Consider the following 40,551-nt stretch of genomic DNA (forward strand, 5'->3'; position numbering starts at 1 on the left):
CCCCCCGGGAGGGCGCATGGTTCCCGTTTCGCTCCGAACCAAGGATTTGTGTGCGACAGCGTCAGTCCCCGAATGAATGTTCCAAACGCCCACCCAGGGTCGGGCGCGGCCCTTCGTTCTTTTGCCGTAGGGTGCGCATTCACTGCGCACCGCCCACCTAAACACCCGTCTGAAACGCCAGCCCCGGCGCGGAAGCAAGGCGCGTAGCGCCGCCGCGCCAAAGCCGACGCGCCCCGTCGCCCCAAAGGGGCGCCGACATGATGACGGCACGCCTCCGGCGTGACGCGGCGGCTTTTTGGCCACTGCCGAGCACCGCTTGAGGTCCTACGGAGACGGCAACCATAAAGCACCTCCGCCCACACCGACCAACCGCCCCCGCACGCGTCGTCTTCGGCGCGGCTGTTTCACGTTGAAGGAGAGCTTGATGTATGGTCAATTCAGCTAAAAGGAGATTTTTATGGCCCGGACACGAAAGAGAACGTACGGCGTGTTTAACGTTGTCGCCCAACCTCACCCCGAAAATATTTACAGAGAAATTTTTCAAAGATCTGTTGGCCGAGGTGTCAAGTATTGGGGCGACTATTACGCGGCAATAACTCCACTATCAGAGATAAGAGATAACATTTTCACGGGCCGCCTAGTGATTTGGATGGCGGTTGATCCCGATAGCAATGTCGTAAACTTGAAAGACTTTGTTGAAGAGCCATTAAGTGAAAGCTCAGACGTCGTTGTTCCAGAGGACCGAGGATTAAATAGCCGTACGTTTCAATTCGCGTTCAACACGAAAGATCACCGTCTATTTTTGGAGCTAGTCAACGATGAGCGTAAAACTGTTTCGCCGCGCAGGGCAGAAACAGCGTTTCAAAAAGCGCTAGAAGATGCAGCATATGAACAGTGCGAAGAATTTAGGGTTCAAATTCAGCCGACCTCTGACTCGGTCGAGCGAATTTTGTCCATTCCTAGGTTAAATTCCGTGGAAATGCGTCTTTATCGGCCCAATCCGGATTCAATTGATCCAGAGGCTCAGGAATTGCTGGAAGAAGAGCTTGAGGGGCAGAACGCCAAAGAAGCCGTGAAGACGCTGAAAAAAGCGCCTTCATTCAAGTCTTTGATGTTAAATACGAGAAATAAGCTGCTAGCCAGAGCCGCAGCATACGATGGGCTAGTTAAAGGCAAAGGTAAGAGCGAAGATGGTAAATCTGTCGAAGCTTCTACAAAGGACTATCCTTATGTAATCACTCGTGACGAGGATGAAGTTGGAACCGAGGCTGGAAGCATAAGAAGTGTCGCAAAACAGGGATGACATTGATGCAATAGGTGTCTTTGACACCTATTGGCGCCTCTACGGCGGATGGCCCGCAATCTTGAAATCTCTGTATTTCTGGGCTGCGGTAGCCATCACGTTTGTCTGCTATCCCTTATGGAACAAGGAAACAGGTGATGAACGTGCTTGGACATCAGCAGCCGTTGAGATTATTCCAAGTTTGATGTCCTTTTCCTTAGGAGGAATGGCAATTTTATTGGCGTTCTCGAACGAAAGGTTGATGAAATCGATCCAGCAAGCAGGTCGAGCGGATTCTCTATACATGCAAACGACTGCGTCCTTTTTTCATTTCATACTTCTACAAACACTTGCATTAGTAGGAGTGCTTTTAGCACAAGCATACACAGTTGATCTGTTTTCGGCCTTGGCGTTTTTCTTGATGTCTTATGGATTGACCGTAGCGGTTGCAGTCGCCGGTAACCTTTTGAAACTTGCCCAAATATTCAATTTGAAGCAGGGCGCGAAAGACAACAATGACAGTAAATAAGTTCGACATCTCCAAAACCTCCAAAAACCAAACCTCTCGCCGCACGCAAACCAACCTACCCCAAACTCCTTACCACCCCGTTACCCAACCGCACGGGGCAGGGGTGTTTCGTACGACTCGTACGACCCCACAAACCAACCCCCCGATTTTCGTACGAAAACCGGGGGGCAGGCGTACGACTCGTACGAAAATTCCGCAGCCTCAGGCCGAGCGTTGCAGCGCGCCGGCTTTGCGGTCCTCCAGGATCATGTCCGAGGCTTTCTCCCCGATCATGATCGCCGGCGCATTGGTGTTGCCGGAAACGATCTCGGGCATGATCGAACAATCCGCCACCCGCAGCCCCTCGACCCCATGCACCCGCAAACGCGGGTCCACCACCGCGTCGCCGCCCGGCCCCATCTTGCAGGTTCCTGTCGGGTGATAGATCGTGGTCGAATAGTTCCGCGCCCACTCCAGCGTGCCTTCATAGTCGTCCATATCAAGGCTCGCATCGGGGCGAAATTCCTCTGAAATCTTATGCTTAAGCGGTTCATGCTGGGCAATCCGCCGGGCGATCTTGATCCCCTCCACGATGGTCCGGCAATCGGTCTCGGTGGACAGGTAGTTGGGGTGGATCTTGGGGTATGTCCCCGCGTCCGGCCCCGCCAATCGGATCTCCCCGCGGCTCTCCGGGCGCAGCTGACAGACCGACATGGTAAAGGCCGAAAAGGGGTGCACGCCTTCCCCGGGGCTATCGGCAGACCAGGGTTGCACATGGAACTGGATGTCCGGTGTCTCCACATGGTCGCCCGTGCGCATGAACCCGGTGGCCAAACTCGCCGCCATGGCCATCGGCCCCGCCCGAAACATCATATATTTCAATGCGATACGCGCTTGGTCCACAAGGCTGCGCACCTCGTCATTCAGCGTGGGTTCATTGCATTTGAACACCAACCGCGCCTGCAAATGGTCCTGCATATGCTTGCCCACCGATGGGCTGTCGCGCAGCACCTCGATGCCATGCTCCTTAAGCTGTTCAGCCTCACCGATCCCCGACACCATCAAAAGCTGCGGCGATCCAATCGCCCCCGACGACAGGATCACCTCCGCCTTGGCCTTGACCACATGCTCCTGCCCCGAAGCATCCCGATAGGCCACGCCCGTCGCCCGGTTCCCGTCGAACACGATCCGGCTTGCAGGGGCTTTGGTGAGGATGGTCAGGTTCTCGCGCTTCCGGGCCGGGTTCAGGAAGGCCACCGCCGAAGAACACCGCCGCCCATTTCGGGTGGTCAGTTGGAAGTACCCAACGCCTTCCTGCGTTGTCCCGTTGTAGTCAGGGTTAAACGGATACCCAGCCTCCTGTGCCGCGGCGACCCACGCATCGCAAATCGGGCGCTGCAACCGCATGTTCGAGACCGACAAAGGCCCCTTATCCCCATGAAACTCATCCGCCCCGCGTTCCTGGTTCTCGGAGCGTCTGAACAGCGGCAACACATCGTCCCAGCCCCAGCCCGGGTTCCCCATCTGCTGCCAGCGGTCATAATCCTCCGGCTGGCCCCGCACATACAGCAACCCGTTCAAAGACGATGACCCCCCCAAAACCTTACCGCGCGGCCAATCCAACTGCCGTCCGTTCAGCCCGGGGTCCGGCTCGGTGCGATAGCACCAGTCAACCGATGGGTTGTGCATGGTTTTGAAATAGCCCACGGGGATGTGGATCCACGGGTTCCAGTCGCGCCCGCCTGCTTCCATCAAAACCACCTTGATCGAGGGATCAGCCGAGAGGCGATTCGCCAGAACACAGCCCGCCGAGCCCGCACCGACGATCACATAATCCGCTGAAATCTCTGACATTTCTGACCTCCCATCGGCGCTCAGCAATTTTGGAAAAGATTTTGCTTGCCAGATGAAACATAGTTCGAGCAATATTGAGACTGCAAGTATCAAAAATTGCACAACATGGGAGGAGACCATGAAAGTATCGAAAACCCTGGGAGGGATTTCCCGCCGGGATCTTTTCCGTCTTTCCGGCCAATTCGGCCTGTCATCGGTTCTACTTGGGGCAGGGGCGCTGACCGGCGCGGCGACACTGCCCAATCTCGCGAAAGCCGCAGAAAGCACATATAACAAGCGCTTCGCGAAAGAACCCAAGCATACCCTGAAGCTGGGCGCGGCGGGCTTCAACGCCCGTAACTTGTTGATTGAACGCGCCGGTGTTCTGACCTTTGCCCGCGATCTGGAGGAGCGGACCGAGGGCGAAATTCGCGTTGAGTTCATCGGCGACAACCAGATCTGCGGCCAGCTCAACTGCGTTGAGAAAACCCAGCTTGGCGTGGTGGATATGTATTCCGCCTCAACCCAGAACTCGGCCGGCGGTGCGCCTTACCTCAACGTGCTGGACTATGCCTATATGTTCCCCAGCCGTGCGGCGCAGTACCACTTCCTCTACAGCCCGGAATCGCAACAGGTTTTGCGCGACCCGATGGAGAAGCGCCACGGCATCAAGTTCTTGTTCAGCCATTGCGAATTGCGCGGCATTCAGATGGGCCAGTCTTTTGCCGACAAACCCACCGTGACCAAACTCGAAGAACTCTTCGGCACCAAGAACCGCGTGACAGGCACACAACTGGGCCGCATCGCGATGCAGCTTTTGAACCTCAACCCGGTTCCCGTGGCTTGGGAAGAAACCCTCGATGGCCTCAAGCAGGGCCTGATCGACGGTGCGGAAACCTGGGCCTCCGCGGTGGCTTACGCCAACATGGCGCCGGTGGTTAGCCAATCGGTCGATCTGAAGTTCTTCTGCGGCACCGAGCACACCGCGATGAAAGCCAGCGTCTTCGATGAAATGGAGCCGCATCTGCAAGATGCAATCATGGAGTCGTCTTATCTGGCGCAGGTTTATTGTCAGCACGCCAACGAGGCGGCGCTGGTCAATACCGTGGGCTTCTCTGACCCGCAGCTTCCCGGCACGATCTTCGCCGAGAACAACGTGCGCAACGCCTTCCTCGCCGAAGATCAGATCAAGATGGCCGAGGAAATGTGCTCGCCCGAGTTCAACCCCGAGCCTTGGGCGCAATGGCGCGAGCGGATCAACAACTGGTCGGGTGGCTTGGACACCTATCAGATGATCTACGATGTCGCGCGTCAAATCCCCAAAGACACGCTGGCCGAAAACGTCGAACCCCGCCGCTGGTGGCGCTCGGCCTGATCCGGCAAACTGCGAACCGGGCCATTCTGAACGGGTGGCCCGGATCCACAAGGCGGCATAAAGAAGACCGCCTCGACATACGGCAACCCAAAGGGAGGAATGGGCATGACCGGCTGGTTTCAGGGCACAGGGGACATCCTGAGCGCCCTAGCTTCAGGTGATTCATGGATGTTGAGCGAGGCGATGCGCAATCCGGCAATCTGGCCGTTGGGCTTGATCGCCATGCTGGCAGCGGCGGCTTTGCTCTTGGTGGTCTACCACTTCATCCCATGGGTAGAGCGCAACTTCGAGAAAACCGTGATGGTGGTCTCGTACCTTGCCATCGGCGGTATCATCTTCGTCGAGGTCTTCCGCCGCTTCGTCCTGAACGAACAGGCCCCTTGGTCCACCACCCTGCCACCATTCCTCTTCCTGATCATGACGTGGTTCGGCTGTACCTATAATGTGCAGCTTCGCACGCACTTGGCCTTTGCCGAATTCCGCAGTGCCATGGGCCGGGGTGGGCAAATGGCATGCCTTCTGCTGGACGCTGTCCTTTGGTTGGGCTTTTCGTGGATCGTGGTTGTCACCTCGACCCGCGTGGTCGCCAACTCGGCGTCGAACTTCCAGATCATGCTGGGCACCGACAATGTCATGCAGTGGTGGTTCCTGATCGCGGTGCCGCTGGCCTTTACCATGCTGGCCGCGCGGGTTTTGGAAAATCTGATCGCCGATGTGCGCAACTTCCGCTCGGGTGAGCCATTGATCAAACAAGCCGTGATCGGGGGTGACGCATGAGCGATCCAGCAATCATCACCGCCATTTCCGTTGGAGTCACCATCCTCTTCATGCTGGGGGTTCCGGTCTTTCTGGTCATCGGCTACTGGGTGATTGGCATGTCCTTCCTGCTGGGCCTGCCGCTCGACAACATCGGCGCGGCGCTGGCGGATGTCTTCACCGATGGCTTTGCCCTTCTGGCCATGCCGCTCTTTATCCTGACGGGGGATCTGATCAACCGTTCCGGCATTGCCCGGCGCCTGTCGGACTTCGCCTATGCCTGCCTTGGCTGGATACGCGGCGGGTTGGCCATGGCCTCGCTTGGCGCGTGTGGGCTGTTCGCCGCGATCTCGGGGTCGAACTCGGCCACCACGGCCACCATCGGCTCCATGCTGCACCCCGAAATGGTCAAGGGGGGCTATGACGAACGCTTCTCGGCGGCCACGGCGGCGGCTGGCGGCACGGTGGGCATCATCATCCCGCCCTCCATCATCTTCATCGTCTACGGGTTCCTCCTCAACCTCCCAATCTCGGACCTGTTCGTGGCCGGGATCATACCCGGGTCTCTGATGGTGAGTGGTATGATGCTTGCCTGCTTTATCATTTGCTGGCGCAATGGCTGGGGCTATCTCATTGCCCTTAGCCCGCTGCGGGTGATCAAGACGGCGCTGGGCGCATGGCTTGGCTTCTTCGCCATCGGCCTCGTGCTCTGGGGAATTTACACCGGTAAATTCTCACCCACTGAAGCGGCGGGTGTCACCGTGGGCTTTTGTGTGATCGTCGGCTTCCTCTGCCTGCCCATCCATAAACTGATGGGGGCCAAGAAAGACGCCGACATCTCTGAAAAATCCGTGGCCAGTATGCTGGTCGTCCAAGGCTTCAGCCCGCTGGAGCTGCCCTCGATCACCATGCGCTCGGCCCAGATCACCGGCATCCTTGCGCCGCTCATCGCGGTTTCGGTGGTGATGCAGCAAATCCTGTCGGTCCTCGGCGCGCAGGAGGCCATCGGCGGCTTCGTGACTTCCATGGGCGGCTATCACGCGGTGCTTTTCACCTCCATGGCCATCGTCTTTATCTCGGGCATGGTTCTGGAAAGCCTGCCGGTAACGATCATCTTGGCCCCGATCCTTGCCCCCATCGCCCATGAGGTCGGGGTGGAGCCAGTGCAATTCGCGGTGATCTTCCTTGTCGGGGCCTCCATCGGCTTCATCACGCCACCCTATGGTCTCAACCTCTACGTGGCCTCAGGCGTGACAGGTGTCCCGTATTTCAGGCTTTTGAAGTACACCGTGCCTTATTTGGTCGCATTGATCTCGGTCTGGCTTGTGATCGCCCTCGTGCCTGAGCTATCGACGGCCTTGCTACCGGATAGATAACGACGGGTGACTCATGGACGGGGACAAATCGGAAACCATACCAACCAACTTGAGGTTGCTCATGGTGATCGAGGAGGTCGCCCGCGCCGGCGTCCCCGTCACCCCGACCGAGGTGAACACACACCTCGGTCTGCCCAAACCGACCATTCACCGCCTGTTCAGCACGCTGGAGGACGAGGGATTCCTTCAGCGTGACCTGGATGGCCGGACATATTCCCCGGGGCCGCGCCTGCGCACCTTGGCAGGCGGGGTTCTCTCCTCCCTCCGTATCCGGACCGCACGGCAGGCCATCCTGAAACGCCTGAGCCGTGAAATCGGTGAGACTTGCAACATCGCCCTGCCGGACCGGGATGCCATGACCTATTTGGAGCGTGTCGAAACCGAATGGCCCCTGCGCATCCAGCTTCCTATCGGAACCCGGGTGCCGTTTTACTGCACCGCCAGCGGCAAGATGTACCTCAGCACCTTGGCCCGCGCCCATGTGGTCAAATACCTCGAAAGCATCGACCTAGAGGCGAAAACCCCCAACACCCTGACCAAGCATGACGATCTTTTCGAAGAACTCCGCGTGATCCGCAAACAGGGCTACTCCCTCGATCGCGAGGAATTCATGCCCGACATGATCGCGCTTGCGGTGCCGATTTTGGATGAAAACCAAAGGCTCATGGCCACTTTGGCCTTCCATGCACCCACGCAGCGCGTTTCCATTGATGAGGCGCTGAAATATCTCGACGACATGCGCACCGCCTCCAAAGATTTGTCGCAACTGGTTTCAGGTTCTGCCGACCTCTAATCGAACAGGCGCAAAAAAGCGCTTTATTCGCGCGCCGCTTGGGCCATTATGAGCGACATGCCCCTGTTCCGCTCTCTCTTTCAATCGGTCCGTATGCGCCTGCTGGTGATCGCGCTCTTGCCGATGCTGGTGCTTATGCCTCTCCTTTTGGGAAGTGCGGTCGTCCGCTGGACGGGGCGGGTGGATGAGCTTCTGATTACCAAGGTCAACGGTGATCTGACCATCGCCGATCAATACCTGCAACGCCTGCTCGAAAACTCGGGCGAGCGTCTGGATGCGCTGGCCCAATCCGCCGCCCTGCGTGATGTGATGGACCGCCCGGCTGACCGCCGCGCCCATCTGCGCGAAGCGCGCCGTGCCTTGGGCCTTGACTTCCTCTACCTGACCGATGGCACCACCGGCCCCGAAGGCCTGCGCCCGGCAGATTGGCCTGTGGTTGCGACAGCGCTTGACGGCGCACAGTGGGGCAGTGTCGTCGACATCATGGATCAAGATACACTCACCGCGCTCGACCTTGGCCTTGGCCAACAGGCCGCGATCCAACTGGTCCCCACCCGCGCTGCCGTGCCAACCGACCGCACCGTCGAAGACCGCGGCATGGTGATCCATTCCGCCTCCCCTGTCATCCTGCCCGATGGCCGCCCCGGCGCGCTCGTTGGTGGGCTGCTCCTCAACCGCAACCTCGATTTCATCGACACCATCAACAACCTCGTCTACCGCGATCAAAGCCTGCCCGACGGCAGCCAAGGCACAGCGACCCTTTTTCTCGAAGACGTCCGCATATCCACCAACGTCCGCCTTTTCGAGGATGTCCGCGCGCTCGGCACCCGCGTCTCTGCCGAAGTCCGCGCGCGGGTTCTGGAAGAGGGGCGCACATGGCTTGACCGCGCCTTCGTGGTGAATGACTGGTACATCTCCGCCTACCAACCCATCACCGACAGCTTCGGCAAGCGTGTGGGAATGCTCTATGTGGGCTTCCTTGAAACTCCGTTTCGCGAGGCGAAGACCCGCTCGGCCCTCACCATCGGCCTGATCTTTCTGGCCATAGCCGGGCTGTCTATTCCCATTTTCCTACGCTGGGCAGGGCGCATCTTTGGCCCGCTGGAATCCATGACCAAAACCATCGCCCGCGTCGAAGGTGGGGACCTGACGGCGCGCAACGGGCCAACCGGTGACAGCGGTGAGATTTCCCAAGTCGCAGGCCATCTCGACGATCTTCTCGACCAAGTCCAAGAACGCGACAAGCAATTGCGCGACTGGGCCGAAAGCCTCGAGCGCAAGGTCGAAGAACGCACCCAAGACCTGCGCGAAGCCAACCGCAAACTCGAAGACACCACCGAACAGCTTATCATGTCGGAGAAGTTGGCGACGGTGGGCGAGATTACCGCCAGCGTGGCCCATGAAATCAACAACCCCGTCGCGGTGATCCAAGGCAATCTCGATGTCGCCCGCAGCCTTCTGGCCGAGGCCGAGGCCGAGAAGGTCAAGACCGAATTCAACCTGATCGACGACCAGATTTACCGCATCGGGGCCATCGTCTCGAAACTCCTGCAATTCGCCCGCCCCGAGGAATACTCGGGCGAAGACGCCCTGACATGCCCTGCCGATGTGGTCCGCGATTGCCTTGTCCTGACAGCGCACCAGACCGAAAAAGCCGGCGTCACTGTAACCACCGATTTGCAAAGCGATCGGCAAGTGGCGATCTCGCGTACCGAGTTGCAGCAAGTTATCGTCAACCTGATCATAAACGCGGTCCATGCCATGCCTGACGGGGGCAGGCTGCAAATCATCGTTTCTGATGCTGACGGCATGGTGTGCGTCGAGGTCACGGATACCGGGCGTGGCATCCCGGAGGATGTTCTCAAACGCATTTTCGATCCGTTCTTTACAACCAAACAGGCTGAAGGCACCGGCCTTGGCCTGTCGATCAGTCAACGGCTTGTCTCACGCGCGGACGGTGAAATATCGGCCAGTTCCACGCCGGGGCAGGGCAGCCGCTTCACCGTTGCCCTGCCTGCCGCTTGATCGATCAAGGGGCGCAGTCACTTGCGCCCCCTTGCCTTGTTCATGCGACGCTCAGTACTGCCTCGCCCGTGGCCACCGGCACCCATTGTCCGGCCTCATAGCGGCTGGCGATCTGTCCTTCGGCGTCCAGCGTCATCAGCGTCAGCCAGCCATTGTCAAACAGCGCCTTGACGCCCTCGTGCCGGTCCAGAATGGCCGAGATCGCCTGCGTCGGGGCTTCCACCACCACGCTCAACCGTTGCGGCTCGTGCCGCAGCGCCTCACCGTCATGCACCGATTGCATCGGCAGACCGGGGCGCAATGTGCCGCCATTGCCCTCGACCACGCCAATGCCGCCGGTGACGTTATGGATCAGCTTGTTGCCCGCGCCGAAAACCTCGGGCGCCACGGACGAGCCGTGATATTGCAGGGAGATCCAGCTTGCCACGACAACCGGCGCGGTCAGGATCACCTCCAGCACGGCGAACTCCTTATCGGCCTTCCAGTCATAGTCATGCAGGAAGACACGCCCACCAAGGTCGGCCCCCGCACTCCGCCCGCGCGGTGCGGCGATGAACCCGGCACAGCCCGCCAGCCCCCATTCGGGCCGCAGCTCTGACCAGTCGCCGCCGCGCTTGGGCAGGCTCTCGGATGAAGCGGCGCGCGGCAAAAGCCCCGCGCGTTCTTCCCGCGCCAGCTTGCCCGCTGCCTCAAGCGCCGAGCGAAGCCGCGCCAGATCGCTGGCGTGCTGGGGCAGGGGGGTATCTTCATAAAGCTGCACGTTGTCCGACACCGTGTCATGCATCCCGGCGATGAACATGGTGTCTTCGGGCACCTCGATGCCTTGATCGCGCAGGCCCGCGCGCACGGTGCTGTCATTCAACAACCCTGCCAGAAGCCGCGCGTTCACATCGCCCGCATGCCCCCCACAGGCCCCGCATTGCAGCGCACTGGCGTGCGGCGCGTTGGTCACCCCCGCGCCATGCCCCGCAATCAGAACCAGCCGCGCGAAATTCCCGGTCAGCGACATGGCGCGCAAGACCTGCTCCGCCGCTGCGATCCGCGCGTCCGTATCCCAATCGGCCACCGGTGCCGGCTCGACTTTTTGCGCCTTGTCATGCGGCAGCGTATCCTTGGCCAGCTTCCACAGGTACAAAGGCCCCGCCGCCTCGACAAAGGCAAAGGCCGACACGGCGGCCATCTTGAACCGGCCCCAAGCGCGCAGCGCCCGCGCATGAATGCGCGCCGCCAGGTCTTCGGCAGGCGCCGCGCCAGACTGGCTTTCCAAGCCGGGCGACAACAACACCGGCGCGCGGGCCTCGATAATGTCCGAGGCCATACCCCGGTGTGTCGCAGCCAGCCCGAAGAACCCGGCAAATCCCAATGTGCGCACACCGGTGTCTGCCCGCTCCAGGGCGCGGCGGAATACCTCGGAGCGTACATCAATACAGAAAGCCGCTTGCAAAGCGGGCCGTTCGGCCTCTTCCGTCGAGGCCTCCACCTCTGACAGCTTGGCGCTCAACTCAGCCTCGCCCGCCCGGTCGGCGGCCTCTTGCAGGGCGGCATCAATCCGGTCGTCCAAACTTGGCTCTACCTGGGTGGCATAGGCCGCAAGCGCCTCGGCCCATTTGGCTCCAACCTGATCTTCGAAGCGTTCCAGCAGAAGCATGTCCCAAACCGCCCGCACGTAGAGCATTTCCAAGGCTTCCGCATCGCGCCCGCCGTCGCGCTCCGCCACCCATGACAGATGCCGCGCGTATTGCGCCCATCCGCCCATGGTCATCAGCAGGCGGTGGAAATAGTCCCGCGCCGCCTCGGGGCTGAGGCTCAAACGCTCACAGGTCACGGCAAAGGCCACGCCGGGGTCATCCGGCAGGTCTGCCACGGCTTCGGCAAAACCCGAAAGCCCTGCAATCCCGGGCGTCAAATCGCGGCTGGCAAAGGCCTGCCAACCCGCGAAATAGCCTCCCTTCGGCGCGGGCCAGAAGGCCTGCCCCTTGTCAAAATGCACCGATGACCAAACGCCCAGCCGGTCTTCGAGGAACTCGGGCCAATCCACGCCCGTGGCCTCGGCCACCAGACAGGCGACCGTCGGCAGGGCCTTGGGGGCAGGGGCCGGGGCTTCAAGCCCCGCCTGCACCTGGGTCAGATCCAACCCTTGGATGGCTGCCGCCCGGGCCAGATCGCTTTGCCCGATCCGCCCATCCTTGACCATCGCGGCCACATCCTCACGGGGCCGGAAAATCCGCGCGCCCGCCACCCGGGCCAGCCGTGCGGCTGTTACCGCGCGATCCTCACCCGCTTGGCCAAGGAAGGGGTTCACCGCCACCGTGGCCGACAGGGGGAAGGCCGGAGGCAACTGCCCCACCGCCCAATCCGCCGCAGCGAAAAGTTGCAATTCCGGGCCGGTAAATTGAAATTTAGGGGCTGTCATCGGATTATCCTTTCGCCTGAGTTTTCGCGTCGCGCGGCTGCCAATGGCCGGTCATCCGGTCGGTCAGCGCGTTAAGGTAAAGACCATTCATAAGGTGCACCCGCAGGCCCGCCGCCGCCGGATGCCCGGCCCAAAGCGGGAAGGTGGCCTGCGCAAAAGCGGCAAACCCAAAGCTCACCACCGCCAGGGTGATTACAGCCCAGATCAACCCATCGGGCGCGGGTGGCACCGGCAATGTGCCCGCCGACAGGGCCGTCGCACCGGTTTGCAGCGCAAAATAGGCCAGCGTCGCCGCCCCGGACATCAGCGCCGTGCGCCATGTCAGCGGCCATGGCGCGAGATCGGCCAGACCCTGGGCAATCAGGTACGCCACCCCGAAGATCAGGATCGCACCAAGCGCCACCGCCTGTGCGGGCTTGTCCCACAGGCCAAAGATCAGGCCAACACCAAGGTATATCGCAATGGCCAGCCCAAAGGCCCGCGCCACCGCGTGCAAATCGGGCACCGCCACGGGGCCGGGCCGCCGGATCGAGGCCACCTGCTCAACCGCGCCGCCCGAGGCAAGGAAGGCATGCGCCTTGTAAAGCGAGTGGGCCACGATATGCAGCAGGGCCAGCGGGAAGAGGGCCAAACCGCATTGCAGCACCATAAAGCCCATCTGCCCACAGGTGCTCCAGGCCAGCGCGGTTTTCACCGCCGGTTGGGTCAGGGCCACCGCCGCACCGATCAGCGCGCTAAATCCACCGATCAGCGCCAGAAGGGCCAGAACCCCCGGCGCGCTCAGCAAAACATCGGCAAAGCGGATCAGCAGGAACCCCCCGGCATTCACCACCCCCGCATGCAGCAGCGCCGATACCGGCGTCGGCGCTTCCATCACCTCGGTCAGCCAGCCATGGGTTGGAAACAACGCCGATTTATGCACCGCCGCCACGGCCAGCAAAAGCGCCGCCAGCCAGACAAGCGGCGGCACCTCGCCGCCGCGCGCAGCCTGCGTGATGCTGGCGATATCCGCTGTACCGTATCCCCAGATCATCAGGCCCGCAGCCCCCACAAGGGCCGCGCTGCCAATGATGCCCGACACGGTCTTTTTCTTCGCCGCTCGCTGCGCGCGGGGCCGGTCGGGATAAAACAGCAGTAGTTTATGAAGACCTACGCCCACGGCAACCCATGCCACAACAAGCTGCACAAGGTTGCCCGCCGTCACCAGCAGCATCACACAGGCCAGCGTCACCGCCATTCCCGCCATGAAGGGGCTATGCCGCGCCTCGCCATCCAGCGCCACCCTCGAGTAGCGCAGCACGACCCAGCCAACCATGCCCACCGTCAGGAACATGGCCAGTGACACAATGTCGACCCGCACCGACAGGCCCACTGTGGCCACCCCGATCAGCGGGCTGGTTGCGGGGCCGCTCAGGGCATAGCTGACGGCGCTTACAATCCCCAACCCAAGGGCCAGCAACGCCCCCCATTCCGGCAGGCGCAACATCCAATGCCCGCGGGCTGCCGGGCGCAGGGTCAAACCCCCTGCGATCACCAGCAAAACCAAGGGCGCGATTAGCGGTAAAAAGGTCATCACTGCATCTCCTCATGCCATTTCGACTTGGGATAGCTGCGCTGCGGCATGAATAAAAATACATTGTTTCGCTCAAATCATTCTGTTTAATAGATGAATGTCTGATCTCAATTACCACCACCTGCGGTATTTCCGCGAAGTTGCACACGAAGGCCACCTGACCCGCGCCGCCGAACGGCTCAACCTCTCGCAATCGGCGCTGTCGACGCAAATCCGGCAGCTTGAGGACCGCTTGGGTCAACCGCTTTTCACCCGCACGGGCCGCCGCCTTGAACTGACCGAGGCGGGCCGCATCGCCCTTGACCACGCCGACCGTATTTTTGACACCGGCGATGAACTTCTCGCCACGCTCAAGCAATCGGGCAGCGCGCACCCGCCGCTGCGCGTCGGCGCGCTTTCCACACTCTCGCGCAACTTCCAGCTCAACTTCCTGCGCCCGGTTCTTGCCGACCCGGAAACGCAAGTGATCCTCAAATCCGGCGGGGCAGGGGTGCTTCTGGATAACCTCAAATCTCTCGCCCTCGACGTCGTGCTGATGACGGAACCTCCCCACAGCGCCGCACCGGGCGATTTCGCCGCCCACCGTCTGGCCGAGCAACACGTCGCCGCCTACGGTCACCCCGACCACTTGCGCTATGAAACCCTCGAAGACCTGCTGACGCATGAACCGGTCATCCTGCCCACCGAAAGCTCCATTCGGACCGGGTTCGAAAGCCTCTCCGCCCGGCTTGGCATCACCCCGACCCTCAAGGCCGATGTCGATGACATGGCCATGGTCCGCCTTCTGGCGCGCGAAGGGGCGGGGCTGGCCATTGCGCCCTCGGTCGCCTTGGCCGATGAAATCGAGGCCGGGATCGTCGCGGCGGCACCCTTCGACCTGCATATCGTCGAAAGTTTCTACGCCGTCACCACGCCACGCCATTTCCCCCACCCATGGATCGCACGTCTTCTCTCGTCGCCCCCGGATCAAGCGAAAAACTGGTCAACCCCCGGCAAGCATTGCTAAAACCACTTACATGACGTCCGACTCCCGCCTGCGCATTGTGGTCATTGCCCTCTTCGTCACCGCTGTTGCGATCTGCGCAGCGGGCCTTTGGCGCTATGGCTACGGGCAAGCGCTACAGCAACTGGAAAAACAAGGCCGGGCTGACCTTGCGCTGGCCTCTGACCGCTTCACCGGCCAGCTGCGCCGGTACCAGGAACTCGCTGTGCTCATGGCCGATCATCCCACCTTGGCAGGCATCACAACCGGGCGCGATGTCCAGGCCGCCCGAAACCTCCTGCTGGAAGCTGCTGACAAAACCGGGGCCATGGGCCTTGCCTATGCCGATGCCAATGGCCGCATTCTGGCGCAAGCGGGCGACGCGCCCCGCGACCTGCCGCAAAACGATGCCTTTCTCCGCGCCACCCAAGGTGCGCTCGGCGTGGGCTATGGCCGCTTGGGCGCGCAGGGCGGGCGCGCCTATATTTACGCCGCCCCCGCCTTTGCCGCGGACGGTCTTGTGCGCGGCGCGCTTATCGTTCTGGTGGATATCGCCGAACTGGAATGGGACTGGATCGGCGGCCAGCCGCCGGTGTTTTTCACCGAAGAAGAGGAGCAAATCTTCGTCTCCAACCGCTCGGAACTGCTCTTCTGGCAGGCGCGCGGCGACGGGCCGGGCTATCGCCCCACTGGCATGCCCGCGCCGGGCTTCACCGCGCATGACATCGCGGGTCACGAAGTCTGGCAAATGGACTGGGGCGATTACCTGCCCGAACGCGCGCTGCACCTTACGCAATCCCTGCCCGTCATCAACATGACCGGCCACGCGCTTATTGACGTGGCCCCGGCCCGCCGTCTGGCGGTTTTGCAAAGCCTGATGTTCGCCGTTATCTGTCTCGCCTTCGGTGCGGTCATCCTGCAAATCACCGAACGACGACGCACCTTGGCCCGCGCCAATTCCCAGCTTGAGCAGAGGGTCACCGAACGCACACATGAACTCACCACCACCAACCGCGCCCTGCGCCGCGAAATCCGCGAAAGGCTCGAGGCCGAGGCGGCGCTGAAAAAGGCGCAGAACGATCTGGTTCAGGCGGGCAAACTCTCGGCCCTTGGGCAGATTTCGGCTGGTATCAGCCATGAACTCAATCAACCGCTCATGGCCATCCGCCAATTCGCCGACAATGGCGCGCAATTCCTTGACCGCGAAAAGCCGGAAAAAGCCAGCGAGAATCTCAGCCGCATCTCGACGCTTGCCGCCCGCATGGCACGCATCATCCGCAACCTGCGCGCCTTCGCCAAACAGGAAAGCGAACCGGTGGCGCGGGTCGATATCGTCACCGTCATCGGCCAAGCCCTCGAACTCTCCGAAGCGCGCCTCAAATCCGATGGCGTGACCGTTCACTGGTCTCCTCCCGATACACCGATCTACGTGATGGGGGGCGAAGTGCGCTTGGGGCAGGTGCTCATCAACCTGATGTCCAACGCCGCTGACGCCATGCTGCAAAGCCCGGTGAAGGAAATCACCCTCACCGTAGACCCTTCAAGCCCCGTGGTCGTCGAAGTGCGCGATACCGGGCCCGGCATCGACGAACCGGAAAAGATCTTCGACCCCTTCTACTCCACCAAGGAGGTCGGCAGCACCGAAGGCATGGGCCTTGGCCTGTCGATCTCGTACGGCTTGGTGCAAAGTTTCGGCGGCGACATCAAAGGCCGAAATGCCCCCGATGGCGGCGCGATCTTCACTATCGAACTGGAGCGCGCGCCCCAGAACAGCCCCTCAAAGGACGCCGCATGACCGATGCGCCCAGCAATATCCTGCTTGTCGATGACGACGCCGCCGTGCGCGAGGCATTGATGCAAACACTTGAACTCAATGACCTGAACACCGTGCCCTGTGGCTCTTTCATCGAGGCCAAGGACCACATCGCCCGCGATTTCGCGGGCGTGATCCTCTCTGATATCCGCATGCCCGGGCGCGATGGCTTTCATCTGCTGCGCCACACTCAAAACCTTGACCCCGACCTGCCGGTGATCCTTTTGACGGGCGAGGGGGATATTCCCATGGCGGTCGAGGCCATGGGGCAGGGGGCCTTCGACTTTCTCGAAAAGCCCTGCGCCCCCGATGACCTTTTGCCGGTTCTGCAACGCGCCTTGCAAAACCGCGCGCTGGTTCTCGAAAACCGCCGGTTGAAGCGCCAGTTGGAAACCGGCGACCCGGCGGCGCGGATGCTCTTTGGCACCTCGCAACTGGCCGAGGACCTGCGCACCCGGGTGCGCGCCGTTGCCCGCCTCGGGGCCGAGGTCTTGGTCACAGGCCCGCCGGGGGCCGGTGTCTCGAAAGTGGCCGAGGTGATCCACCTGATGAGCCCCGATGCCACGGGTCCCTTCGTCAAACGGCCCTCCGCCACGCTCGATGCAGGCGCTCTGGATGCCGGGTTTGCCGCGGCTCAGGGCGGTAGCCTGTTTCTCGATGAAATCGCGGCCTTGCCCGAAACCACTCAATACACTCTGCTGGCGCGACTTGAGGCAGGCGGCGGCGCGCGCCTTATTGCCGGCACCACAGCCGATCTTGGGCTTGCCACGCAGGAAGGCCGCTTCAACACCGAACTCTACTACCGGCTCGATGTCATGCCGGTGCGCATCCCCGCCCTGTCCGAACGCCCCGAGGATATCCCCGTCCTCTTCCGTCACTACGTGGCGCAAGCCGCTGAACAAGCGGGACTGGCCATACCGGAAATCCCGCCCGATCATCTTTCGGCTCTCATGGCCCAAGACTGGCCCGGCAACGCGCGCTCGCTCATGTCGGCGGCCATGCGATTCACGCTTGGCATGCCCGAGGAAACCCAAGAAACCGCCGAACTCGGCCTTGCTGAACAACTCGCCCGCGTCGAACGCTCCCTTCTGGCCTCCGCCCTCGGCCGCCAAAACGGCCGCGCCGCGCAAGCCGCCAAGGCTCTAAAACTCCCGCGCAAGACCTTCTACGACAAACTGGCGCGCTATGGGCTCAAGCCTGAAGATTTCAAACGCGGCTAAACCGCCAAGGTGTTTCGAAACACCTTGGCCAAGCGCCTTGCAAGGCGCTTTTGCACGCGATTTCGAAATCGCGTGTAGCAAGGCTTTTCGAAAAGCCTTGTCTGCGCCCGGCCTGGAGTCCTGTGCGAAAATCCGCACAATTCGCCAAAGCATTGTGCGGCATCCCGCACAATGCCGCCCTGCAGCATCCGTTGCTGAAGGCTGAGATGCGGTTAGTAAGCTGAAATCATTGATGATTTCACAATCTTCTATTTTTTCATCGCCATGACTTGAGTGAATAGCCGCCATGCGAAAACCTCTGCCCGTCGCGTCTCGAAGACGCTGATTGCAACATCTCAAGATATGGGAGGAGACATCTATGAAATTCCTGACAGCTGCTGCCACGGCTCTGGCCATGAGTGTTTCGGCCACCGCCGTTTCCGCTGCCTGCGACGATGGTGAAATCGTCGTCAAGTTCAGCCACGTCACCAACACCGACAAGCACCCCAAGGGCATCGCCGCCTCGCTTCTGGAGAAGCGCGTGAACGAGGAAATGGACGGCACCATGTGCATGGAGGTCTTCCCGAACTCCACGCTCTACAACGACAACAAGGTGCTCGAAGCCATGCTTCAGGGCGATGTGCAACTTGCCGCGCCATCGCTGTCGAAGTTCGAGAAGTTCACCAAGCAGTTCCGCCTGTTTGACCTGCCCTTCATGTTCAAGGACATTGACGCCGTGGATGCGTTCCAGGCCTCTGACAACGGTCAGGCCCTGCTCGACTCCATGCAGCGCCGCGGCCTGCAGGGTCTGGCCTACTGGCACAACGGCATGAAGCAAATGTCAGCCAATGTGCCGCTGGTTGAACCGTCGGATGCCGAAGGTCTCAAGTTCCGCGTGCAGTCCTCCGACGTGCTTGTCGCCCAGATGGAAGCCATCGGCGGCAGCCCGCAGAAAATGGCCTTCTCCGAGGTTTACGGTGCACTGCAACAGGGCGTCGTGGACGGGCAGGAAAACACCTGGTCCAACATCTACGGCAAGAAGTTTTTCGAGGTGCAGGACGGGATCACCGAAACCAACCACGGCATCATCGACTACCTTGTCGTGACCAACATCGATTGGCTCAATGGCCTTGACGAGGACGTGCGCGAGCAATTCCTCACCATCCTCGACGAGGTAACCACGACCCGCAACAGCGAGTCGGCCAAGGTCAACCAAGAGGCCAAGCAGGCCATCATCGACGCCGGTGGCGAGGTCCGTCAACTGACCGCCGAACAGCGTGCTGCATGGGTTGAAGCCATGAAGCCGGTTTGGGACCAGTTCAAGGATGACGTTGGTCAGGAAAACATCGACGCGGCACAGGCGATCAACGCCAGCATGTAAGCCGCCGCGCGTGACCTGACACGCAAGGCTTGGGGCGGGCCTGTGGCAATGGGCCCGCCCTCTTCACACCCACGACGCGGGAGGGGGACAGATGCAAACCGCACGCACATTCGGCGATAAGATCGAGGAAACGATCATCGCCACGCTTCTGGGCCTGATGACGGTGGTGACCTTCGCCAATGTCGTTGCCCGATACCTGTTCAATTCAAATATTCTCTGGGCGCTCGAAGTGACCGTCTTCATGTTCGGCTGGTTGGTGCTTCTGGGTGCGTCCTATGCCGTCAAAAAGCACGCGCACCTCGGTGTCGATGCCATCGTCAACATGGTCTCGCCCCCGGTGCGCCGGGTGATGGGGCTTTTCTCGGTGATTTGCTGCCTTGTTTTCTCGCTGCTGTTGTTGAAAGGTGCCTACGACTATTGGGCAGTTTTTGCCGAACTGCCCCCCACCACGGGCCGCTGGTTTCCCACGGGCTTCGATTGGAACGCACGCGGCCAAGGCTGGTACGAGGTGCAGGACATCCCCATGGTGGCCCCTCTGCGCTTTCTCGAAGACCTGCTGAACTACGGCGAAAGCTACGAGAAGATCCCCAAGGCCATTCCTTATCTCGTGCTGCCCGTCTCCATGGCGCTGCTGGTCTTCCGCTTCACTCAGGCGGCCCTGCGCATCCTGCGCGGCGATGCCGACCGCCTCGTGGCCAGCCACGAGGTCGGGGATGAACTGGAAGAGGCGCGCGCCAGCCATACCCAAGAAAACGGGGAACAGAACTGATGGAAGTCGTCCTTCTCTTTGTCATGGTCATCGGCCTGCTTCTGGTCGGTGTGCCTATCGCGGTCTCGCTGGGCCTTTCTTCCACGCTCTTCCTGCTGTGGTTCTCGGAAAGCTCGCTGGCCTCTATCGCGCAAACCCTTTTCGAGGCCTTCGAGGGGCATTTCACCCTTCTCGCGATTCCCTTCTTCATCCTCGCCTCCAGCTTCATGACAACAGGCGGCGTGGCGCAAAGGATCATCCGCTTCTCGATTGCCTGCGTCGGTCACCTTCCCGGTGGTTTGGCCATCGCAGGGGTCTTCGCCTGCATGCTCTTTGCGGCGCTCTCGGGCTCCTCGCCCGCCACCGTGGTGGCCATCGGCACGATCGTCATCGCCGGTATGCGCCAAGTGGGCTATTCCAAGGATTTCGCCGCCGGTGTGATCTGTAACGCCGGGACCTTGGGCATCCTCATCCCGCCCTCCATCGTCATGGTGGTCTATGCCGCGGCGGTCGAGGTCTCTGTCGGGCGCATGTTCCTTGCCGGTGTCATCCCGGGCCTCATGGCGGGTCTCATGCTGATGACGGCGATCTATGTCATGGCCAAGGTCAAAAACCTGCCCAAGGGCGATTGGCAAGGCTGGGGCGAGATCTGGGCTTCGGGGCGCGAGGCCGGTTGGGGCCTCTTCCTGATCGTGATCATCTTGGGCGGCATCTACGGCGGGATATTCACCCCCACCGAAGCCGCCGCCGTGGCCGCCGTCTACTCGTTCTTCATCGCCAGCTTCGTCTACAAGGACATGGGTCCGCTGGCCACCGAAGGCGAGGCGCGCAACACCTCGCTTCTCAGGAAGCCGCAGGCGATCCTGACGGCCCTGTTCCACCCCGACACCAAGCACACGCTTCTGGAGGCGGGCAAACTGACGGTGACCCTTCTCTTCGTCATCGCCAACGCGCTCATTCTCAAGCACGTGCTGACCGATGAGCAAATCCCGCAACAAATCGCCTCGGCGATGCTCTCGGCGGGCTTCGGGCCGGTGATGTTTCTCGTGATCGTCAACGTGATCCTGCTCATCGGGGGGCAGTTCATGGAGCCTTCGGGCCTGCTGGTCATCGTGGCCCCCTTGGTCTTCCCCATCGCCATCGAATTGGGCATCGACCCCATTCACCTTGGCATCATCATGGTGGTGAACATGGAGATCGGCATGATTACCCCTCCGGTGGGCCTTAACCTCTTCGTCACCTCCGGTGTGGCGGGGATGCCCATGATGGCCGTGGTGCGCGCCGCACTTCCCTTCCTTGCGGTGCTCTTCGTGTTCCTGATCCTGATCACCTATGTGCCGTGGTTCTCGACCTTCCTGCCCAATACCTTCATGGGGCCGGAGATCATAACCAACTAGCGCGGCACACCACGCCACAGCGCGTCTAAGCCATCCCAAAGGCCCCGGTCCCCACCGGGGCCTTTGTTGGTCTGTGGCGGCCAATGTCACTGTCCGAAACCCTCGCGCAATTCATCTCGCAGGGGGGCAGGATGACAGGCAGGGGTTAAGGAAAGGTTGGCGCGGCGTGCATTATATACAACTTGTACATCGCCCCCGCGCAGCACATCGATTTCTGTACAAAACAAGCGTACAAAACGTACGACTCGTACGCTCCCCTCGCAAACCCCGCCGATTTTCGTACGAAAAGTCGATGGTTAACGTACGACCCGTACGAAGGTTAACGCCCTTTCCAGACCGGGTCGCGTTTTTCGGCAAAAGCGCGGGCACCCTCAAGCTGATCGTCCGAGTCATACAGCAAATCGACGGATGCGAACTGCCGCTTGGTGATCCGGTTCATCGCGTCCTGAAAGGTTAACGCCTCGGCCTCGCGCACGATCTCCTTGATCGCGGCGTAAACCAAGGGCGGCCCGCTGGCCAGAAGGTCGGCCATCTCCCGCGCCTTTTCCATAAGAATATCAGTAGGATACAGGTGATTGACCATGCCCCAGCGGTGCGCCTCCTCGGCCTCGATCCACCGCCCCGTCAGCAGCATTTCCATGGCGATATGATAGGGGATGCGCTTGGGCAGTTTAACACTTGCGGCATCCGCCACGGTGCCCGATCTGATCTCGGGCAGGGCGAATTGCGCGTGATCGGCGGCCAGGATGATATCCGCCGATAGCGCCCATTCCAGACCGCCACCACAGCAAATCCCGTTCACCGCCGCGATGACCGGCTTGTTAAGGCCTCTTAACTCCTGCAAGCCGCCAAAACCGCCGACGCCATAATCGCCATCCACTGCGTCACCATCGGCTGCGGCCTTCAAGTCCCAGCCAGGACAGAAAAATTTCTCACCCGCGCCGGTGATGATCGCCACGCGCAGCTCCGGATCATCGCGGAAATCCTTAAAGACATTTCCTAACAAACGGCTGGTCTCAAGGTCGATCGCATTGGCCTTGGGCCGATCCAAAGTCACCTCCAGAACATGCTCCCGTCGATCTGTCTTAACCACGTCGCTCATCTCGCCTCTCCCTTTCTGATCAAGGCATCCACCGCCACTGCCCGTGTCGGGCAGGCCAGCAAAGGGTTAACCTCAACCTCTTCAATCTCTGCGGCATGTTCTATGACGTAATCCTGCACTGCCAAAACCGCCCTGACAATGGCGCCGATATCCGCCGCTGGTGCGCCGCGATAGCCAGTTAGAAGTGGATAAATTTTCAATTTTTCCAAGGTGTTACGGATGTCCGTATCCGTCGCGGGTAACAACAATGAGGCACTGTCTTGCAGAATTTCCGTCCAAACCCCACCCGCTCCAAGCGTCAGGACAAAGCCATGCGCCGGGTCGCGCAGCACCCCCACCAAAAGCTCGGCCACGGCACCCTCGATCCGTTCTTCGATCAGCCACGATTGGCAAGGCATTTTTGCCGCCTTATCAACGGCTTGATCCCTGTCGCCCTCAACGAAAACAACCCCTCCGGCCTCCGTTTTATGGGCCAAACCCTCGGCCTTGATCACCGCAGGCCCGACCACTTCGGTCAGACAAGCCGCGAGCACCTCCGCGCCCTCGGCTCTGACCGACTTGGGGGCCACCAGCCCATTGGTTTGCAACACTTTTTTCGCCTCCGCTTCACTCAGCGTCAAAAGGTTAACAGGCTCTCCAGGAAGGGTTAATGGCGTTAACGAATTGCCCTGCTTGCCAAGCCAAGCGGCCCGGGCAATCGCAACCAAAGTCTCGTCCAAGCCATGCATCGGGATCATCCCCGCTGCCGTGATCCGCGCCGCGACCTCCTCGGTCAAGGCTTCCGGCAACGTGGTCACAATCGTTAACGGCTTGCCCGTCATCTTGACGGCCCGCGCGCCGGCCTCAATCGTGCACTCCCATGCCGCCGGATCACAACGGTCCGCCCTCGGGTAGTCCACGATCAAACAGCCTATGGCTGCCTCACCATCCAACGCGGCGGCAAAGCATTCGGCCATTTTATCCACATCATCCCAGATGAAAGTGTGATAGTCCAAGGGGTTGGCAAGGGCCACCATCGGCCCCAAGACCTCACGCAGCCGACGGCCCTGTGCCGCACTCAAGGGTGGGAAAACCACCTCATGTGCTTCGGCTGTATCCGCCATCAGGCTCGCCTCGCCGCCAGAGCAGGACAGCGACACCACCCTGTTCGAAGGCAAAGCGCCGTTAAAGTGTATTAACTTGAGGGTCTCCAAAAACGCGGGCAGGCTCTCCACCTGCGCAATCCCCAGCCGGGACAACAACGCCCGCGCTCCGGCATCGCTTCCGGTCAGTGACGCGGTATGCGATACCGCCGCCGCGCGTGCCTGATCCGAGCGCCCTGCCTTGATCGCCACGATGGGCTTACCAAGGCGCTTGGCCTCGGTCGCCAAGCGCTCAAAGGCACGCAAATCTCCGACCCCTTCGATATGCAACCCAAGCGCCGTGACCCGCTCATCCGCCAATACAGCAAGGCCCAAATCGGCCAAGCCTTGCTGCGCCTGATTGCCTGCGGTCAGCACGTAAGCCAATGGCAGGCCGCGCGCCTGCATGGTCAGGTTGATCGCGATGTTGGAGCTTTGCGTCAGGATCGCAACACCGCGATCCACCGGGACGCTCCCATGCTGATCGGGCCACAAAAGCGCGCGGTCCAGATAGTTGATGAACCCATAGCAATTGGGCCCGATAATCGGCATGTCGCCTGCGGCTTCCAGAAGGTCCGTTTGCAACCCTTCGCCATCCCCGGTCTCGGCCTGAGCCTCGCGAAAGCCGCTGGCAAAACAAACCGCGCCCCCAGCACCGATGTCACGCAAGAGGCGCACGGTTTCGATGGTCACATGTCGGTTAACACCTATGAACGTGGCATCCGGCGCGCAGGGCAGCTCTTCCAAACGCGAAAAAGCGTGAATCCCGCCAACCTTATCGCGCTTGGGGTGCACCGGCCATATCTCCCCGGCAAAGCCCATCTTGCGACATTGCTCCACCACAGACGTACACCACGCCCCACCGCCGACCACAGCGATTGACGTGGGGCGCAGCAAACGGTCAAGCGGTCGTGTCATATCCAACCTCGGCGCGGATGGCGAGGACAGATGCCTTCGGCGAGGATATTTTTGGCCAGAAGAAGCAAGGGTAACGCTCCATTAACTTTGGTGTGTGAGTGTTTTGAGGCGGTACAGGCAGGGATGCCGATGACCGTGCCAGGAGAAGCGCGCATGAGCGTTTCGATCAACGGGGCAGGGCGCATTGTTCTTCCCCGTTTCTTCTGGCCCAAAATATCCCCGCCGGAGGCATGAGATCTCTTTTCGCCATGGTCCGCCTCAGGCCCCCAAGGGCCGCAGCAACTCGCGGCTGATGATATGGCGCTGTATCTCGCTGGTGCCATCCCAGATACGTTCGACCCGCGCATCGCGCCAAAAGCGCTCGATCGGCAGGTCATCCATCAGGCCCATACCGCCATGGATTTGCAGCGCGGCATCGGTCACGCGCGCCAGCATTTCGGTTGCATATAGCTTGGCCGAGGCGATCTCGCGATTGGCGGGCAGGCCTTGATCCAGACGCCAAGCCGAGGCCAATGTCAGCCAGTCGGCGGCGTCGATTTCGGTCACCATATCGGCGATCTGAAAGCCGACGCCTTGGAACTTGCCAATGGGCTGGCCGAACTGGCGACGCTCCGCCGCATGGGCAAGCGCCAGTTCAAAACAGCGCCGCGCGCGCCCCACGCTCATCGCGGCCACCGTGATCCGCGTGGCGTAAAGCCATTCGTTCATCACCGCAAAGCCACCGTCCACCTCACCCAATACCTGCGCATCCGGTAGGCGGCAGTCATCGAACTCCAGCACCATGTTCTTGTAGCCCCGGTGACTGACCGAGGAATACCCGTCTCGAATGGTGAACCCCGGCGTGCCGCGATCCACCAGAAAGGTGGTGATCCGCTTTTTCGGCCCCTTGGGGGTGTCATCCTCGCCCGTGGCGACGAAAACGATCACGAAATCGGCGTGATCCGCGCCCGAGATGAAATGCTTGGTGCCGTTTAACACCCAGTCCCCGCCATCCCGCCGGGCCGTGCATTTCATCCCCCGCACGTCCGAGCCTGCATCGGGTTCGGTCATGGCAAGCGCATCCATCCGCTCCCCTCGCACCGCCGGGAACAAATACCGCTCCCGTTGTTCCCCTTCGCAGGCCATCAGGATATTCTGCGGCCGCCCAAAGAAATGCGTCAGCGCCATGGAGCCGCGCCCAAGCTCGCGCTCCACCAATGCAAATTCCAGATGGCTCAGCCCTGCACCGCCCACCTCTTCGGGGAAGTTGCAGGCGTAAAACCCCAGATCAATCGTCTTTTGCTTGATCGCCTCGGCAAGCTCCGCGCGCACCTCGCCGCTGCGCTCCACTTCGGCCTCAAAGGGATAAATCTCCTTCTCGACAAAGCTCCGCACGGTCGAGACGATCATCTCCTGCTCATCCGTCAACCCAAACTGCATCTCACGCTCCTCCATGCAAATCGACCAGTTCCGCCACCCGCTGCGCCACATCCTCGGGCGGCTCACAGGTGCGGCGAGTCTCCAAGCTCACATGCAGCATCAACTGATCGCAGGTGGCCATGACCTCGCCGTCGTTTTTGCGTTTCATGGTATGGAAACAGCGCAACTTCTTGCCCGCGCCTTCGGTTACGTCGGTTTCCACCACCACGCGCTCCCCGGCATGTGTCTCGGCCAAGTACTTGACCGTGGTCTCGACCGTGAAATAGCTCATGCCGCGTGCGACATACTCCTCATCGGCCCCGACCATGGCCATGATCACCTCGGCAGCGTCGCTGAAAATCTGGCCATAGCGGCCCTCGTTCATATGGCCGTTCATGTCGGTCCAATCGACGGGCACCACCCGGTCTTGTGTCATCAGCGGAGCAGCGGGTTCTGGCACCTCAAACACCCTGCGCTGATGCTCATTGACCAACCGCCCGGCGGCATTGCCCTGTTGCCGAAGCGCCCGGATCATCGCCACAAGGTTGCCATCGCGTTTGCGTTCCAGATCGCGGATCGACAGGTGGCCCGATTGCGCATCCGATTGGTCGGCGATCATATTCACCAACTCGTCGGTGAACTCCGGCACATCCATCAATTTGGTCCATGGCCATTCAAGCGCCGGGCCGAACTGCGCCATGAAATGCCGCATACCAAGCTCGCCACCGGCCACGCGGTAGGTCTCGAACAGGCCCATCTGCCCCCAGCGAAGGCCAAAGCCATAGCGGATCGCATTGTCGATCTCCTCAGTCGTGGCAATGCCATCCTTGACCAGCCAAAGCGCCTCGCGCCAAACCGCCTCAAGGAAACGGTCGGCGATATGCGCGTCGATTTCCTTGCGCACTTTCAAGGGGTACAGGCCAAGCGAGGTCAGGATGTCACTGGCCACCTCAACCCCGTCGACATCGGTGGCGGGGGAGGGGACAACCTCAATCAGCGGCATCAGGTAAACAGGGTTGAACGGATGCGTGACCATGATCCGCCCCGGCGCAGTGGCCCCTTCCTGCAATTGCGAGGGCATGAAGCCGCTGGTGGACGATCCGATCAGAACGCCAGAATCCGCCTCTTGAATCTCGGCAAAAACCTTGTGCTTCAACTCCAACCGCTCACTGACGCTTTCCTGCACCCAATCGGCACCCGTCACCGCCTCGGCAATGCTGTCGCAAAAACGCAAGGCCCCTTCCTCGGGCAGGGCGCAATCATAAAGCATCGGCAATGCGCGGCGCGCATTGCCCAAAACCTCGTCGATCTTGCGTTTGGCCTCCGGGTCCGGATCAAAGACCTGTACATCCCAGCCGTTCAGCAAAAACCGCGCGGCCCATCCGCCGCCGATCACACCCCCGCCGATGATGGCTGCTGTCTTGTTCATGATACGTCCTTTTCGTCTTGGCGCAGGGCGATCTGGCCCGCGTCGTATCCGTTGAATTCCAAAATCTCACGCGCCGCCTGGATACGGTCGAACCCACCCTTGGAACTGCGGTCCAGAACCCAAGCATAGCGGCCATCAGGCTCTCCAAGGGCGATGGTGCGCCCGCTGTCATCAATCCAAATGAGCCAAAGCTCGCGGGTTTATCCGTTGGCATCGGTCAATTGCCAGCGGTTGGTGCCGATGGGGGCAACGTGCCATCCCGCGCCACAGGATGGGGCGCAGTTGGGGGTGATGCTGCCTGCATCAAATCCAAGTTTGGCAATTTCTCGTTCCCTCGGTGTCGCCGCGCGCAAGTACCAGTTGCCTTGCCAAAGGCCCGGCGCGGCGCGGGTGGTGATCGAAAGCGGCTGTGCGGTATCGCGATAAACTGGGGTAGGGGGCGTCACGCAGCCAGCCACGACCAACAGGGCGCTCATTGCTACGCCCCTCGCGAAAAAGGCGCGCAAGCGCCTGCTGAGCGGCCCGCACCCCGTCACACCATGCTCTCCGTATGGCCATCAACGGCCAAAATCTGACCGCTGACTTTCGAGGCGGCGGGCGAGGCAAGGAAAAGCGCCATATCGGCCAGATCATCGGCGCTGACCCAAGTGCGCAGGCTGCTGCCCTTCGCGTAGACCTCGCGAACCTCTGCCTCTGGTCTGCCGCTGGCCTCGGCCTCCATGGCGACCACGCGTTCCATCCGCTCGCCTTCCACGGCGCCGGGGGCAATTGCGTTGACGCGTACGCCGGCCGGGCCAAGCTCCATCGCCAGCGTTTTGGTCAAGCCAACCAGCCCCCATTTCGCCGCCACATAGGGCGACCGATAGGGCACACCGTGAAGGCCCGAGGTGGACGAAGTCAGCAAGATCACTCCCGCCCCCTGCGCCCGCATCAACCGCGCGGCCCACCGACAGGTCAGGAAGGCGCCATGCAGGTTCACACCGACACAGGCCTGCCATGCGTCATAATCCAAATCCTCGATCCGCCCTGCCGGGCCACCTGTGCCCGCATTGGCACAGACCACATCGACACCGCCCCATTGCGCCTCTACCTGATCCAGAAACCCTCTCATCTCGGCTTCATCGGTCACATCCGCCTTGGCGGCAATCATGTCGGGGTGGGTGGTTTCAAGTCGGGCAATAGCCGCCGGGTCGGCATCGCACAGGGCCACCCGATCGCCCGCTTCGGCAAACCTCTCGGCCAGTCGCAGGCCGATGCCCGATCCGCCCCCGGTTATCAGGACGCGTTGCCCCTCCATCACCGATCCTCCGATCCACCGACGCGATACCGACCAAATACCGACGTTTTACCGACGTGGGTTTTGGGGGTGGGTTTCATTGCGGCGCCTGCTTGGTCAGACGCAGCTTTTTGCGCACCTCGTCGGGGCCAATGACCCGCGCACCGAGGTTCTCGACAATGCCCACGGCACGCTCTACCAACTGCCAGTTTTCGGCCAGCACACCACGGTCCAGCATCAGGTTGTCTTCAAGCCCCACCCGCACGTTGCCCCCGGCCAGAACACTGGCCGCGACATAGGGCATCTGGTTGCGACCGAGGGCAAAGGCGCTGAAGGTCCAATCCTCGGGAATATTGTTGACCATGGCCATGAAGGTATTGAGGTCATCCGGCGCCCCCCAAGGCACGCCCATGCACAGCTGCACCAAAGCGTCCGGTTCAAGGATGCCATCCTTAACCAGTTGTTTTGCATACCATAAATGGCCTGTATCGAAGGCCTCGATCTCGGGTTTCACGCCCAGATCGGTCATCATTTTGCCCATGGCTTGCAACATGCCGGGGGTGTTGGTCATGACGTAATCGGCCTCGGCGAAATTCATCGTCCCGCAATCCAGCGTGCAGATTTCCGGGCGGCAATCGGCTACGTGGGCCACGCGCTCCGTGGCACCCACCATATCGGTCCCCTCAACCGGGGGCAGAGGGGTCTCTACCCCACCAAAGACGATGTCGCCGCCCATGCCCGCCGTAAGGTTCAGGACAACATCCGTGTCGCTCTCGCGGATACGGTCCGTCACCTCCCGAAACAGCCCTCTGTCGCGCGAGGGAGCCCCGGTCTCGGGGTCACGTACATGGCAATGCACAATGGCTGCCCCGGCTTTGGCCGCCGCTATGGCGCTCTCGGCGATCTGCTGAGGGCTGCGGGGCACGTGGGGGCTTTTGTCTTGGGTGCCTCCCGATCCGGTGACGGCGCAGGTGACGAAAACCTCACGGTTCATGGCAAGTGGCATGGCAATCTCCCTAATTCAGTTGCGAGAAGTTTGCCTGTTGGCTATGTGCCCAAAGTTGCAGTAATAGACAAATATCATGCAGAAATGGTCAAAATCTCCAGAGGCACCAAGCCGCATCGGCTTGCTTTTGTTCGATAAGTTTTCGAACCTTTGCCTCGCCAACTGCCTTGAGCCGCTGCGCGCGGCCAACACCTTGACTGAAAAGGAGGGGTTCATTTGGCAAATCATAACGCCCGGTGGTTTGCCTAGCCGGTCGTCAAGCGGCATTGAGGTTTTGCCACATTGCGCGCTTATGGAGCTGCCGAAGGTGGATTTCCTTTTCGTTTTGGCAAGCTACGACCACGACGGTCATGACACCGCTGCGACTCGGCGCATGTTACGGGATGCGGCTCGCAAGGCTGAGGTCATGGTTGGCCTTGATGCCGGGCCTTGGCTGCTGGCCTCTGCGGGCTTGCTTCAAGGTCGGCGCGCCACGGTTCATTGGGATTTGCTCGAAACCTTTACCGAGCGGTTTCTGGATATCGAGGTGGCCCGCGCAAGGGTAATGCGAGATGGTCCTTTTTGGACATGCGCCGGGGCCATGTCGGCACTTGATCTGACGCTTGACCTGATTGCAGATACGCTTGGCATCTCGGCCCGGCTGGATGTTGAAGCGCTATTTTTGCACGGTAATCCCCCATTGCGCGTCGACGAGATGCGCGATGAAGATGACCCTTTGGTTCAACGTGCGCTGAGCCTTATGCGCGAGACCGTCGAAATGCCGCTAAATCTTGTATCGCTGGCCAAAGCCTTGTCTTGCCAGCCAAGGACACTGGACCGGCGATGTCGTGCACGCTTGGGCGCGCCGCCCGGCACTGTCTATCGACATCTACGCTTGTCCGCGGCGCGCAAATTGTTGGAAGGGGGACGGCTGCCAATTTCCGAAATCGCCCTGCGCTGTGGTTATGAAAACCCAGCGGCCTTGGCGCGGGCCATGCGCAAGCACTACGGTGCCTCACCGTCCGAATTGCGGCGCAACGCAAGGGCCTGACACGAAGGCGCCCCATCTTTTGGACGGGGCGCCTTCAGATGTCTTGTGTGCTTGAGTTAGCCGAGTGCAGCAGCTTTCACGTCATCGTCGATATAGGGCACATACTGTGCGAAGTTGTCGGCAAACATCTTCACCAGCTTTTCGGCCTGCGCATCATAGGCATCGGGGTCGTCCCATGTGCGGCGCGGATCAAGCAGAACCTCGGCCACACCCGGTGCTTCCACGGGCACGTCAAAGCCAAAATTCGGGTCCTTACGGAACTCGACTTCATTCAGCGAACCATCAAGTGCCGCGGTCAGCAAGGCACGTGTCGCCTTGATCGGCATGCGCGAACCGGTGCCGTAGGCACCGCCGGTCCAGCCGGTATTCACCAACCAGCAAGTCGCGCCGTGCTTGGCGATCTTGTCGCGCAGCAGGTTGCCGTAGGCTTCGGGGCGGCGTGGCATGAAGGGGGCACCAAAGCAGGTCGAGAAAGTGGGCTCGGGCTCTGTCACGCCGCGCTCGGTGCCCGCGACCTTCGAGGTGAAACCCGACAGGAAGTGATACATCGCTTGCGCCGGGGTCAGCCGGGCAATTGGAGGCAGGACGCCAAAGGCATCACAGGTCAGCATGATGACATTCTTGGGGTGGCCGCCAAGTGCTGTTTCCGATGCGTTGGAGATGTACTCGAGCGGATAAGCACAGCGCATGTTCGCGGTTAGCGAGTCATCGTCGAAATCGAGGTCCAGGGTTTCTTCGTCGAAGACCATGTTCTCGATCACGGTGCCGAACTTCGAGGTGGTGGCGTAGATTTCCGGCTCGGCCTCTGCATTCAGATTGATCGTTTTGGCATAGCAACCACCTTCGAAGTTGAAGGTGCCACGATCGGACCAGCCATGCTCGTCATCGCCGATCAAGGTGCGGGCCGGATCAGCCGAAAGCGTGGTCTTCCCGGTGCCTGAAAGGCCAAAGAACACGGCAGTGTCTACCGGGTTGCCATCGGCATGATTGGCCGAGCAGTGCATCGGCATGATGCCCTTTTCCGGCAGTAGGTAGTTGAGCAGAGTAAAGACCGACTTCTTGTTTTCACCCGCGTATTCAGTGCCGCCGATCAGGATGATCTTGCGATCGAAATTCAGGGCAATCACGGTCTCGCTGCGGCAGCCGTGCTTGGCCGGGTCGGCTTGGAAGCTGGGGCAGTTGATGACGGTGAAATCAGCGGTGAAACTATCAAGCGCCTCGCGTTCGGGGCGGCGCAGGAGGTGACGAATGAAAAGGCCGTGCCAAGCCAGTTCTGTCACCATGCGGACATTGATCGAGTGTGCCGGGTCGGCGCCACCGACAAGGTCTTGGACGTAGTATTTGCCGCCCTGCATATGGGCGATCATATCATCGTAGAGTGCGTCGAACCCTTCGGCGGACATCTCGGCATTGTTTTCCCACCAAATGGTATCAACCACGCTATCAGTTTTTACGACATGCTTGTCCTTGGGGGAGCGACCGGTGAATTTGCCCGTCGTCACAAGAAAAGCGCCGCCTTTGCCAAGTGTACCTTCGCCGTTCTTGAGGGCCGCTTCGATCAGTGCAGGCTCGATTAGGTTGTAGTGGACATCGCCCAGCCCTTTGATGCCTTGATCTTCAAGCCGAAACCGCGGGTTCACCCGTCCAAATGCCATTGTGTCACGCTCCTGTTTCGTGATGCCCGCCAGTCGGCGGTTTTTACTGGGCGCCTTGCGCCCAAGACCATTGGCGGCGAAATGCCCACCGTCGCGGGCCTCTTAACATGACGGTTCTGCAAAAGAACAGGACGCTTTAGCGCAGTTAGCGCAACCAATCCGAAGTTAGCGCAACCAGCCTTCTGTTATCGAAAACATTTGGCTCACCCCCAAATTGAAAAGTGAGTCAATTTAGCCATTCCTAATGCTTTTTTGCCCAAATTGAGGCGGGCAGACGGTCCGATTCGCACTTTGGGATTGATTGTAAAGGCAAAAAAGGCGCATAGTGACGGAAAAAAGCAGGCAACAAGAGCAGTATAAGGATAGTAGCATGTCTAAGATCGCCCTCGTGGACGATGACAGAAATATTCTGACATCGGTTTCCATGACTCTCGAGGCGGAAGGCTTCGAGGTTGAAACTTACAATGACGGTCAGCAGGCCTTTGATGCTTTCAACAAGAAATTGCCCGATATGGCCGTTCTGGATATCAAGATGCCCCGTATGGACGGCATGGATCTGTTGCAGCGACTTCGGCAGAAAACCTCGATCCCGGTCATTTTCCTGACGTCCAAGGATGATGAGATCGATGAGGTGCTCGGTCTTCGCATGGGCGCGGATGATTACGTGAAAAAGCCCTTCTCGCAGCGTCTCTTGGTCGAACGCATTCGTGCGCTTCTTCGGCGGCAGGATGCGGTCTCTGGCGAAATCGTCGGCGATACCGAGGAAACTAAGGTTATCGAACGGGGGGAGCTTCGTATGGACCCCCTGCGGCATGCGGTGACATGGAAAGGAAAGGATGTTGCCCTGACGGTCACTGAGTTCCTTCTTCTTCAGGCGCTTGCACAGCGCCCTGGCTTCGTCAAAAGCCGGGATCAATTGATGGACGTGGCCTATGACGACCAAGTTTATGTTGATGACCGTACGATCGACAGCCATATCAAGCGCCTTCGCAAGAAACTGCGGATGGTCGACGCTGAGTTCTCGGCAATCGAAACGCTTTATGGTATCGGTTACAGGTACAACGAAGAATAATGGCGCTGGTCGAGGGGGTGAGCATGCGCGATGTTCCGTCCCACAAGGATGACGACGTTGTCCTTGGGGATGACTTCGTAGCACCGGATAATGTCGTCGAGGATGAGCTTCGTGTTCGGCGCGAACGGCGTGGTTTCTTTTCTCTTCGAGAATCCTCGCTGACGCGGAAGATCATCACCTTCAACCTGATCGCGCTCAGCGTCTTGGTTGCTGGTATTCTTTATCTGAACACCTCGCGCGACAGTCTCGCCTTGCAACGGGCCAACAGCCTCGTGGGCGAGGTTGAGCTGATTGCCGATGTGTTCGAAGCACAGATTCCGTCTGATGCACCGGTCAATCTGGTGACTGGTGACGGTGTGAACGTGGCCGAAACACTTCAAGGCCTCGACATCCAAGAGGGTGTCGAGGTGTTCGTTTTTGACACTAGTGGTGTTCTCGCCGGTCAGACCCTGGGAACACGCCCGCAACCTGAAAACCCGGTTGATCATAAGCCGACCGCAATTACCGATACGTTGATCAAGGTGTGGAATTGGCTTTCCGTTCCGTTCAACGCGCTGTCGGGTGAGCGGAGCGAGGAATCGACGCAGGCGCAGGCACAGGCCCTTGTGGCCCCGACACTGGAGGACGGCACGCAGGTCGCGACCGGTCAACTGAATGGAGACTCGATTTTTTCGGTCGCCAGCCCCGTCATGCAAGGTGATCGTGCGGTTGCCGTTGTGGCAATGTCCAGCGCCACTGGTGAGATCGACCGCGTCGCCGCCGCAGAGCGGGAGCGGGTTTTGCAGATGTTCCTAATTGCCACACTTGTCTCTATCGGTTTGAGCCTCATTCTGGCTTCCACGATCGCAAATCCGTTGGCCGATCTTGCATCGGCGGCTGAAATCGGCGGGGACCGGAACCGCCGCAACAGCCGTGGTGGACGCATCCGTATTCCAGACCTGACCGCGCGGCCCGACGAAATCGGGCGGCTCTCCGGCGCATTACGTGGCATGGTTGCCGCCCTGTACCACCGGATTGACAGCAACGAACAATTCGCCGCCGACGTGGCTCATGAGATCAAGAACCCGCTGGCCAGCCTGCGCTCGGCTGTCGGCACGATGCGCGTTGCCAAGCGCGAAGATCAGCGTGAAAAGCTGTTGCAAGTGATCGAGCATGACGTGCGCCGGCTGGACCGGTTGGTCAGTGATATTTCGAATGCCTCTCGTCTGGACAGCGAACTGGTCAAGGAGGAACAAGAACCTTTCGACCTGATCACGATGCTCAGCAACATCGGGAATTTCCTTGGTGAAGAAGCCGAGAAGAAGGGCATCGAGTTCATATCGGATTTCCCTAAAGACCCCATCGTTTTCACCGGGCTCGAGGCGCGTTTGGCCCAGGTCTTCGTAAACCTGATTACGAACGCCATTAGTTTCTGCGAAGAAGGGGATGCGATCCGGCTTTGGATTCGCAAACGCGACAACCGGGTTCTGATAGTCGTTGAAGATACCGGACCCGGCATTCCCGAACAGGCCTTGACCAAGATATTCAAGCGCTTTTATTCCGAGCGGCCGGGTAATGATTTCGGGAACAACTCAGGCCTTGGGTTGTCCATTTCAAAGCAAATCATCGAAGCGCATGATGGGGTGATCTGGGCCGAGAACATTCGCCCCAACGATGCCGATGTCTCCTCTGAGCCGCTTGGCGCACGCTTTGTCGTGGGGCTTCCTGTTTGAGCCGTGACCTTTCCGTTTGGGGATAGCAACGCATCCGGGGAGGATGTCGATAACCCCCAGGTCCTTCATGCGACCAGTGTCGCGCTTGGCGACCGCGGGGCGTTGATCCGGGGCTCATCCGGAAGTGGGAAATCCTCGCTCGCACTGCAACTTATTGCGCTTGGCGCGTCGCTTATAGCGGATGATCGAACGATTGTTTGTCGCTCCTTTGACGGGGTGTCGCTCATGGCACCTGATATTCTTAAAGGCAAGATCGAGGCCCGTGGAGTCGGTATCTTGCCGGCTCCGACAACGTCCCGTGCCAAGCTCACCTTGATCGTCGAGATGGACCGTGCTGAAGACGACCGCTTGCCACCGTGGCGACAGGCATCTCTTTTGGGCCATAGTGTCCCGGTTCTGCGAAAGCTGGATGCAGCCCATTTTCCTGCGGCGGTCCTGCTATATCTCCAACATGGACGGGTCGATTGATAAAGGACGACAGGATGACCGGGACAGCCCCTGCATCAAAATCCAACCGCCTTGTGCTGGTCACCGGGCCTTCTGGCGCGGGGCGCACGACTGCGATCCATGCACTCGAAGACATCGGCTACGAGGCCATCGACAATCTGCCTCTTTCGCTTTTGCCAAGGCTGCTTGACGGCCCCGATCCGACAAAGCCACTCGCCCTTGGCGTCGACACCCGAAACCGGGACTTTTCAACAGCGGCATTGATCGAAGCCATCGACCAAATGGGGGGGATGGCGGATACACCTATGCAGGTTTTGTATCTCGATTGCAGCCCAGACATCCTGATGCGGCGCTTTTCGGAAACCCGCAGGCGCCATCCATTGGCACCGGAGGAAAACGCCGAGATCGGCATCGCGCGAGAGTTTGATTTACTTGGTCCAATCAAGGCGCGGGCAGATATGCTTATCGACACATCCGAGATGTCACCACATGACCTGCGTGCGGAACTGGACCGTTGGTTTGCCCCGACGAGCGAGCGGCAACTGGCTGTGTCCGTGCAATCCTTTTCCTACAAGCGCGGCTTGCCGCGCGGGCTTGACCTGGTTCTCGATTGCCGGTTTCTTCGGAACCCCTACTGGAAAGAGCATCTGCGCGGCATGGACGGACGGGATTCGGACGTGGCAGATTATGTCATGCAGGATGATAGTTTTGAGGCGTTCCATAACCGTGTGTTGGATTTGGTGACGCTTTTGCTGCCTGCCTACGAGGCCGAGGGCAAAGCCTACCTTTCCATCGGCTTTGGGTGTACAGGCGGGCAACACCGTAGCGTCACAATGACAGAAACCTTGGCGCAGGCCCTTGCGAAGAGTGGCTGGCAAGTGTCAATTAGGCATCGAGAGCTGGAACGGCGCGGCAAGTCCACGCCTAAACGGCTGAACCTAGGCATGAATACGCAAACCCAGGGAGAGTGACGGCGGTGATCGGAATCGTGATCGTGGCGCATGGTGGACTCGCCCGGGAATACCTGAGCGCGATCGAACATGTCGTCGGCCCGCAAGTGGGGATCAAAGCCGTCACGATCGAAGGGGACCATGATCGTGCCGCGAAACAGGCCGAAATATGCGAAGCGGCCGATGCCGTGGATACGGGTGAAGGTGTCTTGATCGTGACGGATATCTTCGGGGGATCACCCTCTAACCTGTCGCTCAAGGCCTGTAGCCCAACGGACCGACGCATTCTTTACGGTGCAAACCTGCCTCTGTTGATAAAACTGGTCAAAAGCCGCCACTTGCCTATTGGTGAGGCTGCGCGTGCGGCGCTTGACGCGGGCCGGAAATACATAGACAGCCACAATGTTCAGGCTGATAAGGCAGGGGAGAGTTGAACCAGCATGTCCGAGCAGACCATTCGACAATTGAAGATCGTGAACCAGAAAGGCCTGCACGCGCGTGCAGCCGCGAAACTGGTAGAGGTGGTAGAAGGCTTCGATGCGACAGCCGAGGTTTCACATGATGGTCAATCAACGAACGCCGATAGCATCATGGGTCTTTTGATGTTGGCAGCATCGAAAGGAAAGACTATTGACGTCGAAACCTCCGGCCCTGACGCCGAGGCATTGGCCGATGCGATCGAAGCTTTGGTGGCTGGCCGTTTCGGCGAAGATATGTGAAGAGGTGCGCGACTGCGCAACGGGACGGGAACAACACTTTGGCTGAAAGGACAGACAAGCACGCCGTAGATGACCCCGGCACGACGGTGAACTTTACCAAGTATGACCGCCGCAGTCTGACCTATGCCAATTCCTTCGATACGCCGCTGACGGCGACGATGATCCGAACCATCGAGTGGTTTACCGGTAAGATCTCGATCCTGCGTATGATCCGAAAGTTCGAGAAACGCGGGGCTCCGACGGGGCAGGCCTTTTGGCGCGCCGCACTTGATACCATGGGTATCGACCTGCTGACGCCTGATCATCAACTGGACTATATTCCAAAGGACGGCCCGGTTGTGGTTGTTGCCAATCATCCGCATGGCTTGGTGGATGGGATGATCTTGGCCGACCTAATTGGCCGCCGCCGGACCGATTACAAGATCCTCACCCGTGCGCTTCTGACCGGTATCGACGAGGTCGCCGCTTCGTACATGATTTCAGTGCCCTTCCCGCATGAACCGGATGCACAGCGCAAATCGGTGGAAATGCGTGCCAAGGCCATGGCGCACCTCAAAGAGGGCGGATTGATCAGTGTCTTCCCATCCGGTGTCGTGTCATCATCCGATAGCCTGTTCGGCCCGGCCATTGAACGGGAGTGGAATGTTTTCACGGCGCAGATGATCCGCCGCTCGGGCGCACAGGTCGTGCCGATCTATTTTCCCGGGGCGAATTCCCGATGGTATCAAATGGCCAATCGTATATCGGCGACGCTCCGGCAAAGCCTGTTGTTGCATGAGGTGGTTTATAGCTGCAACAAACCGCAAAAGCCGGTTGTCGGTGCGCCGATTACAGCGGATCGGATGAAAATGCTGGAAAGCGATCCGCGTGGCTTCATGTCTTGGCTGCGCGAGCATACCCTGTCGTTGGCCGAGGAGGCCGAGCCCAAGGCGTGAGCAGAAAAACAGTGTGTCGTGGCAGACCCGTGAAGGGGCTGATTTTCCATGAAAAACTTGCTATTGAGCGCGCTGTGCCGCTGCGGCCACGAGCCGCGCGGGTTTTCTTGTTCTGGGCGCGCGGAGGTGCGGTATGGCTGGGCAGCATGTGATTTTGACCTTGGGGCGCAGTGGGTCTAACGCTTTGGTCAACTTGCTTAATCAGCACCCGCAAGTGTTGAATTACGGAGAGGTTCTGGGCGATTGGAACCTGATCCGAAAGGTGCAGCGCCGACTTGGGGCCTTTCGTGGCAATGATGCGGCCTATCTGGATTTCTGTCTGGCCAATCCATGGGGGCACCGCTTGGCTTTTGCGGCCCGGACGGTGCAGAGGCGCATCAAGCAGCGGCCTCGCGATGGCAAGCGATTGTCAAAGGTTCAGCACATCGGGATAAAGGATTTTGCACTAAATTTTCAAAGGCTTGGGGTCGCGGAGTATCTGGCGCAGAGGCCCGGCATCAAGGTAATCGGTCTGGAGCGGGAAAACCTTTTGGACCGAATGATCTCAAACGCCATGCTGGAAGCGTCTGGCGTGGTGGAAATTCGTGAGGGGAAGAACGGACAGCCCGACACCCAATTGCGGCTTGAGCCGCAAGAGGTGTTGGATGCGCTTGGTGTGATTGAGGCTGAAAATACAACGTTAAATCAAATGCTTGCAGGTATTCCGCAAGAGCGCCGGATGCATGTCCTCTACGAGGATTTCTTTGCCGGGCCGGAGCGGACCTCGGCCATCATGGACGAGGTGCATCGCTTCCTTGGGGTTGATCCGTACAAACCCGAAGTGCGGATGCGCAAGATTGTTCAAGGCCGTTCGATTGACCGGCTGGCCAATCGTGATGAGGTGATCGAGGCGCTAAAAGGCACGCGATTTCAAAGGTTTATCGAGGGTTAGCGCGTCGGGACAGGCTCGTCCCTGCGATAGTCATAGAAACCCCGGCCCGTCTTGCGGCCAAGCCAGCCGGCCTCGACGTATTTGGTGAGCAGGGGGCAGGGGCGATACTTGGTGTCGGCCAGTCCGTCGTGCAGCACGTTCATGATGGCAAGACAGGTATCTAATCCAATGAAATCAGCAAGTTCCAAGGGGCCCATGGGGTGGTTGGCCCCCAGTTTCATGGATTGGTCGATGGACTTCACCGTGCCCACCCCTTCGTAAAGGGTATAAACCGCCTCGTTGATCATCGGCATCAGGATTCGATTGACGATGAAGGCTGGGAAATCCTCGGCGCTGGCGGCGGTTTTTCCAAGTTTTTCAACAACTTGAAGGCAGGCGTCATAGGTGGGTTTGTCGGTGGCGATGCCGCGGATCAGCTCCACCAGTTGCATCACCGGCACTGGGTTCATGAAGTGGAAGCCCATGAAGCGTTCGGGGCGGTCTGTGCCGCTGGCAAGACGGGTGATGGAGATCGAAGAGGTGTTCGACGTGAGGATCGTGTGCTCCTGCAAATGCGGCACAAGTTCTTGAAAAATAGCGGTTTTTACGGCTTCTTTTTCGGTTGCGGCTTCGATCACAAGATCGGTTTGGCCAAGATCGGTAAGGGTGAGGGTGGGCGAAATGCGGGCAAGCGCCGAATCCATATCCTCTTGGGTCATCTTTTCGCGACTGACTTGGCGTTCCATGTTCTTGCGAACGGTGTCCAGACCCTTATCAAGTGCCTCCTGCGAAATATCGTTGAGAAGCACATTATATCCAGCCATTGCAAGGACATGGGCGATTCCGTTGCCCATCTGGCCCGCGCCGATCACGCCGATTTTCTGGATTTCCATGGGATGCCCTTCCGCTTGATTTGGCCAGAGCATAGGCCCCCAAACCGGGGCGCTGCAAGGGCAGGTTTCAATCAAAAGGCCCGCCGGTGGGGCGGGCCTTCATTTTTGTACGACTCGTACGTTTTGTACGCGAGTTTCGTACGAAAATCCCGGGGTGCCCCGAAACCTTCGTACGACTCGTACGAAACAGGCCTGTTAGCCCAGCTTCTCGGTCAGTTCCGGCACCGCCTCGAAGAGGTCGGCGACGAGGCCGTAATCGGCGACCTGGAAGATCGGCGCTTCTTCGTCTTTGTTGATCGCGACGATGACCTTGGAGTCCTTCATCCCGGCGAGGTGCTGAATGGCCCCCGAGATTCCGACGGCGACATAAAGCTCGGGCGCGACCACTTTGCCGGTCTGACCCACCTGCCAGTCGTTCGGGGCGAAGCCCGAGTCGACAGCGGCGCGCGAGGCACCAACGGCGGCACCCAGCTTGTCGGCCAGTTTCTCGATCAGGGCGAAGTCTTCTTCCGAGCCGACACCGC

At 59.9% G+C, this 40,551-nt stretch carries 36 protein-coding genes; 22 read left to right on the top strand and 14 right to left on the bottom strand.

Going from position 1 to position 40,551, the window contains the following annotated elements:
- Window positions 1-457: 457 nt before the first annotated feature.
- Window positions 458-1,303: a DUF4747 family protein gene (locus QZ498_RS12595; protein ID WP_294622759.1), complete on the top strand. Its 846-nt coding sequence runs from the start codon at window positions 458-460 to the stop codon at window positions 1,301-1,303.
- Between the two features lie 61 nt (window positions 1,304-1,364).
- Window positions 1,365-1,811, top strand: coding sequence for a hypothetical protein (locus QZ498_RS12600; protein ID WP_294622761.1), 447 nt, complete (start codon window positions 1,365-1,367; stop codon window positions 1,809-1,811).
- A gap of 201 nt (window positions 1,812-2,012) precedes the next feature.
- Here QZ498_RS12600 and QZ498_RS12605 read toward each other — a convergent pair whose 3' ends face one another.
- Window positions 2,013-3,644: a choline dehydrogenase gene (locus tag QZ498_RS12605; RefSeq protein ID WP_294622763.1), complete on the bottom strand. Its 1,632-nt coding sequence runs from the start codon at window positions 3,642-3,644 to the stop codon at window positions 2,013-2,015.
- A gap of 118 nt (window positions 3,645-3,762) precedes the next feature.
- Here QZ498_RS12605 and dctP point away from each other — a divergent pair, with 118 nt between their 5' ends.
- The 5 genes from dctP (at window position 3,763) to QZ498_RS12630 (ending at window position 9,948) form a co-directional block, all read left to right on the top strand.
- The gene (dctP, locus tag QZ498_RS12610; RefSeq protein ID WP_294622765.1) at window positions 3,763-4,998 is read left to right on the top strand and encodes a TRAP transporter substrate-binding protein DctP; all 1,236 of its coding nucleotides are present in this window, start codon (window positions 3,763-3,765) and stop codon (window positions 4,996-4,998) included.
- Between the two features lie 105 nt (window positions 4,999-5,103).
- Entirely contained in the window at window positions 5,104-5,775 is a 672-nt protein-coding gene (locus QZ498_RS12615) for a TRAP transporter small permease (protein WP_294622767.1), read from the top strand.
- Window positions 5,772-7,130 (top strand): TRAP transporter large permease, encoded by a 1,359-nt coding sequence (locus QZ498_RS12620; protein WP_294622769.1) that lies wholly within the window; start codon window positions 5,772-5,774, stop codon window positions 7,128-7,130. The genes QZ498_RS12615 and QZ498_RS12620 overlap by 4 nt, the downstream gene beginning before the upstream one ends.
- Window positions 7,131-7,143: 13 nt before the next feature.
- Window positions 7,144-7,923, top strand: a complete 780-nt coding sequence (locus QZ498_RS12625) for an IclR family transcriptional regulator (protein ID WP_294622771.1) — start codon at window positions 7,144-7,146, stop codon at window positions 7,921-7,923.
- Window positions 7,924-7,980: 57 nt separating this feature from the next.
- Window positions 7,981-9,948 (top strand): HAMP domain-containing sensor histidine kinase, encoded by a 1,968-nt coding sequence (locus QZ498_RS12630; RefSeq protein ID WP_294622815.1) that lies wholly within the window; start codon window positions 7,981-7,983, stop codon window positions 9,946-9,948.
- Window positions 9,949-9,988: 40 nt separating this feature from the next.
- Here QZ498_RS12630 and QZ498_RS12635 read toward each other — a convergent pair whose 3' ends face one another.
- Window positions 9,989-12,361, bottom strand: a complete 2,373-nt coding sequence (locus tag QZ498_RS12635; protein ID WP_294622772.1) for a YbcC family protein — start codon at window positions 12,359-12,361, stop codon at window positions 9,989-9,991.
- A 4-nt stretch (window positions 12,362-12,365) separates the two neighbouring features.
- Complete coding sequence (locus QZ498_RS12640) at window positions 12,366-13,934, bottom strand: proton-conducting transporter membrane subunit (RefSeq protein ID WP_294622773.1); 1,569 nt, start codon at window positions 13,932-13,934, stop codon at window positions 12,366-12,368.
- Window positions 13,935-14,031: 97 nt separating this feature from the next.
- Here QZ498_RS12640 and QZ498_RS12645 point away from each other — a divergent pair, with 97 nt between their 5' ends.
- The 6 genes from QZ498_RS12645 (at window position 14,032) to QZ498_RS12670 (ending at window position 21,454) form a co-directional block, all read left to right on the top strand.
- Window positions 14,032-14,940, top strand: coding sequence for a LysR family transcriptional regulator (locus QZ498_RS12645; RefSeq protein ID WP_294622774.1), 909 nt, complete (start codon window positions 14,032-14,034; stop codon window positions 14,938-14,940).
- A gap of 10 nt (window positions 14,941-14,950) precedes the next feature.
- Window positions 14,951-16,711 (top strand): ATP-binding protein, encoded by a 1,761-nt coding sequence (locus QZ498_RS12650; RefSeq protein WP_294622776.1) that lies wholly within the window; start codon window positions 14,951-14,953, stop codon window positions 16,709-16,711.
- Window positions 16,708-17,949, top strand: coding sequence for a sigma-54 dependent transcriptional regulator (locus QZ498_RS12655; protein ID WP_294622778.1), 1,242 nt, complete (start codon window positions 16,708-16,710; stop codon window positions 17,947-17,949). The genes QZ498_RS12650 and QZ498_RS12655 overlap by 4 nt, the downstream gene beginning before the upstream one ends.
- Before the next feature lie 358 nt (window positions 17,950-18,307).
- Window positions 18,308-19,309: a DctP family TRAP transporter solute-binding subunit gene (locus QZ498_RS12660; RefSeq protein ID WP_294622780.1), complete on the top strand. Its 1,002-nt coding sequence runs from the start codon at window positions 18,308-18,310 to the stop codon at window positions 19,307-19,309.
- Between the two features lie 91 nt (window positions 19,310-19,400).
- Window positions 19,401-20,078 (top strand): TRAP transporter small permease, encoded by a 678-nt coding sequence (locus tag QZ498_RS12665; RefSeq protein WP_294622783.1) that lies wholly within the window; start codon window positions 19,401-19,403, stop codon window positions 20,076-20,078.
- A complete protein-coding gene (locus tag QZ498_RS12670) occupies window positions 20,078-21,454 on the top strand; it encodes a TRAP transporter large permease (protein WP_294622785.1) in 1,377 nt (458 codons plus the stop codon). The genes QZ498_RS12665 and QZ498_RS12670 overlap by 1 nt, the downstream gene beginning before the upstream one ends.
- Window positions 21,455-21,773: 319 nt before the next feature.
- Here the strand turns inward: QZ498_RS12670 and QZ498_RS12675 are convergent, their stop codons facing one another.
- The 8 genes from QZ498_RS12675 to QZ498_RS12705 form a co-directional block, all read right to left on the bottom strand.
- Window positions 21,774-22,556 (bottom strand): carnitinyl-CoA dehydratase, encoded by a 783-nt coding sequence (locus QZ498_RS12675; protein WP_294622787.1) that lies wholly within the window; start codon window positions 22,554-22,556, stop codon window positions 21,774-21,776.
- Window positions 22,553-24,595: an acetate--CoA ligase family protein gene (locus QZ498_RS12680; RefSeq protein ID WP_294622788.1), complete on the bottom strand. Its 2,043-nt coding sequence runs from the start codon at window positions 24,593-24,595 to the stop codon at window positions 22,553-22,555. The genes QZ498_RS12675 and QZ498_RS12680 overlap by 4 nt, the downstream gene beginning before the upstream one ends.
- Before the next feature lie 258 nt (window positions 24,596-24,853).
- Window positions 24,854-26,014: an acyl-CoA dehydrogenase family protein gene (locus QZ498_RS12685; protein WP_294622789.1), complete on the bottom strand. Its 1,161-nt coding sequence runs from the start codon at window positions 26,012-26,014 to the stop codon at window positions 24,854-24,856.
- Between the two features lies 1 nt (window position 26,015).
- Entirely contained in the window at window positions 26,016-27,422 is a 1,407-nt protein-coding gene (locus QZ498_RS12690) for a carnitine 3-dehydrogenase (protein ID WP_294622790.1), read from the bottom strand.
- Complete coding sequence (locus QZ498_RS17070) at window positions 27,419-27,604, bottom strand: hypothetical protein (protein ID WP_367117647.1); 186 nt, start codon at window positions 27,602-27,604, stop codon at window positions 27,419-27,421. Before QZ498_RS17070 ends, QZ498_RS12690 begins: the two co-directional genes overlap by 4 nt.
- 18 nt (window positions 27,605-27,622) lie before the next feature.
- Entirely contained in the window at window positions 27,623-27,898 is a 276-nt protein-coding gene (locus QZ498_RS12695) for a hypothetical protein (RefSeq protein ID WP_294622792.1), read from the bottom strand.
- Between the two features lie 56 nt (window positions 27,899-27,954).
- On the bottom strand, window positions 27,955-28,719 hold the full coding sequence (locus QZ498_RS12700) for an SDR family oxidoreductase (RefSeq protein WP_294622794.1): 765 nt from the start codon (window positions 28,717-28,719) through the stop codon (window positions 27,955-27,957).
- Window positions 28,720-28,795: 76 nt separating this feature from the next.
- Complete coding sequence (locus QZ498_RS12705) at window positions 28,796-29,704, bottom strand: 3-keto-5-aminohexanoate cleavage protein (RefSeq protein WP_294622796.1); 909 nt, start codon at window positions 29,702-29,704, stop codon at window positions 28,796-28,798.
- Window positions 29,705-29,780: 76 nt separating this feature from the next.
- On the opposite strand from QZ498_RS12705, the gene QZ498_RS12710 reads away from it, so the two are divergent.
- Window positions 29,781-30,734: a GlxA family transcriptional regulator gene (locus QZ498_RS12710; RefSeq protein WP_294622798.1), complete on the top strand. Its 954-nt coding sequence runs from the start codon at window positions 29,781-29,783 to the stop codon at window positions 30,732-30,734.
- A gap of 56 nt (window positions 30,735-30,790) precedes the next feature.
- Here QZ498_RS12710 and QZ498_RS12715 read toward each other — a convergent pair whose 3' ends face one another.
- Window positions 30,791-32,389: a phosphoenolpyruvate carboxykinase gene (locus QZ498_RS12715; RefSeq protein WP_294622800.1), complete on the bottom strand. Its 1,599-nt coding sequence runs from the start codon at window positions 32,387-32,389 to the stop codon at window positions 30,791-30,793.
- Between the two features lie 370 nt (window positions 32,390-32,759).
- Here QZ498_RS12715 and QZ498_RS12720 point away from each other — a divergent pair, with 370 nt between their 5' ends.
- The 8 genes from QZ498_RS12720 to QZ498_RS12755 all read left to right on the top strand — a co-directional run bounded on the left by QZ498_RS12720 (window position 32,760) and on the right by QZ498_RS12755 (window position 39,155).
- A complete protein-coding gene (locus QZ498_RS12720; protein ID WP_294622802.1) occupies window positions 32,760-33,461 on the top strand; it encodes a response regulator transcription factor in 702 nt (233 codons plus the stop codon).
- Window positions 33,461-35,173 carry a sensor histidine kinase gene (locus QZ498_RS12725; protein WP_294622803.1) on the top strand — a complete coding sequence of 571 codons (1,713 nt, stop codon included), beginning with the start codon at window positions 33,461-33,463 and terminating at the stop codon, window positions 35,171-35,173. The genes QZ498_RS12720 and QZ498_RS12725 overlap by 1 nt, the downstream gene beginning before the upstream one ends.
- 3 nt (window positions 35,174-35,176) lie before the next feature.
- Window positions 35,177-35,641 carry a serine kinase gene (locus QZ498_RS12730; RefSeq protein ID WP_294622805.1) on the top strand — a complete coding sequence of 155 codons (465 nt, stop codon included), beginning with the start codon at window positions 35,177-35,179 and terminating at the stop codon, window positions 35,639-35,641.
- A gap of 14 nt (window positions 35,642-35,655) precedes the next feature.
- Window positions 35,656-36,591 carry an RNase adapter RapZ gene (gene rapZ / locus QZ498_RS12735; RefSeq protein ID WP_294622806.1) on the top strand — a complete coding sequence of 312 codons (936 nt, stop codon included), beginning with the start codon at window positions 35,656-35,658 and terminating at the stop codon, window positions 36,589-36,591.
- A 5-nt stretch (window positions 36,592-36,596) separates the two neighbouring features.
- Entirely contained in the window at window positions 36,597-37,004 is a 408-nt protein-coding gene (locus QZ498_RS12740) for a PTS fructose transporter subunit IIA (protein ID WP_294622808.1), read from the top strand.
- 6 nt (window positions 37,005-37,010) lie between these two features.
- Window positions 37,011-37,289, top strand: coding sequence for an HPr family phosphocarrier protein (locus tag QZ498_RS12745; RefSeq protein ID WP_294622809.1), 279 nt, complete (start codon window positions 37,011-37,013; stop codon window positions 37,287-37,289).
- 38 nt (window positions 37,290-37,327) lie between these two features.
- Window positions 37,328-38,224, top strand: coding sequence for a lysophospholipid acyltransferase family protein (locus QZ498_RS12750; protein ID WP_294622810.1), 897 nt, complete (start codon window positions 37,328-37,330; stop codon window positions 38,222-38,224).
- A 133-nt stretch (window positions 38,225-38,357) separates the two neighbouring features.
- Entirely contained in the window at window positions 38,358-39,155 is a 798-nt protein-coding gene (locus QZ498_RS12755; RefSeq protein WP_294622812.1) for a sulfotransferase, read from the top strand.
- Here the strand turns inward: QZ498_RS12755 and QZ498_RS12760 are convergent.
- Together QZ498_RS12760 and QZ498_RS12765 are read right to left on the bottom strand one after the other, a co-directional pair.
- Window positions 39,152-40,027 carry a 3-hydroxybutyryl-CoA dehydrogenase gene (locus tag QZ498_RS12760; protein WP_294622813.1) on the bottom strand — a complete coding sequence of 292 codons (876 nt, stop codon included), beginning with the start codon at window positions 40,025-40,027 and terminating at the stop codon, window positions 39,152-39,154. The two genes, QZ498_RS12755 and QZ498_RS12760, sit on opposite strands and share 4 nt — an antisense overlap.
- Before the next feature lie 195 nt (window positions 40,028-40,222).
- A partial coding sequence (locus QZ498_RS12765; RefSeq protein WP_294622814.1) for an FAD-binding protein occupies window positions 40,223-40,551 on the bottom strand: 329 nt, incomplete at its 5' end.

This window comes from uncultured Roseovarius sp., assembly GCF_913057115.1.
Classification (GTDB): Bacteria; Pseudomonadota; Alphaproteobacteria; order Rhodobacterales; family Rhodobacteraceae; genus Roseovarius.

Coding starts and splice junctions, on each gene's coding strand:
- QZ498_RS12695 (WP_294622792.1), bottom strand. CDS start 27,898: ATGAGCGCCCTGTTGGTCGTGGCTGGCTGCGTGACGCCCCCTACCCCA.
- QZ498_RS12675 (WP_294622787.1), bottom strand. CDS start 22,556: ATGAGCGACGTGGTTAAGACAGATCGACGGGAGCATGTTCTGGAGGTG.
- QZ498_RS12615 (WP_294622767.1), top strand. CDS start 5,104: ATGACCGGCTGGTTTCAGGGCACAGGGGACATCCTGAGCGCCCTAGCT.
- QZ498_RS12655 (WP_294622778.1), top strand. CDS start 16,708: ATGACCGATGCGCCCAGCAATATCCTGCTTGTCGATGACGACGCCGCC.
- QZ498_RS12705 (WP_294622796.1), bottom strand. CDS start 29,704: ATGCCACTTGCCATGAACCGTGAGGTTTTCGTCACCTGCGCCGTCACC.
- QZ498_RS12645 (WP_294622774.1), top strand. CDS start 14,032: ATGTCTGATCTCAATTACCACCACCTGCGGTATTTCCGCGAAGTTGCA.
- QZ498_RS12710 (WP_294622798.1), top strand. CDS start 29,781: ATGCAGAAATGGTCAAAATCTCCAGAGGCACCAAGCCGCATCGGCTTG.
- QZ498_RS12665 (WP_294622783.1), top strand. CDS start 19,401: ATGCAAACCGCACGCACATTCGGCGATAAGATCGAGGAAACGATCATC.
- QZ498_RS12685 (WP_294622789.1), bottom strand. CDS start 26,014: ATGCAGTTTGGGTTGACGGATGAGCAGGAGATGATCGTCTCGACCGTG.
- QZ498_RS12620 (WP_294622769.1), top strand. CDS start 5,772: ATGAGCGATCCAGCAATCATCACCGCCATTTCCGTTGGAGTCACCATC.
- QZ498_RS12625 (WP_294622771.1), top strand. CDS start 7,144: ATGGACGGGGACAAATCGGAAACCATACCAACCAACTTGAGGTTGCTC.
- QZ498_RS12670 (WP_294622785.1), top strand. CDS start 20,078: ATGGAAGTCGTCCTTCTCTTTGTCATGGTCATCGGCCTGCTTCTGGTC.
- QZ498_RS12595 (WP_294622759.1), top strand. CDS start 458: ATGGCCCGGACACGAAAGAGAACGTACGGCGTGTTTAACGTTGTCGCC.
- QZ498_RS12650 (WP_294622776.1), top strand. CDS start 14,951: ATGACGTCCGACTCCCGCCTGCGCATTGTGGTCATTGCCCTCTTCGTC.
- QZ498_RS12760 (WP_294622813.1), bottom strand. CDS start 40,027: ATGGAAATCCAGAAAATCGGCGTGATCGGCGCGGGCCAGATGGGCAAC.
- QZ498_RS12745 (WP_294622809.1), top strand. CDS start 37,011: ATGTCCGAGCAGACCATTCGACAATTGAAGATCGTGAACCAGAAAGGC.
- QZ498_RS12700 (WP_294622794.1), bottom strand. CDS start 28,719: ATGGAGGGGCAACGCGTCCTGATAACCGGGGGCGGATCGGGCATCGGC.
- QZ498_RS12755 (WP_294622812.1), top strand. CDS start 38,358: ATGGCTGGGCAGCATGTGATTTTGACCTTGGGGCGCAGTGGGTCTAAC.
- QZ498_RS12605 (WP_294622763.1), bottom strand. CDS start 3,644: ATGTCAGAGATTTCAGCGGATTATGTGATCGTCGGTGCGGGCTCGGCG.
- QZ498_RS12715 (WP_294622800.1), bottom strand. CDS start 32,389: ATGGCATTTGGACGGGTGAACCCGCGGTTTCGGCTTGAAGATCAAGGC.
- QZ498_RS12725 (WP_294622803.1), top strand. CDS start 33,461: ATGGCGCTGGTCGAGGGGGTGAGCATGCGCGATGTTCCGTCCCACAAG.
- QZ498_RS12690 (WP_294622790.1), bottom strand. CDS start 27,422: ATGAACAAGACAGCAGCCATCATCGGCGGGGGTGTGATCGGCGGCGGA.
- QZ498_RS12635 (WP_294622772.1), bottom strand. CDS start 12,361: ATGACAGCCCCTAAATTTCAATTTACCGGCCCGGAATTGCAACTTTTC.
- QZ498_RS12630 (WP_294622815.1), top strand. CDS start 7,981: ATGCCCCTGTTCCGCTCTCTCTTTCAATCGGTCCGTATGCGCCTGCTG.
- QZ498_RS12640 (WP_294622773.1), bottom strand. CDS start 13,934: ATGACCTTTTTACCGCTAATCGCGCCCTTGGTTTTGCTGGTGATCGCA.
- QZ498_RS12660 (WP_294622780.1), top strand. CDS start 18,308: ATGAAATTCCTGACAGCTGCTGCCACGGCTCTGGCCATGAGTGTTTCG.
- dctP (WP_294622765.1), top strand. CDS start 3,763: ATGAAAGTATCGAAAACCCTGGGAGGGATTTCCCGCCGGGATCTTTTC.
- QZ498_RS12680 (WP_294622788.1), bottom strand. CDS start 24,595: ATGACACGACCGCTTGACCGTTTGCTGCGCCCCACGTCAATCGCTGTG.
- rapZ (WP_294622806.1), top strand. CDS start 35,656: ATGACCGGGACAGCCCCTGCATCAAAATCCAACCGCCTTGTGCTGGTC.
- QZ498_RS12720 (WP_294622802.1), top strand. CDS start 32,760: ATGTCTAAGATCGCCCTCGTGGACGATGACAGAAATATTCTGACATCG.